General features: G+C 56.9%; 51 protein-coding genes, 1 tRNA gene and 1 pseudogene (2 of these 53 cut by a window edge). 26 read left to right on the top strand and 27 right to left on the bottom strand.

The genetic code is table 11. The annotated features are described in order from the left end of the window. Positions 1-203: the beginning of a TetR/AcrR family transcriptional regulator gene (locus MKI83_RS07170; RefSeq protein ID WP_241584464.1), read on the bottom strand. 451 nt of this gene lie to the left of the window's left edge; the window shows 203 of its 654 coding nt (coding positions 1-203); it begins with the start codon at positions 201-203; the stop codon falls past the left edge of the window. Positions 204-331: 128 nt separating this feature from the next. Between MKI83_RS07170 and MKI83_RS07165 the strand changes: the two genes are divergently transcribed. From MKI83_RS07165 to MKI83_RS07155, 3 genes and pseudogenes are all read left to right on the top strand, one after another. Then, entirely contained in the window at positions 332-946 is a 615-nt protein-coding gene (locus tag MKI83_RS07165; RefSeq protein ID WP_241584463.1) for an FAD-binding protein, read from the top strand. Between the two features lie 12 nt (positions 947-958). Further along, positions 959-1,693 (top strand): annotated as a pseudogene (locus tag MKI83_RS07160) (D-arabinono-1,4-lactone oxidase); the annotation flags it as partial. Beyond that, positions 1,690-2,964, top strand: a complete 1,275-nt coding sequence (locus MKI83_RS07155) for an alanine racemase (protein WP_241584460.1) — start codon at positions 1,690-1,692, stop codon at positions 2,962-2,964. The pseudogene MKI83_RS07160 and the gene MKI83_RS07155, both read left to right, overlap by 4 nt. Here the strand turns inward: MKI83_RS07155 and MKI83_RS07150 are convergent. The 11 genes from MKI83_RS07150 to MKI83_RS07100 all read right to left on the bottom strand — a co-directional run bounded on the left by MKI83_RS07150 (position 2,961) and on the right by MKI83_RS07100 (position 11,349). Beyond that, positions 2,961-3,404 carry an OsmC family protein gene (locus tag MKI83_RS07150; RefSeq protein ID WP_241584458.1) on the bottom strand — a complete coding sequence of 148 codons (444 nt, stop codon included), beginning with the start codon at positions 3,402-3,404 and terminating at the stop codon, positions 2,961-2,963. The genes MKI83_RS07155 and MKI83_RS07150 overlap by 4 nt on opposite strands. A 104-nt stretch (positions 3,405-3,508) precedes the next feature. Then, positions 3,509-4,315 (bottom strand): SMC-Scp complex subunit ScpB, encoded by an 807-nt coding sequence (scpB, locus tag MKI83_RS07145; protein ID WP_241584457.1) that lies wholly within the window; start codon positions 4,313-4,315, stop codon positions 3,509-3,511. After that, complete coding sequence (locus tag MKI83_RS07140) at positions 4,315-5,136, bottom strand: segregation and condensation protein A (RefSeq protein WP_272493020.1); 822 nt, start codon at positions 5,134-5,136, stop codon at positions 4,315-4,317. Before MKI83_RS07140 ends, scpB begins: the two co-directional genes overlap by 1 nt. 8 nt (positions 5,137-5,144) lie before the next feature. Next, positions 5,145-6,359 (bottom strand): tryptophan--tRNA ligase, encoded by a 1,215-nt coding sequence (locus MKI83_RS07135; protein WP_241584454.1) that lies wholly within the window; start codon positions 6,357-6,359, stop codon positions 5,145-5,147. Between the two features lie 85 nt (positions 6,360-6,444). Continuing rightward, positions 6,445-7,074: an L-threonylcarbamoyladenylate synthase gene (locus MKI83_RS07130; protein WP_241584450.1), complete on the bottom strand. Its 630-nt coding sequence runs from the start codon at positions 7,072-7,074 to the stop codon at positions 6,445-6,447. A gap of 60 nt (positions 7,075-7,134) precedes the next feature. Continuing rightward, positions 7,135-7,959 carry an OmpA family protein gene (locus MKI83_RS07125; protein WP_241584448.1) on the bottom strand — a complete coding sequence of 275 codons (825 nt, stop codon included), beginning with the start codon at positions 7,957-7,959 and terminating at the stop codon, positions 7,135-7,137. Continuing rightward, entirely contained in the window at positions 7,956-8,303 is a 348-nt protein-coding gene (locus MKI83_RS07120) for a DUF4398 domain-containing protein (protein WP_241584447.1), read from the bottom strand. The genes MKI83_RS07125 and MKI83_RS07120 overlap by 4 nt, the downstream gene beginning before the upstream one ends. Before the next feature lie 2 nt (positions 8,304-8,305). Then, positions 8,306-9,331, bottom strand: a complete 1,026-nt coding sequence (locus MKI83_RS07115; RefSeq protein ID WP_241584445.1) for a substrate-binding periplasmic protein — start codon at positions 9,329-9,331, stop codon at positions 8,306-8,308. 122 nt (positions 9,332-9,453) lie between these two features. After that, on the bottom strand, positions 9,454-10,416 hold the full coding sequence (locus MKI83_RS07110; RefSeq protein ID WP_241584444.1) for a L,D-transpeptidase family protein: 963 nt from the start codon (positions 10,414-10,416) through the stop codon (positions 9,454-9,456). A 40-nt stretch (positions 10,417-10,456) separates the two neighbouring features. Continuing rightward, complete coding sequence (locus tag MKI83_RS07105; RefSeq protein ID WP_241584441.1) at positions 10,457-10,732, bottom strand: hypothetical protein; 276 nt, start codon at positions 10,730-10,732, stop codon at positions 10,457-10,459. Next, positions 10,729-11,349, bottom strand: coding sequence for an arylesterase (locus MKI83_RS07100; RefSeq protein WP_272493019.1), 621 nt, complete (start codon positions 11,347-11,349; stop codon positions 10,729-10,731). Before MKI83_RS07100 ends, MKI83_RS07105 begins: the two co-directional genes overlap by 4 nt. An 11-nt stretch (positions 11,350-11,360) precedes the next feature. On the opposite strand from MKI83_RS07100, the gene MKI83_RS07095 reads away from it, so the two are divergent. Both MKI83_RS07095 and MKI83_RS07090 read left to right on the top strand, forming a co-directional pair. Beyond that, a complete protein-coding gene (locus tag MKI83_RS07095) occupies positions 11,361-12,044 on the top strand; it encodes an ABC transporter ATP-binding protein (RefSeq protein WP_241584439.1) in 684 nt (227 codons plus the stop codon). Positions 12,045-12,046: 2 nt separating this feature from the next. Next, complete coding sequence (locus MKI83_RS07090) at positions 12,047-14,551, top strand: ABC transporter permease (protein WP_241584437.1); 2,505 nt, start codon at positions 12,047-12,049, stop codon at positions 14,549-14,551. 6 nt (positions 14,552-14,557) lie between these two features. Here MKI83_RS07090 and MKI83_RS07085 read toward each other — a convergent pair whose 3' ends face one another. The 4 genes from MKI83_RS07085 to MKI83_RS07070 all read right to left on the bottom strand — a co-directional run bounded on the left by MKI83_RS07085 (position 14,558) and on the right by MKI83_RS07070 (position 17,060). Then, entirely contained in the window at positions 14,558-15,328 is a 771-nt protein-coding gene (locus MKI83_RS07085; protein WP_241584434.1) for a thioesterase family protein, read from the bottom strand. A 93-nt stretch (positions 15,329-15,421) separates the two neighbouring features. Beyond that, positions 15,422-15,498, bottom strand: a tRNA-Val gene (locus tag MKI83_RS07080). A 64-nt stretch (positions 15,499-15,562) separates the two neighbouring features. Beyond that, positions 15,563-16,360: a substrate-binding periplasmic protein gene (locus MKI83_RS07075; protein WP_241584431.1), complete on the bottom strand. Its 798-nt coding sequence runs from the start codon at positions 16,358-16,360 to the stop codon at positions 15,563-15,565. A gap of 82 nt (positions 16,361-16,442) precedes the next feature. Further along, positions 16,443-17,060 (bottom strand): TetR/AcrR family transcriptional regulator, encoded by a 618-nt coding sequence (locus MKI83_RS07070; protein ID WP_241584865.1) that lies wholly within the window; start codon positions 17,058-17,060, stop codon positions 16,443-16,445. 185 nt (positions 17,061-17,245) lie between these two features. Here MKI83_RS07070 and MKI83_RS07065 point away from each other — a divergent pair, with 185 nt between their 5' ends. The 8 genes from MKI83_RS07065 (at position 17,246) to MKI83_RS07030 (ending at position 28,484) form a co-directional block, all read left to right on the top strand. Further along, positions 17,246-19,036: an acyclic terpene utilization AtuA family protein gene (locus MKI83_RS07065; protein ID WP_241584428.1), complete on the top strand. Its 1,791-nt coding sequence runs from the start codon at positions 17,246-17,248 to the stop codon at positions 19,034-19,036. Positions 19,037-19,050: 14 nt separating this feature from the next. Next, positions 19,051-19,914: an SDR family oxidoreductase gene (locus tag MKI83_RS07060; protein ID WP_241584426.1), complete on the top strand. Its 864-nt coding sequence runs from the start codon at positions 19,051-19,053 to the stop codon at positions 19,912-19,914. A 2-nt stretch (positions 19,915-19,916) separates the two neighbouring features. Next, positions 19,917-21,533, top strand: a complete 1,617-nt coding sequence (gene atuC / locus MKI83_RS07055) for an acyl-CoA carboxylase subunit beta (protein ID WP_241584424.1) — start codon at positions 19,917-19,919, stop codon at positions 21,531-21,533. Between the two features lie 17 nt (positions 21,534-21,550). Next, entirely contained in the window at positions 21,551-22,711 is a 1,161-nt protein-coding gene (gene atuD, locus MKI83_RS07050; RefSeq protein WP_241584423.1) for a citronellyl-CoA dehydrogenase, read from the top strand. A 90-nt stretch (positions 22,712-22,801) separates the two neighbouring features. After that, entirely contained in the window at positions 22,802-23,596 is a 795-nt protein-coding gene (locus MKI83_RS07045) for an enoyl-CoA hydratase/isomerase family protein (RefSeq protein WP_241584421.1), read from the top strand. Positions 23,597-23,615: 19 nt separating this feature from the next. Continuing rightward, positions 23,616-25,622, top strand: a complete 2,007-nt coding sequence (locus MKI83_RS07040) for an acetyl/propionyl/methylcrotonyl-CoA carboxylase subunit alpha (protein WP_241584419.1) — start codon at positions 23,616-23,618, stop codon at positions 25,620-25,622. Positions 25,623-25,694: 72 nt separating this feature from the next. Beyond that, positions 25,695-26,513, top strand: coding sequence for an SDR family oxidoreductase (locus MKI83_RS07035; protein WP_241584418.1), 819 nt, complete (start codon positions 25,695-25,697; stop codon positions 26,511-26,513). Positions 26,514-26,639: 126 nt separating this feature from the next. After that, complete coding sequence (locus MKI83_RS07030) at positions 26,640-28,484, top strand: long-chain-acyl-CoA synthetase (RefSeq protein WP_241584417.1); 1,845 nt, start codon at positions 26,640-26,642, stop codon at positions 28,482-28,484. A gap of 10 nt (positions 28,485-28,494) precedes the next feature. Here MKI83_RS07030 and MKI83_RS07025 read toward each other — a convergent pair whose 3' ends face one another. Next, positions 28,495-28,884, bottom strand: coding sequence for a YkgJ family cysteine cluster protein (locus MKI83_RS07025; RefSeq protein ID WP_241584416.1), 390 nt, complete (start codon positions 28,882-28,884; stop codon positions 28,495-28,497). Positions 28,885-29,101: 217 nt separating this feature from the next. On the opposite strand from MKI83_RS07025, the gene MKI83_RS07020 reads away from it, so the two are divergent. The 3 genes from MKI83_RS07020 to MKI83_RS07010 all read left to right on the top strand — a co-directional run bounded on the left by MKI83_RS07020 (position 29,102) and on the right by MKI83_RS07010 (position 32,956). Beyond that, positions 29,102-29,890 (top strand): endo alpha-1,4 polygalactosaminidase, encoded by a 789-nt coding sequence (locus MKI83_RS07020; RefSeq protein ID WP_241584415.1) that lies wholly within the window; start codon positions 29,102-29,104, stop codon positions 29,888-29,890. 135 nt (positions 29,891-30,025) lie between these two features. Further along, entirely contained in the window at positions 30,026-31,477 is a 1,452-nt protein-coding gene (locus MKI83_RS07015; protein WP_241584414.1) for a TrkH family potassium uptake protein, read from the top strand. Between the two features lie 24 nt (positions 31,478-31,501). After that, positions 31,502-32,956, top strand: a complete 1,455-nt coding sequence (locus MKI83_RS07010) for a TrkH family potassium uptake protein (RefSeq protein WP_241584413.1) — start codon at positions 31,502-31,504, stop codon at positions 32,954-32,956. A gap of 21 nt (positions 32,957-32,977) precedes the next feature. On the opposite strand, the gene MKI83_RS07005 is transcribed toward MKI83_RS07010, so the two are convergent. Then, positions 32,978-33,988: an AraC family transcriptional regulator gene (locus MKI83_RS07005; RefSeq protein WP_241584411.1), complete on the bottom strand. Its 1,011-nt coding sequence runs from the start codon at positions 33,986-33,988 to the stop codon at positions 32,978-32,980. A gap of 119 nt (positions 33,989-34,107) precedes the next feature. Here MKI83_RS07005 and MKI83_RS07000 point away from each other — a divergent pair, with 119 nt between their 5' ends. Then, complete coding sequence (locus MKI83_RS07000) at positions 34,108-34,428, top strand: Mpo1-like protein (protein ID WP_241584408.1); 321 nt, start codon at positions 34,108-34,110, stop codon at positions 34,426-34,428. 99 nt (positions 34,429-34,527) lie between these two features. Here the strand turns inward: MKI83_RS07000 and MKI83_RS06995 are convergent, their stop codons facing one another. Both MKI83_RS06995 and metE read right to left on the bottom strand, forming a co-directional pair. After that, complete coding sequence (locus MKI83_RS06995; protein WP_241584406.1) at positions 34,528-35,109, bottom strand: glycine zipper 2TM domain-containing protein; 582 nt, start codon at positions 35,107-35,109, stop codon at positions 34,528-34,530. A gap of 107 nt (positions 35,110-35,216) precedes the next feature. After that, positions 35,217-37,508, bottom strand: a complete 2,292-nt coding sequence (metE, locus tag MKI83_RS06990; protein WP_241584404.1) for a 5-methyltetrahydropteroyltriglutamate--homocysteine S-methyltransferase — start codon at positions 37,506-37,508, stop codon at positions 35,217-35,219. A gap of 105 nt (positions 37,509-37,613) precedes the next feature. Here metE and metR point away from each other — a divergent pair, with 105 nt between their 5' ends. Next, complete coding sequence (gene metR / locus MKI83_RS06985; RefSeq protein ID WP_241584402.1) at positions 37,614-38,537, top strand: transcriptional regulator MetR; 924 nt, start codon at positions 37,614-37,616, stop codon at positions 38,535-38,537. A 32-nt stretch (positions 38,538-38,569) separates the two neighbouring features. Here metR and MKI83_RS06980 read toward each other — a convergent pair whose 3' ends face one another. Genes MKI83_RS06980 through MKI83_RS06970 form a run of 3 tightly spaced genes read right to left on the bottom strand, consistent with a single transcriptional unit; the run spans position 38,570 to position 45,137 of the window. Then, entirely contained in the window at positions 38,570-40,270 is a 1,701-nt protein-coding gene (locus tag MKI83_RS06980) for a diguanylate cyclase (protein WP_241584400.1), read from the bottom strand. Continuing rightward, positions 40,267-40,656 (bottom strand): response regulator, encoded by a 390-nt coding sequence (locus MKI83_RS06975; protein ID WP_241584397.1) that lies wholly within the window; start codon positions 40,654-40,656, stop codon positions 40,267-40,269. Before MKI83_RS06975 ends, MKI83_RS06980 begins: the two co-directional genes overlap by 4 nt. A gap of 2 nt (positions 40,657-40,658) precedes the next feature. Continuing rightward, complete coding sequence (locus tag MKI83_RS06970) at positions 40,659-45,137, bottom strand: PAS domain S-box protein (RefSeq protein WP_241584394.1); 4,479 nt, start codon at positions 45,135-45,137, stop codon at positions 40,659-40,661. A 157-nt stretch (positions 45,138-45,294) separates the two neighbouring features. Here MKI83_RS06970 and MKI83_RS06965 point away from each other — a divergent pair, with 157 nt between their 5' ends. From MKI83_RS06965 to MKI83_RS06945, 5 genes are read left to right on the top strand one after another with little or no spacing between them, the layout of a single operon-like run. Continuing rightward, on the top strand, positions 45,295-45,453 hold the full coding sequence (locus MKI83_RS06965) for a periplasmic nitrate reductase, NapE protein (protein WP_241584393.1): 159 nt from the start codon (positions 45,295-45,297) through the stop codon (positions 45,451-45,453). 49 nt (positions 45,454-45,502) lie between these two features. After that, complete coding sequence (locus tag MKI83_RS06960; RefSeq protein WP_241584391.1) at positions 45,503-45,772, top strand: chaperone NapD; 270 nt, start codon at positions 45,503-45,505, stop codon at positions 45,770-45,772. Further along, the gene (gene napA / locus MKI83_RS06955; RefSeq protein ID WP_241584389.1) at positions 45,769-48,264 is read left to right on the top strand and encodes a nitrate reductase catalytic subunit NapA; all 2,496 of its coding nucleotides are present in this window, start codon (positions 45,769-45,771) and stop codon (positions 48,262-48,264) included. Before MKI83_RS06960 ends, napA begins: the two co-directional genes overlap by 4 nt. A 41-nt stretch (positions 48,265-48,305) precedes the next feature. Then, positions 48,306-48,743, top strand: coding sequence for a nitrate reductase cytochrome c-type subunit (locus MKI83_RS06950; protein ID WP_370867373.1), 438 nt, complete (start codon positions 48,306-48,308; stop codon positions 48,741-48,743). 11 nt (positions 48,744-48,754) lie between these two features. Continuing rightward, entirely contained in the window at positions 48,755-49,342 is a 588-nt protein-coding gene (locus MKI83_RS06945) for a cytochrome c3 family protein (protein ID WP_241584387.1), read from the top strand. 85 nt (positions 49,343-49,427) lie between these two features. Here the strand turns inward: MKI83_RS06945 and MKI83_RS06940 are convergent, their stop codons facing one another. Together MKI83_RS06940 and MKI83_RS06935 are read right to left on the bottom strand one after the other, a co-directional pair. Continuing rightward, complete coding sequence (locus tag MKI83_RS06940; protein ID WP_241584386.1) at positions 49,428-50,114, bottom strand: DUF6901 family protein; 687 nt, start codon at positions 50,112-50,114, stop codon at positions 49,428-49,430. A 33-nt stretch (positions 50,115-50,147) separates the two neighbouring features. After that, positions 50,148-52,076, bottom strand: coding sequence for an ATP-binding cassette domain-containing protein (locus MKI83_RS06935; protein WP_241584384.1), 1,929 nt, complete (start codon positions 52,074-52,076; stop codon positions 50,148-50,150). A 130-nt stretch (positions 52,077-52,206) separates the two neighbouring features. Between MKI83_RS06935 and MKI83_RS06930 the strand changes: the two genes are divergently transcribed. Continuing rightward, positions 52,207-54,129, top strand: a complete 1,923-nt coding sequence (locus MKI83_RS06930; protein ID WP_241584864.1) for a transglycosylase SLT domain-containing protein — start codon at positions 52,207-52,209, stop codon at positions 54,127-54,129. Between the two features lie 72 nt (positions 54,130-54,201). Here the strand turns inward: MKI83_RS06930 and MKI83_RS06925 are convergent, their stop codons facing one another. Further along, positions 54,202-55,008, bottom strand: a complete 807-nt coding sequence (locus tag MKI83_RS06925; protein ID WP_241584383.1) for an MOSC domain-containing protein — start codon at positions 55,006-55,008, stop codon at positions 54,202-54,204. On the opposite strand from MKI83_RS06925, the gene MKI83_RS06920 reads away from it, so the two are divergent. Next, complete coding sequence (locus tag MKI83_RS06920; RefSeq protein WP_241584382.1) at positions 55,007-55,486, top strand: DUF1499 domain-containing protein; 480 nt, start codon at positions 55,007-55,009, stop codon at positions 55,484-55,486. The two genes, MKI83_RS06925 and MKI83_RS06920, sit on opposite strands and share 2 nt — an antisense overlap. 121 nt (positions 55,487-55,607) lie before the next feature. Here the strand turns inward: MKI83_RS06920 and MKI83_RS06915 are convergent, their stop codons facing one another. After that, positions 55,608-56,063 (bottom strand): DUF3859 domain-containing protein, encoded by a 456-nt coding sequence (locus tag MKI83_RS06915; protein ID WP_241584379.1) that lies wholly within the window; start codon positions 56,061-56,063, stop codon positions 55,608-55,610. Positions 56,064-56,262: 199 nt separating this feature from the next. Here MKI83_RS06915 and MKI83_RS06910 point away from each other — a divergent pair, with 199 nt between their 5' ends. After that, positions 56,263-57,479: the 5' portion of an acyl-CoA dehydrogenase C-terminal domain-containing protein gene (locus MKI83_RS06910; protein ID WP_241584378.1), read on the top strand. 601 nt of this gene lie beyond the right edge of the window; only the first 1,217 of its 1,818 coding nucleotides appear in the window; it begins with the start codon at positions 56,263-56,265; its stop codon lies beyond the right edge, outside the window.

Genomic DNA, 57,479 nt, shown 5'->3' with positions numbered 1-57,479 from the left:
TTATCCGGAAAATAGTGATACAGCGTGGGCGCCGGCAAACCCGCCGCACGGGCGATCGAGGCCACGCTGAGGGCGGCCACCTCTTCCGTTTGTAACAGCTGCGCAAGGGCATCGAGAATGCGCTCGATCTTCTCGTGCGCTCGTTGTTGGCGCGGACTGATCCTTAGTCCGGCGCTGACTTCTGCATTATCCACACTGGCCATGGCTTCCCCTGCTGTGGTTTAGAGGCTTAATGGTCGCTGATGATGCCTGACTGACCACAAGTTTGCTTGTATCTAGACCACACCGAGCATAACCTGACCATCTGTCAGCTTATTGCACGAGAATAACAATGCCTGCCCTGACCCGACGTCACCTGCTGCAACACTTGAGCACCCTCGCCGCCGGCAGCGCCGTTGGCCTGCCCGCCTATTGCGCCTATGCCGCCGAGTGGGGCAATTGGTCGGGCAACCAATCGGCCAGCCCCGCACAGTTCATCTATGCCAGCGATGAAGCACATATCAGCGAGGTGGTCAGGGCAGCCAAACAACTGCGCGTGGTCGGCGGCTCCCATTCATTCAGCGCGCTAGTGCCGTCTGATGACACCTTGTTATCACTGGAAGCACTCAACGGTGCGGTTAGTCATGACACCGCACGCCATCAAGGCACCTACTGGGCCGGCTCACGGCTGGCGCAGGTCAGTGCCTTAGCCGCTGCTGCCGGGCAGTCGCTGATTAATGAGCCGGATATCAATGTGCAGTCACTCGGCGGGGCTATCAGCACCGCCACCCATGGCACTGGCGGTAACCTAACCTGCCTATCGGCCAACGTAACCAATATTCGCCTGATAACTGCTGATGGGATCGCCCTTGACTGCTCCGCCCAACAGCACAGCGAAATATTTAATGCGGCGCGCGTGGGACTTGGCTGCCTCGGCGTAATGAGCCAAATCACGCTACAAAACTAACCTCTTTATAAACTCAAAGAAACTGTGCAAGTGGCCACCCTTGAGGAGGCGTTAAGCCTGGTCGCCGCCGAGCGACTGCAACATCGGCACGTTGAGTTTTGGGGCTTTATTGATGGCGATAAGGCAATCATCAAACGGCAAATGCTGACCGACGAGCCGGATACCCCGCCGATCAGCAGCAGTATTGATGAAAATGAAATTCTCGAATTTGCCGCCGACACCGCCAAACAACTGCCGTGGCTAAACAGCACGTTGCAGAAACTGGTCGGCGTGTTTGTCGAAGAGAGCACCCGTGTAGGACCGGCGTGGAAGATATTCCCCTCCCCACGCACGGCAGCCTTTAACGAGATGGAGTATCAGCTCCCCCTTGATCAGGGCTTTGCCTGTTTCAAGGCGCTGACTGAAGCCATGCGTAAAAGCGCGATTCAGGTGTTTTTCCCGTTGGAGTTTCGCTTCGTCAAGGCCGATGACATTTGGCTTAGCCCGTTCTACGGCCAAGACTGCGTGTCGATCTCCATCCATCAATATGCTCAGCAAGATTACCGCGAGCTGTTTGCCTTGGCCGAACCGATCTTCCGCCAATATGGCGGCAGGCCGCACTGGGGCAAATGGCATAGCTTGAGCGCTAAGGAGCTAGCGCCGCTGTACCCGCGCTGGAATGAGTTCTTACGCGTGCGCCAAGCGTTGGATCCGCAAGGAAAGTTTCTCACCCCTTATATGCGCAGCTTATTGGGAGTCACCGCATGAAGCGCCGCCACTTACTGTTAGGTCTAGGGGCTGCAGGTTTGGGCGCTGCGGCTTGGTTAAAGCCTAGCGACCTCGGCGCCCCCTACTCCAACGCTTTTAGCACCCTTAACCAAATGCTGCGTAGCCAAGGTGCGGGCAAACCGCAATTGCTGATTGATCTGGACGCGCTGGATCACAACATCGCTGCGCTCAAGCAAATCCTCAAGCCACAGGCCACCTTGCGCTTAGTGGAGAAGTCATTACCTAGCTTGGATCTGCTGGCCTACATTCGCGAACGCACGGGCAGCAATGCCCTGATGAGTTTTCATTGGCCCTTCTTGCGTCAAAGCGCCGAACGTTTTGCCCAGAGCGATATCTTGCTGGGTAAACCTATGCCGGCGCAGGCGTGTGCACAGTTCTATCAGCGGCCGTTACGCAGTGCGTTTAATCCTGAGCAACAACTGACTTGGCTGATCGACACGCCCGAGCGTTTGCAGGAATACCTGGCCATCGCCCAAGCGCACAGCACTAAGCTGCGCATCGCCATTGAGCTGGATGTGGGCCTGCACCGCGGCGGTGTTCGTGACCTCCAGCAACTGACCGCTCTGTTGACGATTTTCCAAGCCCATCCGCAGCACCTCGCGCTAACTGGCCTGATGGGCTACGACGCGCACGTGGGCAAAGTGCCCAGTTTGATCAGCACACGCGAGCAGAGCTATCAGCAAGCCTGTGCTTTGTATCGGCAAGCGATTGATCAGATCCAGCAACACGCACCCAGCCAGCTCGCGCAACAGCCCATTTTCAACGGCGCAGGTTCGCCGACCATCGCCCTGCACCGCGACAACAGCCCCTGCAATGACCTCTCGGCTGGCTCCTGCCTATTACTGCCCAGTGACTTTGATCTAGCGACGCTGCAAGGCTTTAAGCCCGCCGCCTTTATCGCCGCGCCCATTTTAAAAACCTTGCCGCACACCGAAATTCCAGGCCTTGAGCGCTTGGCCGGCGGTTTAGCCGCTTGGGACCCACAGTGGCAACAAGCGCATTTCATCTATGGCGGCCATTGGCTCGCCGACCCTTGGCAACCACAAGGGGTAACCGCCAATCCACTGTACGGTCATTCGAGCAACCAGATGCTCTACAACGCGTCAAAACGCAGCGCGCTCGCGGTCAATGACCATGTGTTTTTACGCCCACGGCAAAGTGAGTCAGTGCTGCTGCAATTTGGCGACTTGCTCGCAGTGCGCAACGGACAAATCGTCGCGCAGTGGCCGGTTTTAAGCGAAAACGCTTAAGCGGGCGGTGCTGCTAACTGCACATCCAGCGCAGTGCCATGCAGCAAGTTATCGACCAGCGGGCACCGCCGCTCGATCGCGGCCAACAAGGCTTGCTTGCCGGCTTGATCAAGCTCGGCATCGATGTCCACCTCGGCGCGAATCTGCGCAAAACCAGGGCGTACGCTTTCGTCACGCCCTAGCAAACCTGCGGGATCATAATCGCCGACAAAGCGCATACTCATACCGTGTAGGGTAATTTTTTGCTGATGGGCAATGATGCGCCCAAGCGTGGCAAAACAACCGGCTAATGCGCCCAGCACATACTCTAACGGCGTTGGCCCTTCATCCTGACCGCCGCCCTGAGCCGGCTGATCCATCACAAAACGATGCTCGCGCGCGTTAACTTCAACGCGATAGCCCGATTGCACCACTGCGGTTACGACTGCCTGCTTACTCATGAGCACCTCATTCATATACTGATACCCCTATGGGTATGTAACTCTATAAACAAACAGCCCAAGCACCTATTGACCAACATCAATAAGTGCAAGGTAGTCGCAGGTTATTCGCTCGAGGGGTCGCGTTCGTCTGGGCTGCTATGGCCGCTCTGACCCGCATCCTGATCCGCTTGCTCATCTTCGCGCAGATCATCAAAGTCGCTTTTGAGGCCCTGCTCCATCGCGTCTAACTCAGCCAAAAGACTGCGGAAGTCTTTATCTGCCGGCTTGTGCGCGGCGTCGGCTGGTTCCTCATGGCTTTCGTCCGCGTTAGCGACTGCTGGCGCCACGACCTTGGCGCTTAGCGGGGCTTGCAACGGCAACTCAGGTTCTAACTCAAGCTCACGGATCACCGACAGCGGCGGTAACTGATCAAGGCTTGAGAAGTTGAAGTAATCCAAAAACGCGCGGGTGGTTGCCAGCATCGCCGGTTTTCCCGGCACATCACGATGCCCCACCACACGAATCCAATCCCGCTCGAGCAAGGTTTTGATGATCTGGCTGTTTACTGTGACGCCGCGAATGTCTTCAATTTCGCCACGCGTAATGGGCTGGCGGTAAGCGATCAGGGCCAAGGTTTCGAGAAAGGCGCGCGAATAACGCTGCGGCTTTTCTTCCCACAAACGGCCCACCCACGGTGCATAGCTATCGCGAATTTGCAGGCGGTAACCGCTGGCCACCTCTTTAAGCTCAAAGGCACGCTTTTTACAGCTTTTATCTAAGTGCGCCAGCGCGGCCTTGATTTGTTTGCTGTCTGGGCGCTCACCCTCTTCAAACAAGTCAGCCAAACGCTCCAGCGATAACGGCTTACCGCTGGCGAGCAAAAATGCTTCCAGCAGGCTGGCTAAGGTGGCGGTGTCATTCAAATCCATTATTCGCTCCGCGCACGCACATGAATGGGGGCAAAGCCTTCATTTTGCACCAGCTCAACCAATGACTCTTTGACCAGCTCAAGGAGCGCCATAAAGGTTACCACCACGCCTAAACGGCCTTCTTCGGCAGTGAACAAGCGCCCGAAAGGTAAAAAATGCTGACCTTTGAGCTGCTCCAGAATTTGACTCATGCGCTCGCGGGTAGACAGCACTTCGCGGGTGACTTGGTGGCTTTCAAACATATCGGCACGGTGCAGTACTTCCGCCAGTGCCAGCATCAGCTCTTGCAGGTCAACCTCAGGCAACAGTTTGCGCGCTCGCGCCTCAGGCGCCGCAACGACCGGCACATAGGTGTCACGGCCAACGCGGGGGCACTGATCGATATCTTCAGCAGCCTTTTTATAGCGTTCGTATTCTTGCAGACGGCGAATCAGCTCGGCGCGTGGATCGTCTTCTTCTTCGTCGATCTCGCCGCTTCGCGGCAGCAACATACGCGACTTAATCTCCGCCAACATGGCGGCCATCACCAAATACTCGGCGGCCAGCTCTAAGTGCGCGGTTTTCATCAGCTCAACATAGCTCATGTATTGCCGAGTGATTTCGGCCACAGGGATGTCGAGAATGTCGATATTTTGCTTACGAATCAGGTACAGCAATAAATCCAGCGGCCCCTCGAACGCCTCGAGAAATACCTCCAGAGCATCCGGCGGGATATACAGATCTTGCGGGATTTGTGTGACTTCTTGGCCGTAAACCAAGGCAAACGGCAACTCCTGCTGCAGGGTGGCAGCAGGCGTTGCATCGTTTGGCGTGTCGCTCATGCCATCACTTAGCGGTAGTTCAAGCCCATCGCGTGACGCACTTCAATCAGCGTCTCGCGGGCGGCTTCGCGGGCTTTATCGGCGCCGTCAGCCAAGATACTGCGCACCAAATCGGGATTGCTTTCGTACTCAGCTGCGCGCTCTTGCATCGGCTTCAACTCAGCCTGAATGCAGTTAATGATCGGTTGCTTGCACTCAAGACAACCGATACCCGCACTCTTACAGCCTTGTTGTACCCAATCGCGGGTACTGGCATCGGAGTACACTTCGTGCATCTGATACACCGGACACTTAGCCGGATCACCCGGGTCAGTGCGGCGCACACGCGCAGGGTCAGTCGGCATGCGCTTAACCTTCTCCGCCACTTCGTCGGTGGTGTCGCGCAGCGAAATCGTGTTGCCGTAGGACTTAGACATCTTGGCGCCGTCTAAGCCTGGCATTTTCGAGGCTTCGGTAAGCAAGGCTTGTGGCTCGGCCAAAATCACCTTGCCGCCGCCTTCTAAGTAACCAAACAAGCGCTCTTTATCACCGATGGTGATATTTTGCTGCTCTTTAAGCAGCGCACGCGCGGTTTCCAACGCCTCTTCATCGCCTTTTTCGTTGTAAGCGCGACGTAAGTTATTGAACAGCTTGGCGGCTTTCTTGCCCATCTTTTGTATCGCTTGCTCGGCCTTTTCTTCAAAGCCAGGCTCTTTGCCATACAAATGATTAAAGCGTCGCGCCACTTCACGCGAGAACTCGATGTGCGGCACCTGATCAGCACCCACCGGCACTAAGCCGGCGCGGTACATCAGAATATCGGCCGCCTGCAGCAAGGGATAACCCAAGAAACCGTAGGTGTTGAGATCCTTGTGGCTGAGCTTTTCTTGCTGCTCTTTAAAGGTGGGCATGCGTTCGAGCCAACCCAGCGGACAAACCATCGACAGCAACAAATGCAGTTCGGCGTGCTCAGGGACTTGTGACTGAATAAAGATATTGGCCGAACTTGGGCTTACCCCTGCTGCGAGCCAGTCAACCGCAAGCTCCCAGGCGCTTTGGCTGATGGTGCTGACCTCGTCGTAACCGGTGGTCAGTGCGTGCCAATCAGCAATAAAGAAGAAGCATTCATACTCGTGCTGGAGGCGAACCCAATTCTTCAAAACACCGTGGTAGTGGCCCAAATGTAAACGGCCAGTGGGGCGCATGCCGGACAGCACACGTCGCTGCGAGTCAACGGAACTCAAAAGGGGCTCCTTAAAAAGCCAAAATAAGATCGGGGATTATAGCCATGTGCGGGTACGCGGTCATCGTTTGCCGCCAAGCACACACTTAATCATCAAGACCGAACGGCGCGGGATCACCACAACCCACCCGCAATACCTCACTGCGGCCTTCCAGCAAACTAATAACCGTAGAGGCCTCGACCCCGCCATGACCGCCATCAATCACCAGATCAATATGCTTTTGTAGGCGCTCACGAATCACTTCGGGATCAACCAACGGCAAGTCATCACCCGGCAATTGCAAGGTCACACTCATCAACGGCTCACCCAACTGCGCCAGCAGCGCTTGGGCGATCGGATTGGCCGGCACACGCAGGCCGATAGTGCGGCGTTTAGGGTGCAGCAACATGCGCGGCACCTCACGACTGGCGTCCAAAATAAAGGTGTACGGCCCAGGCGTGTGCGCTTTCAGTAAACGGAAAGTGCTGTTATCAACCCGTGCATAACTGCCAAGCACCGATAAATCGGCGCAAACCAAGGTGAAGTTATGCTTGTCATCCAGCTGGCGAATGCGGCGGATACGTTCAATCGCCGCTTTGTCACCCATGTGACAACCCAAGGCATAAGAGGAGTCGGTCGGATAGGCGATCACTCCACCGGCATGGATAATCTCCAGCGCATGCTTGATAAGCCGCGGCTGCGGGTTATCTGGGTGGATATGAAAATACTGACTCATGCATGACTCCCTGCTTCGCAGCGGCGCACATCACAGCCGCTGCGACATACCAACCTTGGGTTAACGCGCAGGCAAATGCCCTTGCGCATCGGATAACAACAACTCCACACGACGGTTTAACTGTTGGCCTGCACTTGAGCGATTAGCCACGCGGGGCTTATCCCCAGCATAGCTGAGCACCTGCAAACGACTGCTGGACACACCCAGTGCCTGCAGCGTTTCGGCGACTTGGCGGGCGTAACGATTGCCTTGCAAGCGCAGACTTTCGGTTTGCCCTTGATTGTCACTGTGACCGGCAATGCGCACACGGCGCTGCGGGTTGGACTCTAAAAATTGCGCCAGACGTAGCAAGCTCCGTTGTCCATGAGCATTGAGCTCACCATTGGCCTGCACGGCTTTGCTATCTAAGGTTAACAGCCAGCCTTGATCGGTTTGCTCCGCGCCGATGCGCTGCATCTTGGCGGTTAACGCCGCATCTAAGGCATCGGACTGCCAACTGGACAGCCGAGCAGCGCGCAAACTCACGTGCAACTGCCCACGCTGACGCTCAAGCAACGTTTGCTCACGCTCCAGCTCAAGCAGCTGCGCCTTGCTGTACGCCAACGCGCTGTAACGGGCGCTTAAATAGGCAAAATGGCGGGCTTCTACTTCACCGCCCACATGGCCAGACAGCTGTTCAGCGCGCATCAAGGCTTCGCTGGCCCGCACGACATCACGGGGGGCCGCCTGTAATGCTTGTGGATTGCGTTCAAGCTCTTGCTGCGCCGCTTGACGCTCAGCCAATACGGCAGCCAGCGGCTGGCTTTGCTCTTGCCATGGGCTTTGTGCACAACCGGACAGCAGCACGCCCAGCCCCACCACCGCGAGTGATACACGGAAACTCATGGACGCTGCTCCAATGCTTGCTCTAACGCATCAATGCGCTGCTGTAGTCGCTGATTGATTTGCTGCTGCTTAGCTATCAAGGCTTGCGCCTCAGCCAAGCGAGCATCTAGCTCAGCTTGCTCAGACAACAAACGCGCATTGTAATAATCACCGCTGGCATTGGCTGCGTGGGCCAGCTCTAATTTGCGCAAGGCTTGCGCGAGCGACTCATCCTCAGCATGGCTACCCACCGCCTGAGCTTGCGCCACCGCCGCCTCACTGAGTGCTAACTGGGCGGTTGGTTGCGGTGAGCTACTGCACGCTGCCAGCAGGAGGGTGATGCTTAATAGCAAGAGCCGGTGCATGATCATTCCTCGATATGCTCGCCATCAACCGGTGTCAGCGGGGTGTCATCCTGATTCGACACCGGCGGCTGGATGACGGGTTCTTTCGCCTTATCGACCGCCATGCTAGTGGCGGGCTCTGCCTGATGAGGCTCAACCAAGCCATGCTGCATTTGCCACAGCGCGCGCGCATCTTTGCGCCAACCTTGCAGCGTGCCGGCCTGCTGCCAGTCGTACAGTTTTTGCGCCAAAGCGGCACGCAAGTCCGTGCTGTTACAGGCTGAATTATGCGACACGCCAAGGTACAAACCTTCGCGATGAATCACCGGCCCGACAGGCAAGGGCTTAGGTGATTGAGCAATAAATTGACTGTCGGCGAGCACCACGTTGTTGTACTCCAACACCGCGTAATCGGCTTCGCCGCTATCGAGCAGTTGCAATGCCGCAAGCGTGCTATCGACTTCAGTCAGTGTCAGCTTGCTCTTAGCGAAGCGATCAAACTCGTCACTGACCGCACTGCCCTTGGGAATAACACCGGTTAAGCCGCGCAGATCGCGCCAATCTTTGATCTTGGGCTTTTTCTGCTTATAGGTGACCGCGGGCTCTGGAGTAACCGATGAATTTGCAGCAGCGGGTGCAGCGGCAACATCTACGTTTGCTTCATCCGCTACAGCCACTACAGCCGCCACAGCCGCTTCGCTGGGCGCATCAGCCTCACTCTCAACAACGCCTTGAGCCTCGTCGACATCGACTTGCACCTCCGGAGCCAATTCAGGCTCGACAGGCACTTGCTGCGGCAGCATCCATAAACGGTAAGACAGGCGCAGCAATTCTGGCTCGATGATATCGAACTGCCCCAGCTGTTCACGCTCACGACGCACACCAAACAACACGTCGCTGCGCCCGGTTGCCGCCTCCACCAAGGCCACCGATTCGGCCGAATCGGTTTGCAAGCGAATATCGCGCTTCAGTTCAGCCGCTAAGGCTGATTGCACCTCACGCACCAAACCATGCAACTTGCTGGGTTTTTCTTTATCAGACCACAACATGGGGGCCTGTAAGCTGCTCGCGCCCATTAACATGCGACACGCTTTCGCAGGCTCTTTGACAGGCTCTGCCGCGAGCACGGCAAGAGGGCTTAGTGCGAGCGCAAGGCCGAGCAGCTTATGCATTAAAAAGTCTCCAGCGGTGCAGTGTCGTTTTGGCCAATTTGCTGACCCGGCTCGGCGATCACCACCGGCATGCCACGCTCATCGCCAACTACGCCGCGAACGGCATCCCAGTCCAAGCTAACTTGCCCCACTAAGTCATCGCGCTTAATCAAGGTATTGATCACCGCCGCGTGGCGATCAACGATCGAGGGTTGCCCGTTATCGTCGATTGGCGCATGAGCCTCCAGATAAACCTTGCCACCGCTAAGGCCAAACTTGTACGGCTCGTTAACGATGCGCACCTTAGTGCCCACCGGCACCATGGCGAAGAAGCGTTCGACATCATGGTTCATCATGCGGAAGCAGCCGTGGCTAACGCGCATGCCGATGCCAAACTTCTTGCTGGTGCCATGAATCAAGTACGAGCCACTGCCAATACCCAAGTTCATTTTGCGCGTGCCTAGCGGGTTGTTAGGCCCTGGTGGCACGTAAGCAGGCAATGGATCGCCGTTCTCTAAATGCTCTTTTAGGATCGACTTAGGTGGCGACCAGCCTGGATTGGCGGTTTTACTCACAATGGTGGTGCTTGATACAGGCGAGCCCCAACCTTCGCGACCAATCCCGACCGCCCAGGTGTGCACAACGTTTTTCCCTTTGGGGAAATAGTACAAGCGGTACTCTGCCAGATTGATCACCACGCCTTCACGTGGGCCAGAGGGCAGCACATAACGGGTTGGCAAGGTGATCTGGGTGCCCTCTTTGGGCAGCCACGCATCAACCCCGGGGTTGGCGGCAACCATTTCCAAATAGCCCAGACTGTATTTGTCACCCAGATCGGCAAAGGTATCTTCATGGACTGCAGTAATGACCTGCTCTTGACCGATGATGTCTTCACCTTCCGGCGGCAAGGGGTATTCAACAGCTACAGCCAGCGCAGACAACAAGGTGCCCGTCACGGCCAACACGGTACGACTCAGACGCATGCTAAGGTCTCAGCAAAGGATAAAAGTTGGCACGATTGTATCATTGCCGCGCTACAAGCGATAAAGACTGCTTGCGCGATGCGCTAATCAGCTGACGGCACTGAGGGCACAACTGCGGCGCGCGCAAATCATCGGCTTGCAATGCACGCCAACGCGGCCAAGACGGCACTAAGGTGCCACAAACCGTGCGATCCACTGGCGCATCCAGCTCTAATTGCGCTCTGAGCAGATGCCAGTGACCGGAGCGGCAAGCGAAAATATCCAACTGTTCGTCATTAAGCAGAACCCGGTAGCCCTGCAACAGCGCCAACTTCACGGTTTAGCTACATCCAATAATGGCGCCAGCACCGACCAAGCATTGTCCAGCAACAAAGGCTGCGCTTGTGCGTTGGGGTGAATACCATCGCCTTGCATCAGCGCGTTATTGCCACCCACCCCCTCAAGAAAGAAGGGCATCCACGGTAACTGGTTGGCTTCGGCAACCTGTTTAAAAGTGGCGACAAACGCTTGGTTATAGATCGGGCCATAGTTGGGCGGGATTTGCATACCCAGCAACACCACTTGCGCGCCGGCAGCCTGTGACAGCTCCACGATGCGCTGCAGGTTGGCTTGTAACTGCGCCGGCGGCTGGCCGCGCAAGCCATCATTGCCGCCGATTTCCAACACCAGCCACTTGGGTTTGTGGGCATCCAACAGCGCCGGCAAGCGCGCCAAAGCGCCCGCACTGGTATCCCCACTGATTGAGGCATTCACTACGCTGACATCAAGCTGGCGCTCTTTAAGGCGCTTATCAAGCAAGGCGACCCAGCCTTGTTCGATTTCCACCCCAAAACCTGCACTGATACTATCGCCCACTACCAACAGCGTTGCCGCTTGCACCGGCGCAAGCCAAATCATCATGCACAGCAATAGCGCTGCCAGCCGAGTCAACATAAGGATGTCCCATGAGCGAGAGTCTGTTAATCGCGCGCAACCTTAGCAAAGTGGTTCGCACCGAGGAAGCACAGCTGCACATCCTCAACAATGTCAGCGTGGCCTTGGCGCGCGGTGAAAGCTTAGCGATCGTGGGCAGCTCGGGCTCTGGCAAATCCACCCTCCTGGGCCTGCTGGCCGGATTAGATTTGCCCAGTCACGGCGAAGTATTGATCGCCGGCAAAAACCTCAACCTACTGAATGAAGATCAACGCGCCGCCTTACGCGCACAAATGGTTGGCTTTGTTTTTCAATCATTCCAACTACTACCCAGTTTAACTGCCGTCGAGAACGTCATGCTGCCCTTGGAGCTGGCCGGCCAAAGCGGCAAAAGTGCCCGCGCTGAGGCGGCGCAGTTGTTAGATCGCGTGGGACTAGCGGCACGTCTCAACCACTACCCCAGACAGCTATCAGGCGGCGAGCAACAGCGTGTCGCCCTCGCCCGCGCCTTCGCCAGCAAGCCGGCGATTTTATTTGCCGATGAGCCCACCGGCAATCTGGACACCAAGACCGGCGCACACATCATCGACCTGTTGTTTAACCTCAATGCCGAAGCCGGCACCACCTTAGTACTGGTCACCCACGAGCAGCGTTTAGCCGAGCGCTGTAGCCAACATTTACAGCTAGAAGCTGGTAGCAGCGTGTTGGAGCATTAAACATGCCGACCTTTGCCCTGTTTCGCTTAGCCCTGCGCCTTTTAGGTCGTGAGATCCGCGCCAGCGAACTCCAAGTCCTGCTGGCCGCCTTGGTGATTGCAGTGATGACCAGCGCCGCTATTGGCTATCTCAACACCCGCTTAGCCGCTGGCATGCTGAATAAAGCGGCGGAATTTCTCGGCGCCGACATAGTGCTCAGTGGCACCGCCCCAGCGAGCGAGAAGCAAATCAAAGCGGGACGACGACTTGGCCTCAAGCATGCACAAACGGTGGAATTTGCCAGTGTGATTGCCGGCAATGACGGCCTGCAGCTATCCAGCATCAAGGCCGTGGATGACCAGTATCCGCTGCGTGGCCAGTTACGTAGCAAGGCCAACTTAGAAGCGCCTGATCTGCCTGCTCAGCATGGCCCCGGTATCGGCGAAGCGTGGGCCGAGCCACGTCTTTTGCATGCACTGGGCATCAAGCTCAATGACAGTGTGGATGTGGGTTACGCCACAGTAAAAGTCACCCGATTACTGACCTACGAACCCGATCGCGCTGGCGACTTTTACAGCCTGTCGCCACGCTTACTGATCAATCTTGCTGACCTGCAAAGCACTGGCCTGATCCAACCAGGCAGCCGACTGCGCTATCGCGAGCTATGGAGTGGCGACGCAGAAACACTGCGCGCCTATCAGCGCGAGCAAGAAGCTTACTTAGCCCCGCATCAGCAATGGCTGGATACACGCCAAGGCAATGCGCAAGTCGGCAATGCGTTACAACGCGCCGAGCGCTACTTGAACTTAGCCAGCTTGGCCGCCTTGCTGTTATGCGGGGTCGCCGTGGCCCTCGCTGCCGCGCGCTTTGCCTTACGCCGCTACGACGAAGCCGCTTTGATGCGCTGCATGGGCTTAAGCCGCCGGCAAACACTGCAATTGTTTTGCTTGCAACTGGCCACGCTGGGCGTTCTTGCCAGCGCCCTAGGCGCTTTGCTCGGGGCGCTGCTGCATATCGGCTTAATTGCAGCTTTGGGCCAACTGTTACCGGCCGACTTACCCAACGTGGGTTTACAGCCGGCATTGACCGCCATGGCCACCGGTTTGATCGCCCTAGCCGGCTTCAGCTTGCCGCCGCTACTGGCGTTGGGGCGCGTGCCGCCTTTGCGTGTCCTGCGGCGCGACTTGCAACCACTGCCCACCTCCGCATGGCTGATCTACGGCAGCGCCTTAGCCGCCATTGGCGTATTGATGTGGCGTTTAAGCCTTGATTTAACCCTGACGCTTAGCCTTTTTGCCGGCACCCTGCTGCTTTTGCTGGTGTTAGGCGTGTTGGTTCTGCTGGTACTAAAGCGCCTGCGGGCGCTGCTGGGGCGCATCAACTTGAGCTGGCGCTTAAGCCTCGGCCAGATGCTCCGCCAGCCGATCAGCGCCGCAGGGCAAATTCTTGCCTTTGCCCTGATTTTGATGGCCATGGGCTTAGTGTTATTGCTGCGCAACGAATTATTGGACACCTGGCAAGCGCAGCTGCCCAACAACGCCCCCAATCACTTTGCCCTCAACGTGCTGCCTGAGCAACGCGACAGCTTTAGCGCTGCAATCAGCCAGATCAGCCATGAAGCGCCGGTGCTCTACCCTGTCAGCCCAGGTCGCTTAGTGGCGATCAATCAACAAGCGGTGAACACCCTCGTCAGCAAAGATGAGCCTGGCGATAACGCCTTACAGCGCGATTTAAGCCTAACTTGGGCCGCCGAGCTGCCCAGCGGCAACCGCCTGACCGAAGGCCAATGGTGGGATCAAACCAGTCAAGACGACGAATTTATCGGCGTCTCGGTCGAGAGTCATCTGGCTAAGCGGCTAAAGATCAAACTGGGCGATCAACTGACATTTAATATTGCCGGCCGCACGGTACAAAGTCAGGTCAGCAGCCTGCGCGAGCTGGACTGGGGCAGTCTGCAGCCCAACTTCTACATGGTGTTTGCCCCAGGCAGCCTGCCCGAGGTGCCATTCACCTACTTAACCAGCTTTCATGCCCCAGCAGACAACCTGCAAGCATTACTGGCATTAAGCCGCGACTACCCGGCGATCACCTTACTGCCCATCGACGCATTACTCGCGCAACTACGCAGTATTTTGGCGCAGGTAACCTTGGCCGTAGAGCTGGTTTTGGCGCTGGTGTTATTGGCAGGAGTCACGGTTTTGCTGGCGGGCTTACTCAGCACGCTGGATGAGCGCCTACAACAAGGCGCCATTTTGCGCACGCTAGGCGCCAGCAATCGCCTACTGCGCCGCGCGCGCTGGCAAGAGTTTGCCCTGCAGGGCGCACTGGCTGGCTTGATGGCTGCACTGGGTTGTGAGCTGATCAGCGTGCTGTTGTATCAACACCTACTGGGACTGCCTTGGACGCCGCATCCAGAGTTACTGCTGCTGGTGCTGTTGGGCGCGCTGTTGATCAGCCTCTGCGGCAGCTGGCTAACCCGACAGATCACCCAACAAAGCCCAATGACCGTGCTGCGCGAGCTCAGCTAATTAAGCTTAAGCAAACACCGTCACGCACTGACGGCTGAGTGCCAATAAGCGCCCATCCGCCGACCACAGCCGCGCCGAAGCGTTAGCGTACCCTTCGGTTGCGCGCTCAGTGGTTGCGACATAAGCGCAAGGCGCATCACCGGCCACCTCACCCAAGGGCTGGACAAACTCAATGGCCCAAGTGAGCGAGCTCGCCGCAGCCGGCGCCTTCAACATCGGCAATACTGACGGCGGCCATGCATCCACCATCGATAACACGTGAGCCTCATCCAAACGCGCTGGCGCTTGTTTAAAACGCACCCAACCGCCCATTTGCAGTGAGGCATTATTGCTAAACGGCATGCCGCCGACCGCCCATGCCAAGTCAAAATGCTGCACAAAGCGCGGCACCACATTCTCGATATAAGGCATCAATGGGGCGGCAGCAAAAGGCTTCAGCGCTGGCATCGGCTCGGCAGGCACCTGCAATTGCGATTCGCGTGCACTGCCAAAGCTAACCAATACCACCGCCATAACCGCGTCGTTCTGACACACATGGCACTGCGCCTGCACGACCGACTTTCCTTCACGCAAGATCAGCGGACGCAGTTCAACCTTGCCCGGCGCAACCGGCCCAACAAAAGCAATTTGCGCCGCACGAGCCGCTTTACTGGCATCAACGCGCACTCTCAACGCCTGAAAGCCCAATGCCGCCACCAATCCACCAAAGGTAGCGCGGCCTTGCTGCCAACTATCATCAACATCCAGTTCAAGCTGTCCCTGATTGATAGCGTCCATATAGCGCTGCATAAAAGACCCTCGCGTGATTGAGTGACGGCTTAGCATTTTACAAGCAAAAAAAAGCCGACCATTGCTGGTCGGCTTTACGTTTGGTAGGCACGATTGGATTCGAACCAACGACCCCCACCATGTCAAGGTGGTGCTCTAACCAACTGAGCTACGTGCCTGAAGTGGGGCGCAATTTAAGGATAAAGACCTGCCCTGTCAAGCACTTATATCTGCGCACTGGTTTTACTTAAGCAAGCTGTTATTCAGACCATAAGACTCAAGCAGCGGCGTTAACAGCCCGGCCTGATCTAGAAGCTGCATTTGCTCCAACAACTGTGAGGGCGTCATCGGCCCTTGCTCGCGAGCAATAACTTGGTGCTCGTACTCTTGGTCGTGCTTGTCAGACACCAACAACGTGCCGGCAAACTCTGGATTAGCGGCAACAAACCGGCGCAAAAACGACTGCGTCACCACCACCAAATCGACGCGATCACGCTCCAGCATGCGCAGGTTACTGTCGTGAGAATAGGTCAGCGTGGCATTAAACTGAGTACGCAAAAACTCAGCATCCGCGTTAAAACCAGCAAATTGATAGTGATAGCCGTTAAACAAAGCCATGCGTTTGCCGGTAAACACGTCAAAGTAGCTTTGCTCACGGTCGGCGCTATTCAGCGTGACGTAAACCTCGGCATCGCGTAAGCCGAGGTCGGTGTGATGAATCGAATACTTCTGCCAGCCCCACGCTGGCGATTCGAACAAAATCAGGTCAAACCGGGCATCAACCAGGTCGCGATAGCGTCTTTTGGTTGAGGTGGGCACAAACTCAAACCGCCACTGCTTATCCAATGCATTGAGTTTGGCCAGTAAGTCTGGCACCAAACCACTGACGCCTTGGCTTGAGTCGGCCAGTTTTACATAAGGCGGAAAGTCATAGCCCCCCACGCGCACCAGCGTTTGCTCATCATCGGCGTGCGACCAAGCCGTGGCTGCAAAAAGCATCCACCCTGCCAACGCGATAACGCCACTGAACGCTTTGGGCATGCCCAACCCTGTTATTTTTGAACCTACCTAAAAAGTAACAGGTTTTTGCCAACTTGCACGGCAGCCGCAAAGTACAGGCGATTTATTTGATCACCAACAGCAGCGCCGACTGCGCCAGCTCATCCAAGCTCATGCTGCCTTCTTGTTTAAACCAAGTGGTGGTCCAGGACAACGCACCGGTCAAAAAGCGCCGCAACACAAAAGGATCACCCTGCAGTAAGCCTTCCGTCTTGGCGGCCGCCAGCTCCGTCAACCACATCTGCTCATAGACATCTCGCAGCTTGAGAATGTAGCCGCGGCCTTCATCCGACAGCGAACGCCACTCATACACCAACACGCCCATGGCCTCGCCCGTGCCGCCCATGATGGACTGCAGCTCGCAACGAATCAGCGCCAGCACACGCTCGCGGGCGCCTTGGGCATGATTAAGCGCATCTCGCATCAAGGCCGTGTTGTAGAGGATGGTCTCCTCCATCACGGCGCGCAGGATTTCATCTTTGCTTTTGAAGTGATGAAAAATACTGCCTGATTGAATGCCAACCGCACCGGCCAAATCACGCACAGTCGTGCGCTCATAGCCTTTATGACGAAACAAGTGCGCCGCGCATTGCAATAATTTGCCGCGCGCGCTTTGCGGATCGGTTAACTCACCGCGTTCCACCAGCGACAACATCACTCGTTGCGCTTGTTGTTCGTCCAAATTCCACATATCACACCTCAAACACGCGGTCTTAAAAGCAAGGCGGCACTTTATTCAGCCAAGCCAGGGCATGCAAGCCAAGCAAGCGCTTGGCAGAAATACCCACATAATATGACACAAGCGCCCTTTTCAAACCAAGCGCTTGCTTGGTAGATTAAGTCATCACTTCACTGATGAGATTGAGCATGACCACGAAAACCGTCCGCATTGGCTGTGCGTCTGCGTTTTGGGGCGATACCTCAACCGCTGCCGCGCAATTAGTCCACGGCGCAGAGCTGGACTACTTGGTCTTCGACTATCTCGCGGAAGTCACCATGTCGATCATGGCCGGCGCACGCATGAAAAAACCGGACGAAGGTTACGCCCGCGACTTTATTGAAGTGCTAACCCCGTTGCTCGCTGATATTGCTGGCAAAAAAATCCGCGTGATCAGCAATGCTGGCGGGGTCAATCCGCAAAGTTGCGCCAAGGCACTGGCCGCCGCCTGTGAGCAAGCCGGCGTGCAGTTAAAGATTGCCGTGCTGCATGGCGACAACCTGCAACCCAACCTGGCCGAACTGCGCAAAACAGGCATCAGCGAGATGTTCACAGGCGCCGCATTACCGCCCATGTGCGTATCGGTAAACGCCTATTTAGGTGCGCCGGGCATCAGCGCTGCCCTAGCCGCCGGCGCCGACATTGTCATCACCGGCCGTGTTGTGGATAGCGCCGTGGTCAGCGCAGCCCTGGTGCACGAATTCAACTGGCAGTGGACCGATTTTGATCAACTGGCGCAGGCCGCGCTGGCCGGCCACATCATCGAATGCGGCGCGCAATGCACTGGCGGCAACTTTACCGACTGGCAAGACGTGCCCGACTACGAGCATATCGGCTTCCCCATTGTCGAAGTCAGCGCCGACGGCAGCTTTGTAGTGAGCAAGCCAGAAGGCAGCGGCGGACTGATCTCCCCGCTGAGTGTCGGCGAGCAAATGCTGTATGAAATTGGTGACCCACACGCGTATTACCTGCCCGATGTCGTGTGCGACTTCTCACAAGTCACGCTCAATCAAGTGGCGGATAACCGCGTCGCTGTTAGCGGCGCTAAAGGGCTGGCACCGACCGAGCAGTACAAGGTCAGCGCTACTTACCCTGACGGCTTTCGCTGCACCGCCAGTTGTTTGATGGCCGGCATCGATGCACCGCAAAAAGCCGAGCGCGTCAGCCAAGCCATCATCAACAAAACCCAAGAACTGTTCGCCGCGCGTGGCTGGGGCCCGTATCAAGAGGTCAGCATTGAGTTGCTCGGCACTGAGGCCACCTACGGCGAGCACGGCCAGCGCCGCGACACGCGCGAGGTCGTGATCAAGATCGCGGTACGTCATGCCAAAAAAGAAGCGCTGATTCTGTTTTCACGCGAGATCGCCCAAGCCGCCACCGGCATGGCGCCTGGGCTGACGGGCATCGTCGGCGGCCGGCCAACGGTTTATCCGGTGATTCGTCTGTTTAGCTTTTTGGTAGACAAGCACGCCTGCGCACTCAGCGTTGAGCTGCACGGTGAGCACAGCGCGGTCGAGTTGCCACACTTACCTACGCTCGACCTTGCTGAGATCGCCTGTAATCAGCCAGTCCCCACGCCACAAGCGGAGCCAACCACCCCAGTGCCATTGAGCAAACTGGCGGTGGCGCGCTCGGGTGATAAAGGCAATCACAGCAACATCGGCGTGATGGCGCGCCGCGCCGAATACCTGCCATGGATTGCCGCCGCATTAACCGAGCAAGCGCTGGCCGAGCACTTTGCTCACGTGCTTGACCCGCAGCATGGCCGCGTGTCGCGCTGGCACTTACCGGCCAGCCACAGTTTGAACTTTTTACTGGAAAACAGCCTAGGCGGCGGTGGCGTTGCCAGTTTGCGCATGGACCCGCAAGGCAAAGCGTACGCCCAACAACTGCTCGAATATCCCATCCCAGTGCCCCAAGCACTGGCAGATAGCCTGTAACAAGGACACCTTCGATGGCTTACCAATCTGTGTTTAATCCGGGGCTGTTTGACGGCCAAACCATTGTGGTGACCGGCGGCGGCAGCGGCATCGGCCGCTGTGTGGCGCACGAGCTGGCACATTTAGGCGCTCACGTGGTGCTGGTCGGGCGCAAGGCTGAAAAGCTGGAAACAACCTGTGCTGAGATCAGCGAAGATGGCGGCCGCGCCAGCTATCAAGTCTGCGACATCCGTGATGAAGACGCGGTTAAAGCCATGGTCAAAGCGGTGCTGGATGCGCATGGCAGCATCGCCCATTTGGTCAACAACGCGGGCGGACAATTTCCCGCGCCGTTAATTGGCATTAACCAAAAAGGCTTTGAGACCGTGGTGCGCACCAACTTGGTGGGCGGCTTCTTGGTCGCCAAAGAAGTCTACCTACAGAGCATGAGCAAAACCGGCGGCAGCATCGTCAACATGCTGGCCGACATGTGGGGCGGCATGCCCGGCATGGGGCACTCCGGCGCCGCGCGTGCGGGAATGGAGAATTTCACCAAAACCGCCGCCTACGAATGGGGCCACTCGGGGGTGCGCGTCAACGCGGTCGCGCCCGGCTGGATTGCCTCCAGCGGCATGGACACCTACCCCGAGTCGATGAAAAACATGATTCGTAACCTCAAAGATCACGTTCCCCTGCAACGCATCGGCAGCGAGTCTGAGGTCGCGGCGGCCATCGTGTTCTTGTTAAGCCCAGGTGCCAACTTTATCAGCGGCAACACCATCCGCATCGATGGCGCCGCCAGCCAAGGCACCCGTGCGTGGAGCCTGGGTAAAGGTCAAAACAGCACGGCGTACAACGGTTTTCACCGTGCCTACGTCCCAGATGTGTTTAAGGAGTAAGCATGCCTCGCATCGAATCACAGTTAGATGTTCACGGCGGCGAGTTTGCCGCCAATAGCGAGGCCATGCTGGCGGCAGTGGCCAGTTTTCGCGACGTTGAACAAAAGGTGTTGGATAAAGCCTGTGAGGCCAAAGCTAAATTCGACAAGCGCGGCCAACTGCTGCCGCGCGAGCGTCTGAATTTATTGCTCGATGCCGGCGCACCGTTTCTGGAGCTGTCATCGCTGGCCGGCTTCAAGCTGCACGACGACAAAGACGGCACCCAAGCCGGTGGCGGTCTGATCGCCGGCATTGGCTATGTTGAAGGCGTGCGCTGTTTGGTGATCGCCAATAACAGCGCGATCAAGGGCGGTACCATCTCACCCAGTGGGCTGCGCAAATCGCTGCGCCTGCAGCAAATAGCCGCCGAAAATAAGCTGCCGGTGGTGACACTGGCCGAAAGCGGCGGTGCCAACCTGACCTACGCGGCGGATATTTTTGTCGAAGGCGCCCGCGCGTTTGCCAACCAAGCGCGTCTATCTGCCGCCGGCATTCCACAGATCACCGTGGTGCATGGCTCCAGCACCGCAGGCGGCGCTTACCAGCCGGGCTTATCCGATTACGTGGTGGTGGTGCGCGGCAAAGCCAAGATGTTCCTCGCCGGCCCGCCGCTGCTCAAAGCCGCCACCGGTGAGATTGCGACCGATGAACAACTCGGCGGCGCCGAGATGCATGCGCAAGTCGCCGGCACTGCAGAGTATTTGGCGGAAAACGATGCCGACGGCGTGCGTCTGGCGCGCGACATCCTCGCCATGCTGCCTTGGAATGCCCAGCTACCGGCACGCACCGCACGAAGCTTCAAAGAGCCGCTCTACCCGACCGATGAGCTGCTTGGCATTGTGCCGGCGGATGCAAAAAAGCCTTATGACGTGCGCGAGATCATCGCGCGCATCGCCGATGGCTCGGTGTTTTTAGACTTTAAGAACGAATTTGATCAGCAAACCGTTTGCGGCCATTTGCAGATCGAAGGTCACGCCTGCGGCTTTATCGGCAACAACGGCCCGATCACCCCGCAAGGGGCGGCCAAAGCGGCGCAGTTCATCCAGCTGTGCGATCAAAGCAATACGCCGATTTTGTTCTTCCATAACACCACAGGTTTTATGGTCGGCACCGAAAGCGAACAGCAAGGCGTGATCAAGCACGGTTCTAAACTGATTCAAGCAGTGGCCAACGCACGCGTGCCTAAGCTCACCATCGTCGTCGGCGGCTCGTACGGTGCGGGCAACTATGCCATGTGCGGTCGCGGTCTTGATCCGCGCTTTATTTTTGCGTGGCCCAACAGCCGCACGGCGGTCATGGGTGGCGCGCAAGCCGGCAAGGTGCTGCGCATCGTCACCGAAGACAAGCACGCGAAGATGGGACAAACCGCCGACCCGAAAATGCTCGACATGATCGAACAAGCCACCGCACAGAAGCTCGATAGCCAATCCACCGCGCTGTATGGCACCGCCAATCTGTGGGACGACGGCTTGATTGATCCCCGCGACACCCGCGCCCTGCTCGGCTTGTTGCTCGATATTTGTCATGAAGCGGCGATTCGCCCACTTCAACCCAATGCCTTTGGCGTAGCCCGCCTGTAAATCTAAGGAGTTTGGTTATGTTGTTTACCCAAGAACACCAAGAACTACGCCGCACGATCAAAAACTTTATCGACAGCGAAATTAATCCGCATGTGGATGAGTGGGAAAAAGCCGGCAGCTTTCCCATGCACGAGATTTTCAAAAAAGCGGGCAACTTAGGCTTATTAGGCATTTCAAAGCCTGAGCAGTACGGCGGCATGGGACTGGATTACAGCTTCTCGGTGGTGGCCGCCGAAGAATGGGGCGGCATTCACTGTGGCGGCATCCCCATGGCCATTGGCGTGCAAACCGACATGTGCACCCCCGCTTTGGCCCGTTTTGGCTCCGATGAGCTGCGCGAGCAGTTCTTAAAGCCTGCGATTGCCGGCGACATGGTCGGCTGTATTGGCGTTTCGGAAGTCGGTGCCGGCTCCGATGTGGCGGGGCTTAAAACCACTGCAAAAAAAGACGGCGACGACTACGTGATCAACGGCAGCAAGATGTGGATCACCAACTCGCCCTCGGCTGACTTTGTCTGCTTGCTGGCCAACACCAGCGACGACAAGCCACACGTCAACAAATCGCTGATCGTGGTGCCGATGGATACCCCCGGCATCAGCCTAAGCGCACCTCTGGACAAGCTCGGCATGCGCAGTTCCGAAACCGCGCAAATCTTCTTTGATAACGTGCGGGTGCCACAGCGCAACCGCATCGGCCATGAAGGTGCGGGCTTTATGATGCAGATGCTGCAATTCCAAGAAGAGCGTTTGTTTGGTGCCGCCAACATGATCAAGGGCTTGGAGCACTGCGTCGATGCCACCATCGCCTACTGCAAAGAGCGTAAGACGTTTGGCAGCCCACTTATCGACAACCAAGTGATTCACTTCCGCATGGCCGAGCTGCAGAGCGAGATCGAAGCCCTGCGTGCGCTCACCTACCAAGCCACCGAACTGTACGTCGCCGGCAAAGATGTCACTAAGCTCGCCTCGATGGCCAAGCTCAAAGCCGGCCGCTTGGGCCGCGAAGTCACCGACTCGTGCCTGCAGTACTGGGGCGGCATGGGCTTTATGTGGGACAACCACGTATCACGCGCCTACCGCGATGTGCGTCTGGTCAGCATTGGCGGCGGTGCCGACGAAATCATGCTCGGCATCATCTGCAAATTGATGGGCATCTTGCCCGGCAAGAAAAAAGGCTAACGCGCCACAACGGCGTGCAGGGTTCACCCGCACGCCGTTGTTTGCAGCCCATAACGCCGCCTCGCAATGCCGACGAACAAGGAACCCACCATGGCCGATCTACCTCACTGCGACACCCTGCTGCTGAAGCTTGATGCAGGCGTGCTGCATATCACCCTGAACCGCCCCGAAAGCCGCAACGCCATGAGTCTTAACATGGTCAACGAACTGCGCGCGGTGCTGGCCTGCGTCAAGCAAAACCACAGCGTACGTGCGCTGGTGCTACGCGGCGCCGATGGCCATTTTTGTGCCGGTGGGGACATCAAAGACATGGCCAATGCCCGCAGCGCCGGCAGCAAAGCCTACTGTGAACTCAATCGCGCCTTTGGCAGCCTGCTTGAGCAAGCGCAAAACGTGCCGCAAGTAGTGATTACCGTGCTGCAAGGCGCTGTGCTCGGTGGTGGTTTTGGCTTGGCTTGTATCAGCGATGTGGCCATTGCCGCACAAGACTGCAAATTCGGCCTGCCAGAAACCACCCTCGGGGTGATTCCCGCGCAAATCGCCCCCTTTGTGGTCAAGCGCATCGGCTTAACCCAAGCACGCCGCCTGGCCTTAACCGCGGCGCGTTTTGATGGCGCAGAGGCGCTGCGACTGGGTCTAGTGCATTACTGCGAGCCCAGCGACGCACTCGACGAGCGCTTAACCGAGGTACTCGCCCAAGTGCGCCGCTGTGCCCCGATTGCCAACGCCCACACCAAAGCCCTGTTATTGGCCACGGAAGACGAACCCTTGACCAGCTTGCTCGACGGCGCGGCGGAGCAGTTTGCCGCAGCGGTGACCGGCCCAGAAGGCATCGAAGGCACCATGGCTTTTGTTCAGAAGCGCCCCGCGCACTGGGCTCAATAACGAATTCGGGACTGCACCTATGCCTGCTTTTAGCAAAATTCTGATTGCCAACCGCGGCGAGATTGCCTGCCGCGTGATTCGCACCGCACAAGAACTGGGCTACCGCACCGTGGCGGTGTACTCCAGCGCCGACGCTGAAAGCCGCCACGTGCAATTGGCCGACGAGGCCGTGTGCATCGGTCCGGCACAGGTCAATCAGTCGTACCTCGTGATCGACAACCTCTTGGCCGCCGCCGCCAAAACCGGTGCCGATGCCATTCATCCCGGCTACGGCTTTCTCTCGGAAAACGCCGACTTTGCCCGTGCCTGCGCCAAGGCCAACATCGTATTTATCGGCCCCAGCGTCGAAGCCATCCACCTGATGGGCAGCAAGCGGTTATCTAAAATCGCCATGCTCGAGGCCGGCGTGCCCTGTATTCCCGGCTACGAAGGTGCCGAGCAAGACGAAGACGTACTGCGCCAAGAGGCCGAGCGCATCGGCTATCCGCTGATGATCAAGGCCAGCGCCGGCGGCGGTGGTCGTGGCATGCGCCTAGTCCAGCAAGCCGATGAGTTAGTCGCGCAACTGCGCACCGCGCGTTCAGAGGCGCAAAACGCCTTTGGCTCTGGTGAGCTGATCCTTGAAAAAGCCGTGATTCAACCGCGCCATGTGGAAATCCAAGTCTTTGGCGATCAACACGGCAACATTGTGTATTTGGGCGAGCGCGACTGCTCCGTACAGCGCCGCCACCAAAAAGTGGTTGAAGAAGCCCCCTGTCCGGTGATGACCGCCGAGCTGCGCCAAGCCATGGGCGCAGCGGCAGTGCAAGCCGCAGCACAGGTTAATTATGTCGGCGCCGGCACCGTGGAGTTTCTGCTCGATGCCAGCGGTGCATTTTACTTTTTGGAGATGAATACCCGCCTGCAGGTAGAGCATCCGGTCACCGAACTGATCACCGGCCAAGATCTGGTGGCTTGGCAAATCTTAGTCGCCAGTGGCGCACCGCTGCCGCTGCGCCAAGAGCAAATCAAGCTCACCGGCCATGCCATCGAAGTCCGGCTGTACGCCGAAGACACCGCCAATCAATTTTTACCGCAAACCGGCACGGTGCTGCGCTGGGAGCCAGAGCTGCTGCCCGGCATTCGTATCGACCACGGCCTGTGCGAAGGCCAAGCAGTCACGCCATTCTACGACCCGATGCTCGGCAAAGTGATTGCCTACGGCGCCAACCGTGAAGACGCACGGCGCAAGCTAGTACGGGCACTGGAGCAATGTGTGCTGCTGGGGGTGAATGCCAACCAGCGTTTTCTGGCTAACCTGCTCGCCCACCCTGAGTTTGCCGCCGGTAATGCCACCACTGCGTTTATTGGCGAGCACTTTCACCGCGACCCAAGCCTGAGCCCGCAAGCCGCCACCCCCCGCGAGCTGGCCTTGGCTGCTGCCCTGCTGTATCACGCCAGCGCCAGCAGTCGGGCGCATCAAGCCTCCATGGCAGGCTGGCGCAGCGCCGGCAGTGCGCCTTGGGTGTTCATCCTCAAGCACCTCGACCAGCCTCACCGCATCGAAGTCGATGTCATCCACAGTGGTGCACAGCCTACTGTGCAGGTGCGCTACGCAGAAAGCCTTGTTGAGCTGCAGCTGCTGGCCTGTGACGGGCGCTGGCTCACCGTGGCCATTGATGGTGTCCGCCAGCGCGTGGCCTATCACCACGATGGTGACACGCTGCACCTGTTTGCCCACGGCGGCAACTTAAAGCTTGAAGACATCACCCACGCCCCGGTCAGCGGTCAAGCCGCCGCCAACAGCGGTGCGATCAAAGCCCCCATGGACGGCGCCATCGTCGAGGTGCTGGTCGAAGAAGGCACGCCCGTGAGCAAAGGCCAGCTGTTAGTGGTGCTGGAGGCAATGAAGATGGAGCACCCGCTCAAGGCAGGCAGCGATGGCGTGGTGCGCCGCGTTGGTGTCAACAAAGGCGATCAAGTGAAGAACCGCCAACTACTGGTCGAAATCGAAGCCAGCGTCACACCAGAAGCCGCCGAGGCTTAATCCTCCCCTGCTTGCCCGCCCCCATCGGCCGGCAAGCAGGGCATTCCTATTGTTCACTGTGCGGAGCTGTGCATGTCGTTACACCAAAAAACCTTGTTTATCACCGGCGCCAGCCGTGGCATCGGCCGTGAAATTGCTCTGAAGGCCGCCGCCGATGGCGCCAACATTGTCATCGCCGCCAAAAGTGCCGAGGCACACCCTAAACTGCCGGGGACTATTTTCTCCGTCGCGCAAGAGGTTGAAGCCGCAGGCGGCAAAGCCCTGGCGCTGCAACTGGATGTGCGCGACGAGGACGCCGTTAAAGCCGCGATGGCCCAAGCTGCCGAACACTTTGGCGGCATCGACGCGCTGATTAACAACGCCGGCGCGATCAAGCTGTCGGGGGTCGAGCATCTGCCGCCTAAACGTTACGACTTGATGTTCCAAATCAATACCCGCGCGGTGATGGTGGCCAGCCAAGCGGCGCTGCCTTACCTCAAGCAGTCCAAGGGCCACATTTTAAGTTTGTGCCCGCCGCTAAACTTAGACCCCAAATGGTTTGCCAACTACGGCCCCTACACCACCACCAAATACGGCATGAGCATGCTGACCTTGGGCATGCACGAGGAATTCAAAAAGTACGGCATCAGCGTTAATGCACTGTGGCCGCAAACGGTGATCGCCACCGCCGCCATTGAGTTTGAAGCCGGCGGCCCTTCGGTGATGAAAGCCGCGCGCAAACCCGCGATCATGGCCGATGCGGCGCACGTGATTTTATCGAGCCAAGCACGCAGCATCAGTGGCCGCCTACTGATCGACGAGCAAATCTTGCGCGAGCATGGCGTGACTGATTTTGAAGGCTATCGCTATGACCCAAGCGGCAAACTGATGACCGACTTGTTTGTCGATTGACTGATCTGACTGATCACGTGGCGGCAAGGCCATAGGCAGCTGTCTTGTCCCACGCTATGGTTGCGGTTTACCTTGGCCCTAGGCGGCGCTCTGTCGCCGCAAAAACAATAAGCGCAAGGACAGCCCATGAGTCACTCAGACCTAATCACCCCTGCACGCTTTCTCCGCCAACTGCCCAGCCAACTGCCACGCCTACCACGCTTGATGCGCGGCCTGTATTACGCCGGTATTCGTAACCGTGACAAGCCGTTATCGCTGGCTTGGGCACTGGAGCGCGCCACCCGCCTGCACCCAGACAGCACGGCAGTGATGGATGAAACCCGCCGGCTTAATTACGTGCAATTTAATGCTTGGGCTAACCGCTTAGCGCACGCTTTTAAAGAAGACGGCGTTCAACATGGCGACGTGGTGGCGGTGATGTTGGAAAACCGCCTCGAGCTGCTGGCCATTTTGGCCGCACTGGCCAAGCTAGGCGCCATTGGTGCGCTGATCAACACCACGCAACGCGGCAAGGTGCTGATCCACAGCCTGAACTTGGTAAAGCCCAGCCGCTTTGTGGTTGGCGAGGAGTTACAAGCGGCTTTCGCCGAAGTCCGTGATGAGGTTGCCAGCACTCAAGCCAGTGGCGTTTGCTACTTCGTCTCTGACAGCGACACCCTCAGCGACAACAACCCAGCCGCCAGTGGTTGGCATAACTTGGGCGAACGCGCGCAAGTGGCTTCACCGATCAACCTGCCAGACACCGCCAATGTGCGGCTCAAAGATGCCTGCTTTTACATCTACACCTCAGGCACTACTGGCTTGCCCAAAGCCTCGATCATGAGCCACGGCAAGTGGATCAAGTGCTACGGCGGCTTTGGTCATTCAGGTTTAGCGTTAACACCCGAAGACACCCTGTACCTCACCCTGCCGTGCTACCACAACAATGCCGTCACCGTGAGCTGGAGCTCGGCACTGGCCGGCGGCGCGGCGATTGCGATGCGTCGCAAGTTTTCTGCCTCAAGCTTTTGGAAAGACGTAGCCTTCTATCAAGCCACCTGCTTTGGCTATATCGGCGAGCTATGTCGCTACTTGCTCAACCAGCCCGAATGCCCTGAAGAAAAGAACAACACCTTGCGCTCGATGATCGGCAACGGTTTGCGGCCCTCCATCTGGCAAGACTTCAAACAACGCTTTGGCGTTGAGCGCGTCACCGAGTTTTACGCCGCCAGCGAAGGCAATATTGGCTTTACCAACGTGTTTAACTTTGACAACACCGTGGGCTACTCGCCAGCCACCTTCGCCATCGTGCGCTACGACATGGACAACGACGGTCCGGTGCGCTGCCCTAGGGGCTTTTTGCAGAAAGTCGCCGATGGCGAACCCGGTTTGCTGATCAGTGAGATCAGTAAAAAGTGGCCCTTCGACGGTTACACCGACCCCGCCAAGAGCGAAGCGGTGATTTTGCGTAACGTGTTCAAGCAAGGCGATGCTTGGTTTAACACCGGCGACATGATGCGCGCGATTGGCTGTAAGCATGCGCAGTTTGTGGATCGCTTAGGCGACACCTTCCGCTGGAAAGGCGAAAACGTCTCCACCACCGAAGTGGAAAGCTGCCTTATGGCCTATCCCGGTATCGAACACGCGATTGTTTACGGTGCCGAAATCCCCAATACCAACGGGCGCTGCGGCATGGCGGCCATTGGTGTGCGCGCTGACGTCACGGCGGATGAGTCCTTCTTTGCTGGTTTGCTTAAGCACCTGCAAGACAATCTGCCGGTATATGCCATTCCCTTGTTCATCCGTCAGCAAACGCAAATGCAGACCACAGGCACGTTCAAATACCAAAAAACCGACCTTAAGCGCGCCGGCTTCAACCCCGCCGAGTGTGCTGGCGAGCCGTTGTGGGCCTTGCTGCCAGAGCAAGTCAGCTATCAACCTCTCGATAGCGCGGCTTACCAGCGCATCGGCCAAGGCGACTTGCGCTGGTAAGCACGGTGACTTAAGCCACCACGGGCGTCATTTCTGGCGTCTGTGGTGGTTGCCACAGCGGCTCCAGCGGTTCTAACGGCGCCAAACCGTGAGCAGCCCGCGCCCGATCGCACGACGGGTTATGGCTACCGTCCTCCCACGACGCGGCAAACTCACGACACGTGCTCGAACGCTGCTCATAGATACTGCAGCGCACACAGCCCCCCACATCCCCCATCAAGTTCACACAGCGCGCAGGTTTTTGCTCAGTGCCCGACATCGCCACCAGATGCGGCGAAACCGCAATCACCTGTGAATCCGGCACAGTACCGCCGGCTGACTGACATTCCCCCCAATAAAACGACACACGAAAATACGCACAGCATGCACCACAAGACATGCACGGGTTTTGCGCCGACATAGTGACCACTCATCACGGTTGATATTGATTGCTGCCAGTGTTTTTTGGCCGCCAGAACAGCGCCAAAACGAGCCGACTTAAAAATGACGTCAAAAAATCATGCATTTTCGTGAACTCGACTGCAGATTCTAGCGATACTTACGCGAAGAGGAAGCCCCCTGCGCTAGCCTCGAACAGGCACCACTCGTGGACTCAAGCCCTATCTGCGGAGGTAACTATGCGCCGTCTCACCCAACACTGGTTCAGCAAGCCCCTCACCGCTATCCATATCGCGCTCGGCATGCTGCTGGTCAGTGCTTGCACCGCCTCGCCGATCACTATTCCTGCGTCATCCAGCTGGCACTGGCAGCTCAGTGGCAACCTGCAAATGCCCAATCGTCACGTCTACGATATTGATCTGTACGACACGCCTAGCAGCACCATTGGCAACCTCAAAGCGCAAGGTCGCATTGTGGTGTGCTACTTCAGTGCCGGTAGCTGGGAAGACTGGCGCGACGACGCCGCGCAATACCCCACGCAAGCGCTGGGCAACAACCTCGACGGCTGGCCTGGCGAACGCTGGCTCGATATCCGTAACAGCACCGTGCGCACACTGCTGGCCAAACGCATGGATTTAGCCGTGAGCAAAGGCTGCGACGCCGTTGAGCCGGATAACGTCGATGGGTACAGCAACAGTAACGGCCTGGGCCTGACCAAGGCCGATCAACTGGATTTCAACCGCTGGCTGGCCTCAGCCGCCCATGCACGCAACTTGGCCATCGCATTGAAAAACGCCGTGGAGTTAGTGCCCGACTTGGTCAATCACTTTGATTTTGCCCTCAATGAAAGCTGCTACCGCTATAACGAGTGCAATGCCTACAACGCTTTTACCGCGCAAGGTAAAGCGGTGTTTGTGGCCGAATACCGCAAGTACAACAACAAGCTCTGCAACAAAGCCAACGCCAGCGGCTTTCAACTGCAGTACTTCAAGCGCGCCCTGAATACCGTCGGCAAGCCCTGCACCTGAGTCAGCCCGCAAGCTCACGATCAATGCCCAGCCCTTCACGCTGGGCATTGATCGCTGTAGTGCGGCAAATCCTTTACAGCGGCGGTCACGCAGTTAGAATGAGCGACCTTTCGCCACGCGCCTTACGACGACTCAATGTCACTGTCGACCCTACGCATTATCGGCTTCATTCTGGGTGTTTTCTTGATCACCTTGGCCATCGCCATGCTGATCCCCATGGCCGGCTTGTTGGTGCTCAATCAACCGCAAGACTTAAATGCCTTTTTGTGGGCCAGCCTGATCACGGCGGTCACCGGCTGCTTTTTAGTCGGCCAAGGGCGGCCTAAAAACGCCACGCTGCGTCCACGCGACATGTACTTATTGACCAGCGCCAGCTGGATTGTGGTGTGCACCTTTGGCGCTCTGCCGATGATGTTTATCGAGCACATGAGCTACACCGATGCCTTCTTTGAAACCATGTCCGGCATTACCACCACCGGCTCTACCGTACTGAGCGGCCTCGACAACCTGTCACCGGGCTTACTGCTGTGGCGTTCGCTGCTGCAATGGCTTGGCGGCATCGGCTTTATCGGCATGGCGGTGGCGATTTTACCGTTGCTGCGCGTCGGTGGTATGCGCCTGTTCCAGACCGAGTCATCTGACTGGGGCGACAAAGTCATGCCGCGCTCCCACATGGCGGCCAAATACATTGTGCTGGTGTATTTCACCTTCACCTTTTCTTGTATTGCCGCCTATTTAGCTGCCGGCATGGGCTGGTTTGATGCGATCAACCATGCGCTAACCACTGTTTCAACCGGCGGTTACTCCACCTCAGACAACTCCATGGGCAAGTTCAGTGACAACGCACACTGGGTGGCCATTCCTTTCATGTTGCTCGCAAGCTTGCCGTTTACGTTGTACGTGGCAGCGTTTCGCGGCAGTTGGCGCCCCCTGTGGCGCGACCAACAAGTCCGTGGCTTTTTGCTGATATTGCTCGCCATCTGGTTTGTGTTCACCCTGTGGCAATGGCACAGCGGTGACCATCAATTTCTCGATGCGCTGCGTTTGGTGATGTTTAACTCCACCAGCATCATCACTGGCACCGGCTATGCCGTGGGCGATTACAGCCTGTGGGGCAGCTTTGCCTTCATGATCTTCTTCTACATCGCCTTTATTGGCGGCTGCTCAGGCTCAACCACCGGCGGCTTAAAAATCTTCCGTTTTCAGGTCGCCCTGACCCTGCTGCGCGGCAACCTTAAGCAAATGGTTCACCCGCGTGCGGTGCTGATTCAGAAGTACAACGGCCATGTGCTGGATGAAGACATCGTGCGCTCCATTTTGGCCTTCTCGTTTTTCTTCACCATCACCATTGGCCTGCTGGCACTGGCGCTGAGCTTACTGGGCCTCGACCCCATCACCGCCCTGACTGGTGCCGCCACCGCGGTGTGTAACGTCGGCCCTGGCCTTGGTGACACCATTGGCCCGGCGGGCAATTTTGGCAGCCTGCCTGATCTAGCCAAGTGGCTACTCTCGCTCGGCATGCTGCTGGGGCGATTAGAGATTGTTACCTTGTTGGTGCTGCTAACAGGCACTTTCTGGCGTCATTAACCGGCGACATTGTTGGAGCGACATATGCCTTTGGCATCCCTGCGTACCATTAGTTACATCTTAGGCCTGTTTCTCATCGCGCTCGCGGCCAGCATGCTGGTACCGATGCTCACCGTGATCATCGACCGACACCCTGAACATCTCAGTGCTTTCACCCACTCCGCCGCCATCACCGTTTTTGCCGCGGTGCTACTGCTGCGCTTTGGTCATCGGCAACGCGGCGTATTGCGACCCCGCGATATGTACCTACTGACTTCGCTGAGCTGGATTACCGTCTGCGTGTTTGCCGCCTTGCCCATGGTGATCATTCAGGAAATCAGCTACACCGACGCCTTCTTTGAAACCATGTCCGGCATCACCACCACCGGTTCAACGATTTTAGTGGGCTTAGACAATGCGCCCTCTGGCCTGCTGATCTGGCGCTCCATACTGCATTGGCTAGGCGGCATTGGCTTTATCGGCATGGCGGTGGCGATTTTGCCTATGTTGCGCATTGGCGGCATGCGCTTATTCCAGACGGAATCATCTGACTGGGGCGACAAGGTACTGCCGCGCTCGCACATGGTCGCCAAATACATTTTGCTGCTGTACAGCCTGCTCACATTGCTCGGTTTTTTAGCGTTTTGGTGGGCCGGCATGCAGCCTTTTGATGCGATCAATCATGCGATGGCCAGCATTTCTACCGGCGGTTTTTCCACCTCCGACTCATCACTGGCGAACTGGCAACAGCCCGCCGTGCATTGGGTGGCGGTGTGGTTGATGATTCTCGGCAGCTTGCCGTTTACCTTGCTGGTCGCCGCCTCGCGCGGCAACGTTGGCGCGCTCTGGCGCGATCAGCAAGTGCGCGGCTTTTTAAGTTTTCTGCTAATCACTTGGGTACTGCTCGGCACATGGCTGAGCGCTCACAGTGAACACGCTTGGTGGGATGCGCTGCGCATCGTCGCGGTCAATGTCACCTCCGTGGTCACCACCACAGGCTTTGCCTTGGGCGACTACACCACGTGGGGGGGCTTGGCCGTTTTAGTGTTTTTCTACCTAACCTTTGTCGGCGGCTGCTCGGGCTCAACCGCCGGCGGATTAAAGGTTTTCCGCTTCCAAGTTGCGTATGTCTTACTCAAAGCCAACTTGCGCTTGATGATTCACCCTCGCGCGGTACTGTCTCAGCAATACAACCACCACACCTTGGATGAGGACATCATCCGCTCGCTGGTGACGTTTTCATTCTTCTTCACCATCACCATCGGCATCATTGCCCTCGGCTTGGCATTGTTTGGCTTAGATTGGGTCACGGCACTCACCGGTGCCGCCACAGCGGTGTGCAACGTAGGGCCTGGGCTTGGCCCGATTATTGGCCCTGCGGGCAACTTTTCCTCCTTACCGGATGGCGCCAAATGGCTGCTCACCGTGGGTATGCTGCTAGGACGTCTCGAAATTCTGACCTTGTTTGTGCCGCTCACTCGGGCTTTTTGGCGGCACTGATAAATAAGAAAAACCAGCACGTTAGCGGGTCGATTTTTGCTCGCGATATTCCCCTGGCGTCATAGCGAACCAGCGGCGGAAGGCACGGAAAAAGTTGCTCGGATCAGCAAAGCCCAGCAAATAAGCCACCTCCAGCAAAGATAAATTGGCTTGTGCTAGATACTGCAACGCCAAACCCCTGCGGCACTCATCCAACAACTGCTGGAAGCCTGTGCCCTCCTCTTGCAGGCGGCGCTGCAGAGTGCGACTAGACACGTTCAAGCGCTGCGCCACGTCATCCCGCTTGGGTTCGCCCTGCGGCAACAAGCGGCACAACAGCTGCCGGACTTGGTGAGTCATGCGGCTATCGCCAAAGCGCGCCAAATACTCGCCGGCGTAATGGTCATGCAGTTGCGCCAAGGTATCGTTGGCACTGGGCAAAGGGCGCTGCAGCGACTCGCGACTAAAGCGCAGCGCGTAATCGGGCTGGGCAAACTTGGGCGCGCAGCCGAACACCTTAATGTAGGGACTGACATCCACCGGGGCTTCGCCGCACAAGCGCACCTCTAGCGGTTCAATCTCGCCGCCCGATAACCAACGGCAAAACGCCAAGGAAAACGCAATGCCCGCCTCGGCTGACTGTCGCGCCGGTGGCAGTTGGTCGCCATGAATGGCCAAACACAAATCAACGCAGTCGGGCAGGATCACCAAGGACAAGTCGGCGCCCTCGGCGATGATGCGCTGATAACGCACCATGCGCTGAAATCCCTCCAGCAAGTTACTGCTGGACATCAACGCATAGCCGACCACATTGAACGCCGACGGCCGAATGGTTTCTGCCATGTTCAAGCCAATGGCGGGGTTGCCGCTTTGCTCAACCGCCATGCGCCAAAGGCGCGTCATGTCATCTTGGGCAAAGCGCGCATCCGGGTTATCCAGCGCGGCGTAGTCCAATCCCAGCTGAGTAAAAATTAAGCGGCAATCAACACCGCCAAGCTCTAGCGCGGCGACCATGCTGCGCGCCCAGCTCGATAACGTCGTACGGTTAGGCATGATTATTATTGTGCAGACTCTCGGGAGCACCATCTTAAACTGGCCGTCAAAGTCAGTGCCAGCCTTGTGCTTGCGGTTTAACTTAATCTCATCAGCGTGCTTAATTCCCGAGGTGCAGCATGAGCAAAACAACCCAACAGAGCGAGTTTGCAAGCTTCGCTGAGTTTTATCCGTATTACTTGCAAGAGCACAGCAACGACGTCTGTCGTCGCCTGCATTACGTGGGCAGCTTGTTGGTGCTGACGATTCTGGCCTACGCCATCCTCAACCAAGCGTGGATGTGGCTATTCGCCCTTCCCTTGGCCGGCTACGGCTTTGCTTGGGTTGGCCATTTTGGCTTTGAGAAAAACAAACCAGCTACCTTCAAGTACCCGCTGTACAGCTTTATGGGCGACTGGGTGATGCTGAAAGACGCCTTCACTGGGCGTATTCGCTTCTAAGCAAGCCATGAAAAAGCCCGCAGTACGAAGTGTGCTGCGGGCTTTTTGCGCTTGGCGCGATGCCAAGTAGCGCATCCGCCAAGAGTTCAACGTTAACGCTTAGCTCTGTGGCACCACCTTGCCATCGACCACTGGCAACTTATCTGAGCTGGGCCGCTGCGACATGTAGGTGGTTTTTTCCTCACCGTCATAACGGTATTTCACGTTATACCCCACGACCTTCTCGCTCGTGTCGGTCACGCTATGGCAGCGCTGCTCGGTGGTGGTCTGCGTATCGTTTTGTTGCATGTTGCCCTGCACCTTGTTGCCGGCATAACCACCGGCAACGGCCCCAGCCACGGTGGCGATTTTCTTACCGCTGCCGCCGCCGACTTGATTACCAAGCAAACCTCCCACCACCGCGCCAACGGCAGTGCCGGCAATTTTGTGTTCATCTTTAACCGGCGCTTGGCGAGTTACCACCACGTTTTCGCACACTTGGCGCGGCGTTTTGCTGGTTTCCTTCACCGGCTCCACCGCCAAAACCTCAGCAAACGCGGGCTTGGGCGCGGGCTCAGGTGCACTGACTTCTGCCGCAACCGGCGCTTCGGGCGCGCGTGTGATTACGTAGCTGCCAATCGCCGTGGTCGCAGCAACACCCAAGGCACCTAAGGCCACACCCATTAGCATCGACTTATTCATGTTCGGTTCCTCTCAAGGCAACACCTGCTTCATGCAGGCATCACCTTGGATGACTTAACAACAGAACAGTTCAACACCCTTGCCTGCTTTGCCACACAGTTCTCGCTTTAGGCTGCCACAGCATTGCGCGCGCGTAGCTGTTGCGTGGCGGTCAACATATTACGCAGCGCTTCTTCTGTTTCTGGCCAAGCGCGGGTTTTTAAGCCGCAGTCTGGGTTGACCCACAAACGCTGCAAGGGAATCAACTGCGCGGCTTTCTCGAGCAGCTCGACCATCTCCGCGACGGTCGGCACTCGCGGCGAATGGATGTCATACACACCGGGACCGATTTCATTGGGGTAGGCAAACCCTTGGAAAGCTTGGAGTAACTCCATGTGCGAACGCGAGGTTTCAATGGTGATGACGTCTGCATCCATAGCCGCAATGGACTCAATCACGTCATTAAATTCGCTGTAGCACATGTGTGTGTGAATTTGCGTTTGCGCCTGCACACCACTGGCGCTCAGACGAAACGCCTCACCGGCCCAATCCAAGTAGGCTTGCCACTGTGCGCGACGCAGCGGCAGGCCTTCACGGTAAGCCGCCTCGTCAATTTGCACGATACTGATCCCAGCCTGTTCCAGCTCGACCACCTCGTCGCGCAGGGCCAACGCGAGTTGTTTTGCCTGCACCTCACGACTGACATCTTCGCGCGGGAACGACCACACCAGCATGGTCACAGGCCCGGTCAGCATGCCCTTCATCGGCTTATTGGTCAGACTTTGCGCGTAGCGAATCCACTCAACGGTCATCGCTTGCGGGCGATGCAAATCACCGACAATCACCGGCGGTTTCACGCAGCGCGAACCATAACTTTGCACCCAGCCAAAGCGGGTAAACGCGTAGCCATCGATCAGTTCGGCGAAGTATTCGACCATATCGTTACGCTCAGCTTCGCCGTGCACCAAGACATCCAGCCCGAGTTCTTCTTGCACCTTAACCGCATGGGCGATCTCGTTATGCATCGCCTGTTGATACAGCTCAGCACTGAGCTCGCCGGCTTTAAAGGCTTGCCGCGCTTGGCGGATGGTTTGCGTTTGTGGAAACGATCCAATGGTGGTGGTCGGCAACAAGGGCAGCTGCAAATGCGCACGCTGCGCCAGCGCCCGCTCGGTATAGGGCTGTGCGCGCTGACTATCGGCTGGGGTAATCGCCGCTAAGCGAGCCGCTACTTCAGGCTTATGGATGCGTGGCGAACCGGCACGCCGCGCCAAAGCACTGCGGCTTTCACGCAATGACTTCTGCACCGCAGCGTCGTCTGGTTTATCTAAAGCCTTGGCCAGCAGCGCAACTTCAGCGCACTTTTGCACCGCGAACGCTAACCAACTGTAAAGCTCATCATCAAGCTTATCTTCGCGGGTCAAATCCACTGGGCTGTGTAATAACGAGCACGAAGGGGCCACCCACAGATTATTGCCAAACCGCTCATGCGCTTTGCTCAACTGCGCCAATGCGCGGTCAAGATCGCAGCGCCACACGTTGCGCCCGTTGACCACACCCAACGACAACACCTTATAACTAGGCAGGCGATCTAACACCGCATCCAGCTGCTCGGGCGCACGCACCACATCCACGTGCAAGCCGTTCACTGGCAGGTTCACGGCCAAGCCGAGGTTATCGTCCAGCGCACCAAAGTATGTCGCCAGCAACTTTTGACACGGCGAGCTTTGTAACAAGTGGTAGGCGCGCTCAAACGCAGCCTTCCACTGGGCAGGCAAATCCAGCGCCAAAATAGGCTCGTCAATTTGTACCCACGTCACGCCCTGCGCCGCTAAGCGTTCAAGAATCTCACCGTATACCGGCAGCAAGTTATCCAGCAGCTCTAAACGATCGAAGCTTTCGCCTTTGGCCTTGCCTAACCACAAGTAGGTTAAGGGGCCAATCAACACGGGTTTGACCTGATGCCCCAAGTCTTGCGCTTCGCGGACTTCGTCAAATAACTGCGTCCAGTTCAAGCGAAACTGCTGGCCAGGCTCAAATTCAGGCACCAAGTAGTGATAGTTGGTATCAAACCACTTGGTCATTTCCTGCGCTTGCGTACCACCACAACAGCTGTGGCTAACCCCACGCGCCATGCTAAATAAGGTGGCCAGATCAACGTCTTGTCCGGCAAATCGCTCTGGGATCACATTGAACATCAGCGAGTGGGTTAACACTTGGTCGTACCAATGGAAATCGCCCACCGGCAACAGGGTTAGACCTTGCTCGGCCTGTATCTGCCAATGCTCGGCGCGCAGTTGATGCCCCACCTCTTGCAAGCCTTGCTCAGTCAACTTGCCTTGCCAGAAGGCCTCCAGCGCTTTCTTTAATTCACGGTCGCGACCAATGCGGGGAAAACCTAACGAATGTGCGTGTGTCATGTTGCGCTCCTTGTCTGCAATGGCGGCTATTCTCGACAGCGCAGGCAACATGAGACAAACTCAATATTCTCAGAATGATCTTTAGTAAAACTAATAGTGAGCCTTATGCTGGAAATTCGTCACCTCAGAACGCTGCATGCGCTGCGCGAAACAGACAGCTTGGTCGAGGCCGCCGAACGGCTGCACCTCACCCAATCGGCGCTATCGCACCAAATCAAAGACCTTGAAGAGAAAGTCGGCCAAAGCCTGTTTGTGCGCAAAACCAAACCCGTGCGCTTTACCAGTGCCGGCCTGCGGTTGCTGCGGTTAAGTGATGAGCTACTGCCGTTATTACGCAGTGCCGAGCGCGATTTAAGCCGGCTCGCTGGTGGCACAGCCGGCCGCTTGCACATGGCGATTGAATGCCACAGCTGCTTTCAATGGCTGATGCCGACCATCGATCAGTTTCGTGACACATGGCCGGAAGTTGAACTCGATCTCGCCTCAGGCTTTGCCTTTGCGCCACTCCCCGCGCTCGCCCGTGGCGACTTAGATTTGGTGGTCACCAGCGACCCACAAGAGCTGCCCGGCATCACTTATGTACCGCTGTTCACCTACGAAGCCCTGCTCGCGGTAGCCAACCAGCACCCGTTGGCGCGTAAAAGCCACATTGAGCCCAGCGACTTACAAAGCGAGACGCTGATCAGCTACCCCGTCGAACGTGAGCGATTGGATATCTTTAAGCACTTTCTGGAGCCTGCCGAGATGGAGCCTGCGGCGGTACGCACGGCCGAATTGACCGTGATGATGTTGCAACTGGTGGCCTCAGGGCGTGGGGTTAGCTGCCTGCCTAACTGGGCATTGGCGGAATACAGCGAGCGCGGCTACATCACCACGCGCAAGCTTGGCAGCCAAGGTTTATTTGCCACCTTGTATGCCGGCTTACGCGAGGACATGCTCGACGCACCGTTTATGCGGGATTTTTTGCTCACTGCCAAAGACACCTCGTTCGCCACCCTAGCGGGCGTGAGCAGTGCCCGCAGCAAATAAGTAACCTCGCCTGCCCACCGGGTTAGGCGACATCACTCTTCGCTGGCTTGCTTAACTTGGCTTTCAAGCGCAATACGCACCTGATTGCGTCCGCCTTGTTTAGCCTCGTACAGAGCCTCATCCGCGGCTTTTAGCAAGCTGCTAGGATCAGGGAAGTCGATTGCGCGCGCTAAACCGGCACTAAACGATGAGGAAAACTCACCCTGTTCGCTTTGGTACAACAAACTCGCAAAGGCCTCGCGCAGCTGGTTAAACACTTTTTCTGCGGCCTCTAGCGGGGTATCCGGCAGTACGATAAGAAACTCTTCGCCGCCATAACGCCCCAGATAATCGGTGGCGCGTAAGCGCTGTTTCATCAAGTGCGCCAAACCGCGTAACACACGGTCGCCGGTTGGGTGCCCGTGGGTGTCGTTGACGTGCTTAAAGTGATCCACGTCGATCAAACCTACGACCACCGGGTCACCGCCACGGGAGCTGCGCGCAAACTCTTTATCCACCGCGGCCTTGATGTTTTTGTGGTTCAGCAAGCCGGTCAAACCGTCGTGAGTCATCACCGCACTTAAAGTGCGGGCACGCTGTGCGCGGGCGGTAATCGCAGAAATAAAACGATCGGGGACGATGGGTTTAACCAAGAAGTCATCGGCGCCAATGCCTAGGGCACTGACTTGCTTGTCCATATCTTGCTCGCCCGACAAGAACACGATGGGGATATGGTCGTACAGCTCTTGCTGGCGCAGCACCGCTGCCAGCTCTAGGCCGCTGGCACCGGGCATGTACACGTCGCTGACGATCACATCAGGACTGAACTCGTTCAGTACTTCCATCACTTCCAAAGGATTCATCAGGGTGCGCACACGCATGCCTGCCTGCTCTAACACCGCGCCATGGTAGGTCGCGACCGCACGCTGATCATCAATCAGCAGTACCCGATACGGTGCCTCAGGCACGCGGTTAGTTAATTTATCGAGCCGTTTGACCAAGCTTAATAAATCCACCGGCTTGGTTTGATAGCCAATAATGCCGGCACGCGCGGCCTTTAGGCGGGTATCGAAGTCTGTCAGGGCGGAGATCGCCACCACAGGGATTTGTTGGGCGATAACCTGCCGGGCAATCGAAAAGACCTGCTCTTCGCTGCAGTTGGGCAAAATGATATCCAGCATGACCACATGCGGCCTGCGCTTGGCGGCCTCCTGCAGCATGGCGGCCAACTGTAGAAACACCACGACGTCGTAACCGAATTGGCGTAGCTGCGCGGCTAACAACTCGGCATGAACGCGCTCATCTTCGACCAAAAACACCAAGGGTGTGCGCACACGCTCCAGCTCGGCCAGATTGGCTTTACCCACTTCTGGCAGCTGCTCTGGCACCTCGTTATCCCCAGCGGCTTCAATCGTTTGCCGCGCAATAACCAGCACTTGCCCTAAGGATTTATGCAATGTGCTGAGCATTTCTGGTGAGGGAGCCTCTTCAAACTCCATCTGGAGTTTAAGTACCCGCTCAAAGGCGCGGGCACTGCGTGATAATTCGTGTAACTCAAAGGTGCCACTGGTACCGATTAGGGTATGAATCTCACGATGCAAATCGGCTAAGGGCTGCACTTCCCATTGTGCGACCAACCCCTTCCAGCCCAACTCAATCAAACGCATACGCTCAGGCAAACGTTTGACGAAATCTGCGCGCAACTGCGCTAACTGGTTTTGCATAAACGCTTTTTTAGCGTCTTCATCGGTCATTGCTGTGCGCTCGCGAAGAGTTTTTTCAAGGTATCAGCCAGGGTCATCGGATCGAAGGGCTTGGCAATCACTTCTAGCGCACCGAGTGACTTCAAGTGCGCCACTTCAGAGGGCTGAACTTTAGCCGTCATGAACACGGCAGGCGTTTTGCTGAAAGCGGGCATTTCACGCAAACGTGCCAAGGTTGTTGGGCCGTCCATCCCGGGCATCATCACATCCAACAGTAATAAGTCAGCGGCAAAGGTGGGGGCCACTTGCAGCGCTTCATCACCATTGCTTGAGACGCGCACTTCCAAACCACCGACGGTTTCAAGCGCCAGCTTAGCCACCGCTTGAATATCCGGCTCATCCTCAACATACAGCACACGCTGCAAAGGCTGATTCATCCTCACTCCTTAGGACTAACATCAACGGGCTCATCTTCAGCGTAGTGCTGACGTCGCCACTTGACCAGTCGGTGGATGCTCTGCAGCAGTGCCTGATTACTGGTATTGGCTTTGACCAATGCGCCAGCCACCTGACGTAAGGTTTCGCGCGTGGGGGGTTGCGCGGAAAACAACAACACCGCCGGTGGTTGAGCAAGCTCACCCAGCTGATCCAGTAACTCGCTACCATGCCCATCTGGCAGGCCAAGATCTAAGATCAGCACATCAAAATGCTCGCGCTGCAACTGCTGCCGTGCGCCCTCAAGCGTTGCCACATTGATAATGGTTGCGAATGGCTGGCAAAGGCTGTGCATGAGTTTGGCGACGTCCTCATCGTCCTCAACATACAGCAATTTGATGTCTGTTTGACCATTGCCACTGAGCCAGTTAAGTAGCTCATGCACGCGACTGGAGGCCAGCGGCCGGTCTAACCAGCCTAAAACCGCTGGCGAGGCGATCCAGTCGCCCTGCTCCGCTTGCCCTTGTTGGCCCAACAAAATCACCGGTGCATTGGCTTCTTGAGCGATCAAGGCGCGCAGGTTTTCGTCGCTTAAATCTGCCCCCACGGCCAAGTCCACAATTAACAACGCCGCACTCTCCAATTGCTGCTCCGCAGCCAACGCTTGGGGCGCGACCACGTGCAAGCGATAGCCGTATTCGGCCACCAATCGGCTTAAGCGCTCAATCGCTTGCGTATCATGGGTGCAAAATAGAATGTCGCTCGCCATATCAGCGACGACATTGCTCAGCGATTGTTTAGCCAGCGGTAAGTCAAAATAAAAACAACTGCCGTGATCCTGCTCGCTGCTAAAGCCAATCGCGCCGCCTAAGCGCTCGACAATCGCTTTACTGATCATCAAGCCAAGACCGGTGCCGCCTTTTTTACGCGTATCCGAAGAATCTGCTTGCGAGAATTTCTGGAAAATCCGCCCACGAAACGACTCAGGAATGCCCGGGCCATAATCCTGCACATTCACGCGGACGCGATCGCCGTTGACCACATAGCCCAACTCAACATGACTGCCCGGCGGAGAAAACTTAGCCGCGTTGGACAGCAAATTAGCCAGCACCTGCATTAAGCGGTCGGGGTCTGCCTCTACCCAAGGCACATCGGCGCCTGGCGTGAGGACAAACTCAACCGCACAGCTTTGGGCATAACCTTGGTTGGCGGCCACGGCCTGACTGAGCAGATCCGGCACAGCCAATAGCCGGTTAGCAAAGTCCATTTTGCCCGACTCAATCTTATCCATATCCAATAAATCATTGATCAGCAGGCTTAAGCGTTCGCTATTGGCCAAGGCCATGCGCAGCATGGCACCGGCTTTTTCCGGCAACTCACCCAGTGCACCGCCATTGATTAAGCCTAGCGCCCCTCTAATGGAGGTCAGTGGTGTGCGTAACTCATGGGACACGGTGGAAACAAACTCGTTTTTCATCCGCTCAATGCGTTTGCGCTCGCTGATGTCATGAATCAACACCACAAAGCCACCGGTGCGTTGCGGGGCTAAAAACATTTCCCAGTCATGCTCACGACCCAGCTGATCAGGAAAGGAATACTCAGCCACCACACGACTTTGTCCATCTTGGCGGGCTTTCGCGATGGCTTTCTCTAGTTTTTTACTCACAGCACGGGGTAATGACTTGGAAAAATGCAGCCCTAAAAAGCGCTCCTCCGGCAGGCTTAATTCATCCGGGTCGGGCGCGCGGTAATCCAGACAAATACCGTCACTGTCGAGCTCAAAAATCAAATCCGGAATAGCTGCTAGCAAGCTTTCTGTGCGCGCTTTGGCTAACTGCAAGGCCTGCGCCGCCTGCTTGCTGGCAGTAATATCGCTCTCAATCGCCATAAAGCCGGTGATGACATCGTACTCATCACGCACGGGCATTATTTCCAGATCAAGCCAGTAGTGTGTGCCGTCTTTGTGATAGTTGAGGATTTCCTCACGCACTCCACAGCCCGCCTCCACCGCCTCACGTATGCGTGTCACGGTGGCTTGATCCGTCTCCGGCCCTTGCAAAAAGGCACCGGGTCTTTGCCCCTTAACCTCGTCCAGCACATAGCCGCTGATGCGCTCAAAGCTTGGGTTGACCCACTCGATCAAGCCTTCAGGGTTGGTTAGCACGACCGCATTGCTGGTCCGGCTGACGATCAACGCCAACCGATTGGCTTCAGCCAAAGCAGCCTCAGTCGCCAGCATGTTTTGTTGCGCGGCCTGCTCGGCAAGTACCTGTTGACTGATATCCGTCGCGATACCAATAAAGCCTGTGATCTGGGCGTGTTCATCACGCACTGCGCTGACACTGAGGTTAACCGCCAGATGCGTGCCATCGCGCTGCACGTAGGTCCAGCGCCGCTGCTCGGGTTGTGCTCGCTTAGGCAGGGCGGTGAACACTTCAAAGCCTGATACTTCATAGCCCAACTTGGCCGTCAACTCAGCGCCACGCTCGGCCACCTCCTCGGCCAAATGAAACAACGCCGGCGTGGCCTTGCCGACCACTTCAGAGCTGGCGTAACCCAGCAGGTGTTCAGAGCCGTAGTTAAAGGTGGTGATCAACCCTTGCGTATCGGTCGCGATAATCGACACCAAGGTCGCCGAATCAATCAAATTACTCAGCTGCGCGTTGACGTGGCGAATCGCCTCTTCGTTGGCTTTACGTGCGTGGATATCGGTATGGGTGCCAATCACCCGCAACGGCTGGCCATCTGCATCACGCGCCACCACCATGCCGCGATCCAGCACCCAGCGATACTGCCCTGACTTGGCTAACAGACGAATTTCATGCTCAAAAACCGGTGACTGTTCCTGTAGATGCTCATCCAAACTGGCGAAACAAGCGTCACGATCATCAGGGTGCAAAAGGCGCTCAAAATCCTCCCACGCATGCCCTATTTCCGCATCGTTATAGCCGAGCATGGCCTTCCATTGTGGCGAAAAGAACACATTCCCCGTCTGCAGATCCCAGTCCCACACCCCATCGCCCGACCCCGTCAGGGCGAACTTCCAGCGAGCGTCGCTTTGCGCCAAAGCGAGCTGGTCTTGGTAGTGTTCGGTGACATCGGTCAAAAAACCAAACCAGTTCAGGGTACCGTCAGGCAGCTGCTCGAGCGTGGAGTCGCCGCGTAACCGACGAGTTCCTAGATGTTCCAAGCAAACACGAAACTCGTGATGCCAATCGCTTTGCGTTAAGACCGATTGCTCCACGCTTTCTGCGTACGCGGCCACATCATCGGGGTGAACCAACGCCATAAAGTGTTCGAGATTGCCTTGTACCCGCTCGCTGCTAACGCCCAGCAAGCGCTCGACGCCCTCACTGACATAAACGATGCGCTGTTCGCCATCGGGTTTGCGCTGGAACTGATACACCACACCTGGGATGCGCCGCGTAAGCTTGCGCCAATATTCATCGCGCTGCTGCAGTTGCTGTTGGGCTTGTTTCTTTTGCGTGAGGTCACGCACCACGCCGGTAAAGAAGTGCTGCTGACCCACCTTAACCTCACTGACGGCCAGCTCAAGGGCAAAGGTGCTGCCGTCTTTACGCTGACCAAGCACTTCACGCCCTACATCAATGATGTGTGACTGCCCTGTGGTTAAGTAACGCAACAAATAACCGTCATGCGCACTACGGTAAGGCTCTGGCATCAACATGCTGATATTGCGCCCAAACACTTCAGCATTGCTGTAGCCAAATATCCGCTCGGCTGCCTGATTAAAAGACTCAATCATGCCTTGCGGGTTAATCGTGACGATGCCGTCCACCACCGTATTCAACACGCTACGGTTGAACGCCTCAGACTGTGCCAGCTGCGCCTGAAACTGATCGCGCAAGCGTGCTGCGCGAAATCCTTCCACGACATGCGCGACGGTCGTAACCAAGGGCGTTAAGAAAATCACCAACGGCTCGTCATAGCCCGAAGACCGGTTAGCTAAGCCGACCATACCGACCAACATGTCGCCACATTTGAGTGGCAAGCCTAAATAAGCATTCAGCGCTGGATGCCCCGGCGGCAAACCGCCGCTGCGCGGGTCTGCCGCCGGCTCATTACTGATAACCACTTCACCGGTGGCAATGGTGTGCCCAAACAGTGTTTTTAAATTGGAGAACTCAAGTCCCTGTGGCGCGTTGGCATCATAAAAGTCGCGCGTGGCTTGATCCCACGCGATATTGCTCAGCGCATAGGTGCGCAAATACGGGCTGCCATCGTCACGGTGTTTAATTTCGCCGATGAAGCCATATTCGCTGGCCGTGATTGTCAGAATGTCAGTCAACAAGCCGCCGAATAGCTCATCGGCATCTTGCTCGCGAATAAAGCGCGACTGAACGCGCGTAATTAAAGCGCTTAGCTGCAATTGCCGCTGCAATTGCTGGTGGCTGTCTTGTAGCTGCCCCAGCACTTCGCGCATTGACGAAGCCGCCGAATCCTCACCGAAAGCGTCGCTCATGATTCGCCTTTGCCTAATCCAATCTTTCAATACGTTAGCAGTTGGCCAACAAGCTTGGGTGAAATCGGCTCTCTATTGATGCATGTCATCTCCCTGTTTTTTGTAAGCCTTAGAGTTGTGGCCTAGGCTTGATCAAAGTCAATTTTGGAGAAGTGCCATGACTGATGTGGACAACGCCGCCATCAAGCAAAAGGAAACGCGATTATTCCTGTTCTTGATTGTGTGCTTCTTTCCCCTGTTGTCGATTGCCCTCGTGGGCGGCTACGGCTTTCTGATTTGGATTATGCAAATCCTCACAGGCCCACCCGGTGCCTGACCGCCAAACGCTGCTTAACCGAGACACGCATCCAGAGCCGGAGAAGCTCATGCCCCAAACCGTGCATATCGCCAGCCTGCTGGTCCATGTCAACCCCGATCAGCTCGCCAGCGTTAAAGCCTTCGCGCAGACCCTAGAGCAAGTAGAGGTTCACAGCGAAAGCCCACAAGGCAAGTTGGTCTTGGTCTGCGAAAGCAGCCACGAAAAACGCATCGTTGAACACCTTGATCGCTTACACGCGACCAAAGGCGTGCTCAGCGCCGCCCTGATTTATCACGAAATAGCCCCTGTCGAAGAAACAGAAGGTTGCACACCATGAAATTAACACGCCGAGATTTTGCCAAAGCCCAAGCCGGCGCCGTTGCCGCGGCCGCTGCTGGGATTCCGCTGGTAGAGGCCAGCAACTTGGTCACCGACAGTGACCAAACCCAAATGCAATGGAGTAAAGCGCCTTGCCGTTTCTGCGGCACCGGTTGCAGCGTGATGGTCGCCACCAAAGACAACCAAGTGGTTGCTACGCACGGCGATATCAAAGCCGAGGTCAACCGCGGCTTGAACTGCGTTAAAGGCTACTTCCTGTCAAAAATCATGTACGGCCAAGACCGCCTGACCAAGCCGCTACTGCGCATGAAGGACGGTAAGTTCGATAAGAACGGCGAATTTGCTGAAGTCAGCTGGGATCAAGCCTTCGACATCATGGCGGAAAAATCCAAAGCCGCCCTGAAAAACCATGGCCCCAACAGCGTTGCCATGTTTGGCTCTGGGCAATGGACCGTTTGGGAAGGCTACGCCGCCAGCAAACTGTGGAAGGCCGGATTCCGCTCCAACAATATCGACCCTAACGCCCGCCACTGCATGGCCTCGGCGGTGATGGGCTTTATGCGCACCTTCGGCATGGACGAGCCCATGGGCTGCTATGACGACTTCGAGCATGCCAACGCCTTTGTGCTGTGGGGCTCGAACATGGCCGAGATGCACCCCGTACTGTGGACGCGCCTCACCGATCGCCGTCTGTCTGCGCCAGATACCAAAGTGGCGGTACTCTCCACCTACGAGCACCGCAGCTTTGAGCTGGCGGACATCCCGATGGTGTTCACCCCGCACACCGACTTGGTCATCCTCAACTACATCGCCAACTACATCATTGAAAACGATGCGGTGAATAAGTCGTTTGTTGAGAAGCACACCAACTTCGTAACGGGCACCACTGATATTGGCTATGGCCTGCGCCCGACCAACCCTATGGAAGCGCGCGCCAAAAACGCCGACAAAGCCAATACGTGGGAAGCCTCCAGCTTCGAGCAATTTGCCGAGTTCGTGAAGCCATACACCTTAGAACGCGCCGCCAAAGAATCTGGCGTACCTGCCGAGCGCCTCGAAGCGCTGGCTAAGCTGTATGCAGACCCGAACGTTAAGGTCATGTCGCTGTGGACCATGGGCGTCAACCAACACACCCGCGGTGTATGGGTTAACAACCTGATCTACAACATCCACTTGCTCACCGGCAAAATCAGCGAGCCAGGCAACAGCCCCTTCTCGCTCACTGGCCAACCTTCAGCGTGCGGCACCGCGCGCGAAGTAGGCACCTTTGCCCATCGCCTGCCGGCCGATTTATTGGTCGCCAACCCCAAGCATCGCGCCATTGCGGAAAAAATCTGGAAACTGCCAGAAGGCACCGTCAGCGAAGTGCTAGGCCATCACGCCGTACTGCAAAGTCGCAAGCTCAAAGACGGCGAGATCAAGTTTTACTGGACCCAAGTCACCAACAACATGCAGGCCGGCCCCAACGTGATGGAAGAAATTCTGCCCGGCTGGCGCAACCCAGAAGCCTTTGTGGTGGTGTCCGACGTTTATCCCACCGTATCGGCACAAGCCGCTGACCTGATTCTGCCCAGCGCCATGTGGGTAGAAAAAGAAGGCGCCTACGGTAACGCCGAGCGCCGCACTCAGTTCTGGCACCAGCTGGTAAAAGCCAAAGGCGACGCCAAAAGCGACTTGTGGCAATTGGTCGAGTTTTCCAAGCGCTTCACCACCGAAGACGCCTGGCCGACTGAGCTACTGGATAAAAACCCCAGCTTCAAAGGCAAAACCTTGTTCGATGTGTTGTTCGCCAACGGTAAGGTCAACGCTTTTAGCAATGACCAAATCGAAAAGGGCTACAACAACGACGAGGCCGAGGCTTTTGGTTTCTACCTGCAAAAGGGCCTGTTTGAAGAGTACGCCGAGTTTGGCCGTGGCCATGCCCATGACTTAGCCCCCTTTGACACCTACCACCAAGAGCGTGGCCTACGCTGGCCCGTGGTCGATGGCAAAGAGACCAAGTGGCGCTACCGCGAAGGCTCAGACCCTTACGTCAAAGCCGGTAAAGAGTTCGAGTTTTACGGCAAGCCCGATGGCAAGGCCCTGATCTTCGCCCTGCCCTATGAAGCGCCACCGGAGTGGCCCGATGCTGACTTCCCCTTCTGGCTATGCACTGGCCGGGTGATCGAGCACTGGCACACCGGCTCCATGACTGACCGCGTCGATGAGCTGCACAAAGCCGTGCCACAAGCACTGGTTTACATGCACCCCGACGACGCGCAAAAGATTGGTGTGCGCCGTGGCAGCGAAGTCAATCTCACCACCCGCCGTGGCGAGATGCGTGCCCGCGTAGAAACCCGCGGCCGCAATAAGCCACCACAGGGATTGGTCTTCGTGCCCTTCTTCGACGCCAAGCGCTTGGTCAACAAGCTAACGCTGGACGCCACCGACCCTATCTCCAAACAGACCGACTTCAAGAAGTGCGCGGTCAAGATTGAAGCCATCGTCTGAGGAGGCCCACGATGAACAAACAGCTATTGATTGCCGCCTGCATGGGCTTAATGGCATGGGGCGCGGTTGCCGCCAGCTTGGATGCACCCGCACCCGATGGTCGTCGCCCAGGCGGCACCATCGCGCAAGAAACCCAAGCCGAGCCAATCCCTAAAATCGAAAACAAAGACCTTAAACGCCTGCGTAACTACCCTGAACAACCGCCGACCATTCCACACAAGATCGACGGCTATCAGGTCAATACGCAAAGCAATAAGTGCTTGAGCTGTCACAGTCGCACCAACAGTGCTAAAGCACAGGCGCCGATGATCAGCATTACTCACTACATGGACCGCGACGGCCAACCACTGGCTACCGTGTCACCGCGCCGCTACTTCTGTGAGCAATGCCATGTCCCGCAACACGAGACACCCGCCGCTATCCCCAACACCTTCAAGGACATCGACAAGGTGCTTGAAGAGTCGGCAGCCAAGCCGTAAGGAGCGATCGCATGTGGTCACTATTTAAAAGCTACTGGCACATTCTGCGTAAGCCGAGCGTGCACTACAGCTTGGGCTTTTTGACCCTTGGCGGCTTCATCGCCGGGATCATCTTCTGGGGTGGTTTCAACACCGCCCTCGAAGCGACCAACACCGAGCAATTCTGCATTTCATGCCATGAAATGCGCGATAACGTGTATGTCGAGCTCAAGGACACCATCCACTACAGCAACCGCTCTGGCGTACGTGCGACGTGCCCTGATTGTCACGTGCCGCACAACTGGACCGACAAAATCGCACGCAAGATGCAAGCCTCGAAAGAGGTGTGGGGCAAGATCTTCGGCACCATCAATACGCGCGAGAAGTTCATCGCCCATCGTCGCGAATTGGCCGAACATGAGTGGGAGCGCTTGAAAGCCAATGATTCGTTGGAGTGTCGTAACTGTCACAACTTCGACTTCATGGACTTCACTCGCCAAAGCAAGCGTGCGGTTAAGCAGCACTCCACCGCACTGGCCAGCGGCGAAGCCACTTGTATCGATTGTCACAAAGGTATCGCCCACCAACTGCCGGACATGAAAGGCGTGGAAGGCTGGTAATTGCTGCAACTGTCTAGCCATAAAACGACAACGCGCCCTAGGGCGCGTTGTTCGTTCTACTGACTAAGCACGGGTGAACTCGCTATTACAGCTCGCCTTCTTCCTTGCCCATGATCATGGGGCGGACTTTCTGCAACTGTGTTTCTAGCGAATAAGACACGCTGGAGGCCATGGAGAAGAAGTTCAAAAACGCTTTTAAGTTGGAGTCCCCCGCGCACACATCATGAATACGGTGCCAAAACGCTTGATTGACCAACTGTAGCTGCTGGAACACTTTGACTAAGCCCTTGAGCTCCCAATCGGGCAGGCTGCCATCGCGCATATTGAAGTATTGACGGGTCAGATAGACCGACACCGCCCGCAACACGAACTCCTGATTGTTGGCAAATGGCAGATGCTGCACCGCCATAGGCTTGAGAATTGCCATGTGCGGACAACCGCTGGTGGCCATGATCACGCCCATCAACGCGCGTAAGCCCTCTTCCAAGCCCACCAGTTTGATGTATTCACGTTCGGGGGTAGTGACTTTAACCGTCGACTTTTTAAACGCGGGCAAGCCTTTAAAGTCCTCAATCACCGGATACAAATCCAGCGCCGCGGGACAGTGCTTGTGCTCATCTTTATTCAGCGGACAGTTGCTGCACTGGTTGTGGGTTAACCGCGTCCATGCCGGTGCACCTTCGCCTTGCGTCGGATCGTATTCACGATCCAACTCAATGCTGTAGAGCAACTCGATGTCGTCACCTAAATTAAAACGATACTCAATGGCCATTCCCGCTCCTAACGCGCTACGACAACCAGGGACTCAGCCCTGCATATCCTCCAGCTCGGCCCACCGTTCAACCAAGTGATCGAGCTGCTCCTGTGCTGCTTGTAGTGCAGCCAACTTAGCTTGCACTTCAGTTGGCTCGCGCTGATAAAAACCAGCGTCACCGATCTCAGCCTGCAGTGCTGCTAACGCCTGCTCTTGTGCTTCTAATTGCGCCGGCAAGGCGTCTAACTCACGCTGCAGTTTGTAGCTTAGTTTGTTTTTCTTCGCTGGCTCGCCCACCTGTACGGGTGAATTTGCTGGCAATGTGATATCACTCACAGATGACGCTGCAGTCTCTTCTGCTACGTCACGGTCACCCAGCAAAGCGACGTCGCCACCTTGGCGTAACCAGTCGTGATAACCACCGACAAACTCACGCACCCGGCCTTGCCCTTCGAACACCATCACGCTGGTCACCACGTTATCCAAGAAGGCGCGGTCGTGGCTGACCAATAACACGGTGCCTGGGTACTGACCCAAAACATCTTCCAACAGCTCAAGGGTTTCTACATCCAGATCGTTGGTTGGTTCGTCGAGCACTAACAGGTTGGCCGGCTTGCTGAACAGCTTAGCCAGCAAAAGGCGTGCCCGCTCGCCACCCGACAGTGCTTTTACCGGCGTGCGCGAACGTTCTGGACTGAACAAGAAGTCGCTGAGGTAGCTCAAAACATGGCGGTTTTGGCCGTTGATGCTAATAAAGTCGCGGCCTTCGGCTAGGTTGTCCACCACCGACTGCTCAAGGTTGAGCTGCTGACGTAATTGGTCAAAATATGCCACCTCAAGCTTGGTGCCGTGCTCCGCTACCCCAGCCGTGGGCTGCAACGTGCCCAATAACAAGCCGAGCAAGGTGGACTTACCGCAGCCGTTGGCGCCCAACAAGCCGATGCGGTCGCCGCGCTGCACGATCAAATCCAAATCTTTGATCAGCGCGCGCTGGGCGGAGTTGTGCGCAAAGCTGACCTGCTTCAGCTCAATCACCCGCTTGCCGCTCTTATCGCCCGCCTCCACTTGGAAGGTCGCCTTGCCCTGCTGCACGCGACGCTGCGAGCGCTCATCGCGCATGGCCTTGAGGGCGCGCACACGGCCTTCATTACGGGTGCGCCGCGCCTTAATACCTTGGCGAATCCACACTTCTTCTTGTGCAAGCTTTTTATCGAACAAGGCATTAGCGGTTTCTTCGGCCGCCAGCTGCTCCTCTTTATGCACGAGGAAGCTGGCGTAATCGCCGCGCCAGTCAATCAAGCGGCCACGATCCAGCTCTAAAATACGAGTCGCCAAACGCTGCAGAAAACTCCGATCGTGGGTGATAAACACCACGGCACCGGCAAAGCTGAGCACTACTTGCTCAAGCCAGTCGATGGCACCGATGTCGAGGTGGTTAGTCGGCTCGTCGAGAAGCAACACATCCGGCTCACTGACCAAAGCCTGCGCCAAAATCACGCGACGCCGCCATCCGCCTGACAGCTCAGCCATGGACTTTTCCGCCGGCAAGTTCAGCCGGGTAATAACTTGTGTGACCTGCTGCTCAAGGCGCCAGCCATCTTTGGCTTCCAGCGCTTGCTGCACACGCATCAGCGCCGTTAAGTCGTCGTCAGTGACGACGTTTTGGCTCAGCCGGTGGTACTCGGCAATCAGTTTGCCGACCTCGGCCAAGCCTTCTGCAACAACGTCATATACCTTGCGCTCGTCAGCCACCGGCAATTCTTGTGGCAACTCGCTAATACGGATGCTCGGCGCGCGCCAAATGTCGCCATCGTCGGCCACCGCACGGCCGGCCAACAGGCTCATCAAGGTCGATTTGCCGGCCCCGTTACGACCAATAAGGCAAAGCCGATCGCCTTTTTCTAGCTGAAAACTGGCGTGATCCAGCAAATGATGGGTGCCGTAGGCGAGTGAAACCTCGGTGAACTTAAGCAAAGTCATGACGTTCTCCTGTGCGGGCCGGCATTCTAGGCGATGCGCTGGCCCCCTCCCAGCGCTTTCGTCTGGCGAAACAAGTCGTTAAGCTTAGGCCGCGTCGCATGGACGCTTACACGTGGCTCGCACCCTGATCATGATTTTCTCGCGCTTTCGCTTTGTTTTATCCGTCGCAGCGGCCTGCTGCGCCCTCTCGCTGACCGCCCAAGCGGCCAACCTGTCGCAGCAACGCGTGCAGTACGACCAAGCACTCAACGCCTTAGAGCGCGGTGATAGCGCTGTCTATCTGCGTTATCAAAGCAATTTGCGCGACTACCCACTGCGGCCCTATCTGGATTACCAGCAATTAACCAATCGCCTCAAAGACGCTAGCGATAGCGAGGTCGAAGCTTTTTTGCTGGAACACGGCGATCTGCCGCAAATTGCATGGCTGAAACTGCGCTGGTTACGCCAACTGGCTGATCGCGGGCAGTGGCCGCTGTTTCTCAAGTACTACCATCCCAAGCTCAACTTTACCGAGTTGGATTGTGTGCACGCCGAGTATCTGCTTAAAACCACACCCAGCGAAGGCAAGCAAAAAGCCGAGCAACTGTGGCTGGTGGGCAAGTCGCAACCCAACGTGTGTGACGGCCTGTTTAATAATCTCAAGGCGCGCGGCTGGCTGGGTGATGACCTGATTTGGCAGCGACTACGCCTAGCCGGTGATAACGGCCAGTTTGGTCTAGCCACCTACCTGAGCAAGCAACTCAACAAGCCCGAAGACGGTTTACGTTTGGTCGATCTAGCACAGAATCCGCGCAAACTGGCCAAACCCAGCGGCCTTAAAACAGCACGCGAGGCTGATGCGGTAGGCTTAGGGCTGCGCCGACTGGCGCGCCAAGACCCAGAGCTAGCGCTCAGTTTGCTCAATCGCTACGAGGGCAGCCTGCCGTTCTCGGTTGAAGAAAAAACCGCTATCGCTCGCAGCATTGGCCTCACCTTTGCCAAGCGCTTCGATAGCCGCGGCTTGGATGTGATGAGCCGCTTTGATCCACAACTTAAAGACAACACCGTCAGTGAATGGCGCGCGCGACTCTTGATGCGCCACGGCCGCTGGGCCGAACTCAATCAATTGCTACGCCAATTCCCACAAGATTTGGCGCAAACCCCGCGCTGGCGCTACTGGTACGCACGCAGCTTGCAAAGCGGCAACCCACAGCATCCCGAAGCCTTACTCAAGCTCGGCGAGCTTGCCAAAGAGCGCGACTTCTACGGCTTTTTGTCGGCTGATCGGGTAGAAAAACCCTATCACCTCAACAACAAACCCTACCCACTCAAGGCACAAACCATCAGCCGCGTGCGCAACTCAGCCGGCATTCGCCGTGCCATGGAGTTCCACAGCCGTGGCGAAATCATCAATGGCCGTCGCGAGTGGTATCACGTCAGCACCTTGTTTGATAAAGAAGAATTGATTGCCCAAGCACGCCTAGGCTATGAGCTGGAGTGGTACTTCCCTGCCATTCGCGCCATCAGCACCGCGCAGTACTGGGATGACTTGGAGGTGCGCTTCCCGATGCCCTACCGCTCAAGCTTTGTGAATGCCGCGCGCAAGCACGGCCTGCACCCCAGCTGGGTAGTGGCCGTCACCCGTCAAGAAAGCGCCTTTATGAATGATGCACGCTCAGGCGTCGGGGCGATGGGCTTAATGCAGTTAATGCCTGCTACCGCCAAAGAAACCGCTCAGCGCTATGGCATCCCCTTGAGCAACGTGCGCAACGCTTACCTACCGGAAACCAATATCCAGCTCGGTAGCGCCTATTTGCATCAAGTGCTCAATCAGTTCAAAGGCAACCGCGTGCTAGCCTCTGCGGCCTACAATGCCGGCCCAGGTCGCGTACGCCAGTGGCTGCGCGGGGCCGAGAAGCTCTCGTTTGACGTTTGGGTCGAGAACATTCCCTTCGATGAAACCCGCCAATACGTGCAGAACGTGCTGACTTATGCCGTCATCTACGGTGATAAGCTCAATGCCCCGCAAACCTTGGTTGAGTGGCACGAGCGTTACTTCGATAACGTGCAATAAAGCTCAAGGGGTCTAATACAGCCCAGCGCCAAGCGCTGGGCTTTTTTTGTTGCTGACGTTCCGCGCTGCCGCCTATTCCAGAACCTCCACCGGCATACCCAACTCCAACACCCCTTCGCCGTGGTGAATCAGGTTTTGCCCGAAGATAATGCCCTGCTCACTGCGACGATAGGTTTTCAAGGTAGCCAACGGCTCGCCATCAGCCTCTGCCAACAGGGTGTGCGGATCGCGCGTGGGGATCACGCAGCGCGTGCACGGCTTAGCCACAGTGAACTCGAGCTGGCCAATGCGAATCCGCCGCCATTGATCTTCTGCATAGGGCTGCGCTCCGCTAACCACCAAATTGGGCCGAAAACGCAGCATCGACACTTCACGCCCCACCCGCTGACTCAAATCATCCAGCGAGGCCTGCCCAATCAACAGCAATGAAAAGCCATCGGCAAAGCCAACACGATCACCGTGCTGGGCGTAATCCAAATTCACTTGCCGCGCGCGCGGTGCATCGACAAACACTAAGCGACACGGGCGCTTAACGCGCACAGATAGCCACTGCGCTGACTCATCGCCTGCATCGAGCGCCGCCACTGTATCGCCCCATACTTGCACGTGACGCTCTAATGCCTGTGCATTCGGCTGTTCAATGACAAGCGACTGGCCCTGTGCATCGTGCAGCAACAGGCTATTCTGCTGATCAAGGCGTGCACTGAGCAGCCCCATACTGGCGACCTGACGCTGAGTAATGAACTTGCCCGTGTCAGGCTCAACCAGCATCCAGCGGCGATCACCCGCCAAACCCAGCGCGTCCAAGCGTGCTGAGGGCAAGGACTGGCCCGCCATCGATTTAACCGGAAACTGATACAAGGCACTGAGCGAAATCATGACGTCCATCCTGGCACTAAAAAACCGCACTGTAGGCAGCCTGTCACGTAGCAGCAAGCCTTTACTTCTGGCTGCAGGCATTTCTGTATTGGCGGGCTGTTCAGGCAGCTTGCCGCAAAATCTTGGCCTGCATGATGGCAAACTCAGCGCCTGTCCTGAGTCGCCCAATTGCGTCAGTTCGTACGCGACGGATGACGAGCATCGCATCGACGCGCTGCCCGCCCCTAGCGGTGAGTCACAGCAGCGACTGATGACCTTGCTACAAGCCCAAGACCGCGTGGCCGTTATCAGCAGCCAGCCCGGCTACGTACACGCCACCTTCACCAGCGCCATCATGCGCTATGTGGATGATGTGGAGTTTGTGATTGAGCCAACGCAAATCCACGTGCGCTCCGCTTCGCGCCTTGGCCACTCGGATCTGGGGGCTAACCGTAAACGTGTGGAAAACCTGCGCGAACAGTTGAAGGCTCTGCAGTAAGCAATCACCACACACAAAAAGCCGCATAACAGGCTTTGTTATGCGGCTTTTAAACAACAGTCTGCGGCTATTCAGGCATTATTTTGAGTTTTGTGCCTCTCAGCCTAGCGATGAGCTGCCTTCACTGAACTTCGAAGTGCTCTTCAAGCAACTTGCGCGAGCCTTGAAACACTAAAAATCGCCAAGTACCCGTTACAACCTCATGCGACTCGGTAAATTCGTAGGCCATGATTTCATGCTGAGTGTGCGGCACGATGCGTTGCAGCACCTCGGCACGGTCGTGATGCATGCCATCGGGCGTCACGATGGTCGGCGTCAGGTACATAAACGTCAGCGGCTCATCCCCTTCTGTCTTGCCGCGCAAACTAAAGCGCACCCCAAACTTGCTGCCTAAACGCGCGGGTATTTGCCGCTGCTCGACAATGGTCGGCTCACTGCGCAGCAGCACACGCTCACCTTCTTTGAATTCCTTTTTATCGGTCGCAAATAAGCCAGCCGTAATGGGGCCATCCAACTGTACTTGCGCCATGACACTCAGCGGCAAACACATCAACACACCAGCAATCCAGCTACGCATAACCACTCCCACGTTAGTTTGGGCTGCCACGCTAGCGCGCCAACATGACACCGCCATGACAAACCCGTGACTGACTTTAACGCCACGGCAATCGGCGGCAGCGCCAACGTGTTGCTGCGCGGCTGCGCTTATAAATAGCGCCACGGCCACGCGCCGCCCGTTGAATCTGCACGCGCCAATGCGCAACCCGAGGACTGTTATGCCTGCTTATAAGGTGCCGATGCGCGACATGCGCTTTTTGATGAACGAAGTGTTGGACTACCCCACCCACTACGCCCAGCTGGCCCAAGGCGGCGAAGCCACGCCCGATGTGGTCGATGCCATCGTGCAGGAATGCGCCAAGCTCTGTGAAGAAGTGGTCGCCCCGCTGTATCAAAGCGGTGACGAGCAAGGTTGCCAGTTTGACCAAGGCCAAGTCACCACACCTCAAGGCTACCGCGAAGCTTACGACGCTTTTGTCGCCGGTGGCTGGCAAGGCCTGTCGCACCCGGTGGAATACGGCGGCCAAGGCTTGCCCATTTCCCTCGGGCTGATCAAACAAGAGATGCTCGGCACCGCCAACTGGCCGTTCTCGATGTATCCTGGCCTATCGCTAGGCGCAATGAACACCATCTTGATGCACGGCAGCGAAGCGCAAAAGCAAACCTATTTGGTACCGCTGACCGAAGGCCGGTGGGCCGGCACCATGTGCCTAACCGAACCACAGTGCGGCACCGACCTTGGGCAAGTCAAAACCACGGCCCAGCCACAAGCTGACGGCAGCTACTTGATCACTGGCACCAAGATTTTTATCTCGTCTGGCGATCATGATTTGACCGAGAACATCATTCACATCGTGCTGGCGCGCCTACCTGATGCCCCTAAAGGCACACGCGGCATTTCGCTGTTTATCGTGCCCAAGGTCAAAGTCAGCAGCGACGGCAGCCTCGGCGAGCGCAACCCAGTGACCTGTGGCGCGCTAGAAAAGAAGATGGGGATCAAAGCCTCTTCCACATGCGTGCTGAACTTCGATGCGGCCGAGGGCTTCTTGATCGGCACCGCCAACCAAGGCCTTGAGTGCATGTTCACCTTCATGAACACCGCACGCATTGGCACCGCTATCCAAGGTGTCGGCAGCGCTGAACGCTCTTACCAAGGCGCACTCGAGTACGCCAAAGAACGCCGTTCCATGCGCGCGCTGTCAGGCGCTAAAGAGCGCGAACACGTTGCGGACAGCCTGCATCACCACGGCGATGTTCGCCGCATGCTGCTGACCCAAAAAGTCATCGCCGAAGGTGGCCGCGCCTTGTTGTATGAGGCGGCGCAAAAAGCCGACTACATGATCGAAGGCTTGCTCGCCGAAGACATGCAAAAGTACGAACACTGGGACGACAAACTCGGCTTTATCACCCCCATTCTTAAAGGCTGCTTAACCGA

The sequence above is a fragment of the Atopomonas sediminilitoris genome (assembly GCF_022601735.1).
In the GTDB taxonomy this organism is placed as follows: Bacteria; Pseudomonadota; Gammaproteobacteria; order Pseudomonadales; family Pseudomonadaceae; genus Atopomonas; species Atopomonas sediminilitoris.
Note: the sequence above shows the minus strand (reverse complement) of the source record. Positions and strands in the feature narration are given on the sequence as shown.

Coding starts and splice junctions, on each gene's coding strand:
- MKI83_RS06965 (WP_241584393.1), top strand. CDS start 45,295: ATGACTGATGTGGACAACGCCGCCATCAAGCAAAAGGAAACGCGATTA.
- MKI83_RS07085 (WP_241584434.1), bottom strand. CDS start 15,328: ATGGACGCTATCAATCAGGGACAGCTTGAACTGGATGTTGATGATAGT.
- MKI83_RS06995 (WP_241584406.1), bottom strand. CDS start 35,109: ATGAATAAGTCGATGCTAATGGGTGTGGCCTTAGGTGCCTTGGGTGTT.
- MKI83_RS07035 (WP_241584418.1), top strand. CDS start 25,695: ATGTCGTTACACCAAAAAACCTTGTTTATCACCGGCGCCAGCCGTGGC.
- MKI83_RS07000 (WP_241584408.1), top strand. CDS start 34,108: ATGAGCAAAACAACCCAACAGAGCGAGTTTGCAAGCTTCGCTGAGTTT.
- MKI83_RS07100 (WP_272493019.1), bottom strand. CDS start 11,349: ATGTTGACTCGGCTGGCAGCGCTATTGCTGTGCATGATGATTTGGCTT.
- MKI83_RS06935 (WP_241584384.1), bottom strand. CDS start 52,076: ATGACTTTGCTTAAGTTCACCGAGGTTTCACTCGCCTACGGCACCCAT.
- MKI83_RS07140 (WP_272493020.1), bottom strand. CDS start 5,136: ATGAGCGACACGCCAAACGATGCAACGCCTGCTGCCACCCTGCAGCAG.
- MKI83_RS06975 (WP_241584397.1), bottom strand. CDS start 40,656: ATGAATCAGCCTTTGCAGCGTGTGCTGTATGTTGAGGATGAGCCGGAT.
- MKI83_RS07045 (WP_241584421.1), top strand. CDS start 22,802: ATGGCCGATCTACCTCACTGCGACACCCTGCTGCTGAAGCTTGATGCA.
- MKI83_RS07150 (WP_241584458.1), bottom strand. CDS start 3,404: ATGAGTAAGCAGGCAGTCGTAACCGCAGTGGTGCAATCGGGCTATCGC.
- MKI83_RS07110 (WP_241584444.1), bottom strand. CDS start 10,416: ATGCGTCTGAGTCGTACCGTGTTGGCCGTGACGGGCACCTTGTTGTCT.
- MKI83_RS07040 (WP_241584419.1), top strand. CDS start 23,616: ATGCCTGCTTTTAGCAAAATTCTGATTGCCAACCGCGGCGAGATTGCC.
- MKI83_RS06950 (WP_370867373.1), top strand. CDS start 48,306: ATGGGCTTAATGGCATGGGGCGCGGTTGCCGCCAGCTTGGATGCACCC.
- MKI83_RS06925 (WP_241584383.1), bottom strand. CDS start 55,008: ATGATTTCGCTCAGTGCCTTGTATCAGTTTCCGGTTAAATCGATGGCG.
- MKI83_RS06945 (WP_241584387.1), top strand. CDS start 48,755: ATGTGGTCACTATTTAAAAGCTACTGGCACATTCTGCGTAAGCCGAGC.
- MKI83_RS07090 (WP_241584437.1), top strand. CDS start 12,047: ATGCCGACCTTTGCCCTGTTTCGCTTAGCCCTGCGCCTTTTAGGTCGT.
- MKI83_RS07065 (WP_241584428.1), top strand. CDS start 17,246: ATGACCACGAAAACCGTCCGCATTGGCTGTGCGTCTGCGTTTTGGGGC.
- MKI83_RS07025 (WP_241584416.1), bottom strand. CDS start 28,884: ATGTCGGCGCAAAACCCGTGCATGTCTTGTGGTGCATGCTGTGCGTAT.
- MKI83_RS07030 (WP_241584417.1), top strand. CDS start 26,640: ATGAGTCACTCAGACCTAATCACCCCTGCACGCTTTCTCCGCCAACTG.
- MKI83_RS06970 (WP_241584394.1), bottom strand. CDS start 45,137: ATGAGCGACGCTTTCGGTGAGGATTCGGCGGCTTCGTCAATGCGCGAA.
- MKI83_RS07115 (WP_241584445.1), bottom strand. CDS start 9,331: ATGTTGTGGTCTGATAAAGAAAAACCCAGCAAGTTGCATGGTTTGGTG.
- MKI83_RS07130 (WP_241584450.1), bottom strand. CDS start 7,074: ATGAGTCAGTATTTTCATATCCACCCAGATAACCCGCAGCCGCGGCTT.
- MKI83_RS07125 (WP_241584448.1), bottom strand. CDS start 7,959: ATGAGTTTCCGTGTATCACTCGCGGTGGTGGGGCTGGGCGTGCTGCTG.
- metE (WP_241584404.1), bottom strand. CDS start 37,508: ATGACACACGCACATTCGTTAGGTTTTCCCCGCATTGGTCGCGACCGT.
- MKI83_RS06940 (WP_241584386.1), bottom strand. CDS start 50,114: ATGGCCATTGAGTATCGTTTTAATTTAGGTGACGACATCGAGTTGCTC.
- MKI83_RS07060 (WP_241584426.1), top strand. CDS start 19,051: ATGGCTTACCAATCTGTGTTTAATCCGGGGCTGTTTGACGGCCAAACC.
- atuD (WP_241584423.1), top strand. CDS start 21,551: ATGTTGTTTACCCAAGAACACCAAGAACTACGCCGCACGATCAAAAAC.
- MKI83_RS06930 (WP_241584864.1), top strand. CDS start 52,207: ATGATTTTCTCGCGCTTTCGCTTTGTTTTATCCGTCGCAGCGGCCTGC.
- metR (WP_241584402.1), top strand. CDS start 37,614: ATGCTGGAAATTCGTCACCTCAGAACGCTGCATGCGCTGCGCGAAACA.
- napA (WP_241584389.1), top strand. CDS start 45,769: ATGAAATTAACACGCCGAGATTTTGCCAAAGCCCAAGCCGGCGCCGTT.
- MKI83_RS07120 (WP_241584447.1), bottom strand. CDS start 8,303: ATGCACCGGCTCTTGCTATTAAGCATCACCCTCCTGCTGGCAGCGTGC.
- scpB (WP_241584457.1), bottom strand. CDS start 4,315: ATGGATTTGAATGACACCGCCACCTTAGCCAGCCTGCTGGAAGCATTT.
- atuC (WP_241584424.1), top strand. CDS start 19,917: ATGCCTCGCATCGAATCACAGTTAGATGTTCACGGCGGCGAGTTTGCC.
- MKI83_RS07020 (WP_241584415.1), top strand. CDS start 29,102: ATGCGCCGTCTCACCCAACACTGGTTCAGCAAGCCCCTCACCGCTATC.
- MKI83_RS06915 (WP_241584379.1), bottom strand. CDS start 56,063: ATGCGTAGCTGGATTGCTGGTGTGTTGATGTGTTTGCCGCTGAGTGTC.
- MKI83_RS06960 (WP_241584391.1), top strand. CDS start 45,503: ATGCCCCAAACCGTGCATATCGCCAGCCTGCTGGTCCATGTCAACCCC.
- MKI83_RS07075 (WP_241584431.1), bottom strand. CDS start 16,360: ATGCCCAAAGCGTTCAGTGGCGTTATCGCGTTGGCAGGGTGGATGCTT.
- MKI83_RS06980 (WP_241584400.1), bottom strand. CDS start 40,270: ATGACCGATGAAGACGCTAAAAAAGCGTTTATGCAAAACCAGTTAGCG.
- MKI83_RS07155 (WP_241584460.1), top strand. CDS start 1,690: ATGAAGCGCCGCCACTTACTGTTAGGTCTAGGGGCTGCAGGTTTGGGC.
- MKI83_RS06920 (WP_241584382.1), top strand. CDS start 55,007: ATGACGTCCATCCTGGCACTAAAAAACCGCACTGTAGGCAGCCTGTCA.
- MKI83_RS07165 (WP_241584463.1), top strand. CDS start 332: ATGCCTGCCCTGACCCGACGTCACCTGCTGCAACACTTGAGCACCCTC.
- MKI83_RS07010 (WP_241584413.1), top strand. CDS start 31,502: ATGCCTTTGGCATCCCTGCGTACCATTAGTTACATCTTAGGCCTGTTT.
- MKI83_RS07015 (WP_241584414.1), top strand. CDS start 30,026: ATGTCACTGTCGACCCTACGCATTATCGGCTTCATTCTGGGTGTTTTC.
- MKI83_RS07095 (WP_241584439.1), top strand. CDS start 11,361: ATGAGCGAGAGTCTGTTAATCGCGCGCAACCTTAGCAAAGTGGTTCGC.
- MKI83_RS07005 (WP_241584411.1), bottom strand. CDS start 33,988: ATGCCTAACCGTACGACGTTATCGAGCTGGGCGCGCAGCATGGTCGCC.